The following is a 57,671-nucleotide window of genomic DNA, read 5'->3' as shown; positions in this document are numbered from 1 at the left end:
GACTGTGCGGGTTTTCCGACAAGCCCAGGGGTCTGTCACTCTTCTGTTTCATCCTCACCAGCCGGGTTCTGCTGGGGGACGCGGACGTTCCGCGCCGGCACAACGGTGGAAATGGCGTGCTTGTACACCATCTGGCTGACGGTGTTCTTCAGCAGAATCACGAACTGGTCAAATGACTCTACCTGGCCCTGCAGCTTGATACCGTTCACCAGAAAGATGGATACCGGGATACGCTCCTTGCGCAGCTGGTTGAGGTAAGGGTCTTGTAGAGAGTGCCCTTTTGACATGTTATTTCTCCTGTTTTTTTCTGATAAAGCAGATCGTCATTGTTTAGCAGCCACAAAAGCCGCCGACGTTAATCAACGCAGGGCCAGCGACCAATCGAGACCGGATCCCTCCAGCGGAGTTCCCGGCGAAGCTCCGGAACAGCCTTTCTACAAGGATCTTCGGGACCCCGAACTCAATGTGGAGCGAGATTCTATTTTTTTCAAGGCAATGGCGGTATTTTGCCCGGCACCGGTATCGAGCCAGGTCACATTCCGCCACTTTCTCAACCAGGTCAGCTGGCGCTTGGCCAGTTGACGGGTGGCGGCAATGCCCTTGTCCACCATGTCGGTGTAGTCACCCTCACCGGCGAGCCATGACCATACCTGCCGGTAACCCACACATCGCATGGAAGGCATGTCGGGCGACAGATCGCCCCGGGCCATGAGACCTCTCACTTCGTCCACAAAGCCCTGTTCGAGCATGGCCCGGAAGCGGACACCTATGCGCTCATGAAGCTGGTGCCGCTGCACTGGCGACAGTGCGAACTGGGCAACAGTATACGGCAGCTGGTGATCGTCGTCTGCCTGCCATTTCGTTGAATACGGGTAATCCTTGATATTTTCTTCATCCCGCCAGAATGACGAGATAGGGCGACCGGTCAGTTCGAACACTTCCAGGGCGCGCAGCAGACGCTGCCGGTTATTGGCATGGATCAGCCCGGCGGCTACCGGGTCAACGCTGCTCAGCCGACGGTGCAACTCGTCATGGCCCAGTTCCGCGGCTTCCGCTTCCAGACGCCGGCGCACCGCCGGGTCCGCCGGTGGCAGGTCACCCATGCCCTGCAGCAGGGCCTTGTAGTACATCATGGTGCCGCCGACCAGCAGTGGAATACGACCGGCCCGGGCAATCTTCGCCATCTCGTGCAGGGCATCGCGGCGGAAGTCGGCGGCGGAGTATGTTTCCGCAGGGTCACAGATATCGATCAGCCGGTGAGGCGCCTTTGCCAGCTCCTCCGCCGAAGGCTTGGCGGTGCCGATATCCATGCCCCGGTAGATCATCGCGGAGTCCACACTGATAATGTCGCAGGGCAGCCGCTGGCACAGCTCGATGGCCAGGTCCGTCTTGCCGGACGCCGTCGGCCCCATGAGCAGTATGGCCAGGGGCAGCTGCCCTTCTGTCCCGGCCATCAGCGCCCCCGCAGGAACAGCTTGTCCAGTTCCGGCAGTGTGACCAGCGTCCAGGTGGGACGGCCATGGTTGCACTGGCCGCTGCGCTCGGTGGCTTCCATATCCCGCAACAGGGCGTTCATCTCCGGTATGGTCAACTGCCGGTTGGCCCGCACCGAGCCATGACAGGCCATGGTGCCCAGCAGCTCATGGGTCTGAGCCTCGACCCGGTCACTGCTGCCATTGGCGATCAGGTCCGCCAGCACGTCCCGCAGCAATTGCTCGGCATCCGCCCCACGCAGCAGGGCGGGCAACTGGCGCACTGCCAGGGTCTCCGGCCCGATCCGCTCCACCACCAGGCCCAGCGTGGCCAGCTCCCCGGCGTAATCCTCTGCCAGGCCGGCTTCCTTCTGGCTGACCGCTACCGAGACCGGCACCAGCAGGGGCTGACTGGTAAGGTCTTCGGCGTCCAGTGCCCGTTTCATGCGCTCGTAGGTGATCCGCTCGTGGGCCGCATGCATATCCACGATAATCATGCCCTGGCGGCTCTGGGCCAGAATGTAGATGCCGTGCAGCTGGGCAATGGCGTAACCCAGCGGTGGCTCTCCGTTTTCTCCCTCCACCGCGGCGGAAGCGCCCATGGCGGGAGTGGGCCGGGTCTGTGGATAGGGACGGGGTTCGGCAACCGGGGCCGAAGCGTCGGCATGAGCAGGGCCACCACCCTCGCTGAGAGACTGGTAGAACGCCATCTGGTCCCGGGCCGCCCAGGGCGACGACTGGGCGGGGCCGTTGCCCTGATAACCGCCATAACCACCCGACGCAGGAGCCCCGGCGGAACCACCGGGGATGCCTGCGGGCTGTCCTCCCGGCATCGCGGCCGGCTGCATTCCGGGGTCTCCCCCTTCACGCCCCAGTGACTGGGCCACGGCGCCGCGAAAGTGGTCATCCGGGCGCACATCCGCGAGCGCCCGATGCAGGGTGCGGAAGATAAAGTCATGCACCAGCCGGCCATCGCGGAAGCGTACTTCATGCTTGGTGGGGTGGACATTGACATCCACATTGGCCGGATCCAGATCCAGGTAGAGCACAAAGGCGGGATGCCGGTTATTGTAGAGCACGTCGCGGTAGGCCTGGCGAACCGCGTGGGCCACCAGCCGGTCACGGATGACCCGGCCGTTGACGAAGAAATATTGCAGGTCGGCCTGGCTGCGGGAAAAAGTGGGCAACGCCACCCAGCCCCGCAGCCGTAGCCCGGTGGCCTCGGCATCGATCACCACGGCATTGTCGATAAACTTCTGACCGCAGAGCGAGCCGACCCGGCGCTCGTGGTCCAGCTCTGTCTCTGCCGGACGCAGGCTGTGCACCACCTTCTGGTTGTGGCGCAGGGTAAAGCCGGTATCGAAACGGCCCAGGGCCTGGCGTCGCAGCACCTCCTCTACGTGACCGAATTCGGTTTTCTCGGTACGCAGGAACTTGCGGCGGGCCGGGGTGTTGAAGAACAGGTCCCGCACTTCCACCGTGGTGCCCACCGGATGGGCGGCCGGAGATACCCTGGCGTCCATGTCACGGCCTTCCACCTCCACCCGGCTGGCGGCTTCCTGCTCTTCGGTACGGGAGGTCAGGGTCAGGCGCGACACGGAGCTGATACTTGCCAGCGCCTCACCCCGGAACCCCAGCGACGCTACGGCTTCCAGATCGTCCAGCGTGGCAATCTTGCTGGTCGCGTGCCGGCTCAGGGCCAGGGGCAACTCCGTCTCGGGAATACCGACGCCGTCGTCGCGCACCCGGAGCAGCCGTGCACCGCCCTGCTCGATGTCCACGTCAACGCGTCTGGCACCGGCATCCAGGGCGTTTTCAAGCAGTTCCTTGAGGACCGAGGCCGGGCGTTCAACCACCTCCCCGGCGGCAATCTGGTTGGCCAGCCGGGGGGACAGCAGCTTGATGGAAGGCATGGACGTATCTGTCTCCGGAGTTCAGTAAGTGTCAGCTCCGGATGATAACAGATTCCATGAGGGTCAGGCTGTGACCATCAGCTGACGAAACTGATGATCACCACCCGGTTCAGGAACTGGGTATCTGCAGTGTCTGGCCCACCATGACCACGTCGTCGGTAAGACCGTTGACCTGCTTGAGCGCTTCCACGGAAACCTGATTGCGGCGGGCGACCGCCGAGAGCGTGTCGCCACGGCGGATACGATATTCGCCGGCCGCGCCCCCGCCCTGCTGACGCTTCTGCCAGGCCAGCAGCGTGCCGGGGGGTGGCACATTGTTGAAATAGGCATCAATACCTTCGAACACCGCCCGGGATACCTTGCGCTGGTGGTCCGAGCTGGCCAGGTTACGCTCCTCCCTTGGGTTGGAAATAAAGCCGGCCTCCACCAGAATCGAGGGGATGTCCGGTGACTTCAGCACCACAAAGGACGCCTGCTCCACACCCTGTTTATGCAGCCGGGTGACGCCACCGAGCTCGTTCAGGATGAAGCCACCCACGCCCACGCTGGCATTGATGCTGGCCGTCATGGACAGGTCCAGCAGCACACCGGCCAGAACATCGTCCTTGTCACCAAGGGTCACACCGCCCTCGCCACCGATCAGGTCGGAACGGTTCTCGCTGCGGGCCAGCCAGCGTGCGGTTTCACTGGTGGCGCCCCGCTGCGACAGGGCAAACACCGATGCACCGCGGGGCTGCGGGCTGCGGAAGGCATCCGCATGCACCGATACAAAGAGATCCGCCTTGTGTTTGCGGGCCAGCAGGATCCGGCGGCGAAGATCAATGTAATAGTCACCGGTACGGGTCAGCCGTGCCTCGTAACCGGGCTTGCTGTCGATCAGCCGTTCCAGCTCGCGCGCCATGGCCAGCACCACGTCCTTCTCGCGGGTACCGGCCGGCCCGATGGCACCGGGGTCTTCACCACCGTGCCCGGCATCGATCACAACAATGATGTCACGCTTGCTGTCACTCTGGTCACGAACAATGGGCCGGTTGAGATTGTCGAGGGATTCCCGGTCTTCCTGTATCAGGTCCACCACCAGGCGGTGCCCGTACTGTTGATTGGGTTCCAGCAGAAAGCTGCGGGGCTTGATATCCTTTTCCAGGTCCAGCACCACCCGCAGGTCATTGCCGTTACGGGGGGCGCTGCGGATCCGTTTGACCGGGCTGTCACTGAGATCCAGCTGGTCGAGGTTGGCAGCCAGGCTGGCGTCCTGCAGGTCGATCACCAGCCGCGACGGGTTTTCCAGGGAAAAAATGGTGTGCTTCACCTGTGACCGGGTATCGAACACCAGCCGTGTATGATCCGGTGCCGGCCATATTCGGGCGCCTTCCACCTTGGTAGCGGCGATGCCCACGGCCGGACTCAACGTCATAACGACCACCATCAGAAGCCGCAGAAAATCCCTGACTGTTATTATCATATGCGGGCCCTCAATCCTGGTCCGTCCTGTCTTCTGGCAGCGGCTGACCATCAGCCGCAAAGCCATTCTGTTCCTGCATCCGGTCGAGCAGCACCTGACCGACAGCCGTGCGGGGCTCAATGACCAGCGACCGCCCGTCTCCCTCCGGGGTCAGGGTCAGATCAAGGTCAGGCCCGGGCAATATGCCCGCGCCCCGTTCCGGCCATTCCACCAGGCACACGTTGCCGGGCGTCAGATAATCCCGGATACCCATGAACTCCAGCTCTTCAGGGTCACCCAGCCGGTAAAGGTCAAAGTGCCAGATGGCCGGCTCAAGCTGCTCGTAGGGTTCCACCAGCGTATAGGTCGGACTCTTGACCGCCCCCTGGTGACCGAGGCCCTGAATCAGGCCCCGGCTGAGCGTGGTTTTGCCCGCTCCCAGCGTGCCATGAAGAAATATAACAATCCCCGGCCCGGAAGGCACTGATTTCAGCGCATTTGCAAGCGTTTTACCTGTGTTTACCGTGGCACTCTCGTCCGCCAGCCACAGAACCCGCTCAGTCATCACCACTCCCCGTCTGGCCCGACTCCGCCGACATCAGCACGGGGGCCATGGCGTCCATCACATCCTGTGGCAACAGGGCCCGGTACCCCAGACGCCGTGACGCCACGTTCGCCGCCGCAAGGTGCAGGGTCGCCGCATTGATCACGCCGCCGGGAAGCGCCATGGCATCGCTTTTGACAGCCTGCGCCATAAACCCGCCGGCGATACCGGACAGCACATCTCCCATACCACCGGTGGCCATACCCGGATTGGCGCCGCCAATCAGCACCGGCAGCTGGCCCGGGGCCGCCACCAGCGTGCCGGCGCCCTTGAGCAGGACGACACCACCATAACGTTGCTGAAGCGCCTGAACCGCCGCCAGACGATCAGCTTCCACGTCGGCTACAGAACAGTCCAGCAGACGTGCAGCCTCGCCCGGGTGCGGCGTCATCACCTGATCATCGGCGACCACCGGTGCCTGCGTGGACAGCAGGTTCAGTGCATCGGCATCCAGCAGCCTTGGTTTGCCGGCGGCCAGCACCTGTTGCAGCATCTGCTGCCCCCAGGCGCCCTGGCCGATACCCGGACCACAAACCACCACGTCTGCCTTTTCCAGCAATGAGCCCAGCTCATTGCCATGCTCCACGCCCCGCGCCATCAGCGACGGGCATCGCGCCAGCGCCGACGGCACGTGTTCCGGACGCGTTGCCAGAGTCACCAGCCCGGCACCACTGCGGGCGGCCGCTTCCGCCGCCAGCAGGCCGGCGCCGCCAAGACCAAGATCACCGGCAACAACCAGCACATGGCCGAAATCCCCCTTGTGGGCCGCCAGAGACGGCACCGGCAGGGATCCCTTGCGACTGGACCAGGTGGCCAGGGTCGCCACCGGTTCGGCATCGCAGCCGTCAATCTCCTGCTCCGCCCCCAGGGTCTCGTAGGCGACCTGACCGGCATAATGCGGCCCCCTGCCCGTCATCAGGCCCAGCTTGTTGCCAATAAACGTGGCGGTAACATCCGCCTGAACGGCGTCGCCTGCAACCGTGCCCAGGCTGGCATCGAGACCGGACGGCACATCCACCGCCAGCACTGCGGCGCCACTGCCATTCACCCACGCGATCACCTCATCAACCGGCGGGCGCGGACGCCCCCGGGCACCGGTGCCCAGCATCGCGTCCACCAGAACCACACCCCTGTCAGCAAGGCCGGATTTCTCACTGTCGCCCAGGTCCGCCCAGTGAGCCATGGCCACACCGGCTTCACCGGCATCCCGCCAGGCCTTGCGGGCATCGCCTGACAACTTCTCCGGGTCGGCCACCGCCACACAGGTGACCTTGAGGCCATGGCGCAGGGCATTAAGGGCCACCAGGTAACCGTCACCGCCATTGTTGCCCGCGCCACACAGCACCACCACGTGCTCCGCTGACGGCCAGTGGCGCAGTACCTGACGGAAAGCCGCGCGGGCCGCCTTCTGCATCAGGCCATACCCGTCGACACCGCAGTCATCAATCAGAAAGCGGTCCAGCGCCCGCACCCCGTCTGCAGTGAAAAGTGATTCTGTTAAGCTATCGGATGTCAGCATAGATGCCCGGACCATTACCTGTTCAGGAATTCAGTACCTGTTCAAGAATTCAGTTTAACTGTTCAGGCCAGATACCTGTTCAGCGTAGCAAAATTCTCGCACAGGCCATACTTTGATCAATAGTAGCGCCAATCCATGACCTCTGCACTTAAAGATTTTCCATCCAGAATCCGCCAATGGGCGCAGGAACTGGGCTTCAGCGACGTCGGCATTACCCGCCCCGATACCGGCGTGCATGCCGAGCGGCTACAGCAGTGGCTGGATGCCGGCATGCAGGGCGAGATGGCCTGGATGGGTGACCACGGCGACAAACGCTACACCCCCACCTCACTGGTGCCTGGCACCGAGCGCATCATCTCGGTGCGCATGGACTACCGCTGGTCACCGGACAACCCGCAGGCGGTGCTGCAGGACACCGAAAAAGCCTACGTTACCCGCTATGCCCTGGGACGGGACTACCACAAACTGATCCGCAAGCGCCTGACAAAGCTGGCCAAAGCCATCGACGGGGAACTGGAAGGCTACAACTACCGCGCCTTTACCGACAGCGCCCCGGTCATGGAAAAGGCCCTGGCGCAACGGGCGGGACTGGGCTGGATCGGCAAGAATACCCTGCTGCTGACACCAAAGGCAGGCTCGTATTTCTTCCTGGGGGAAATCTTCACCAACGCCCCGCTGCCGGTCACCGAATCCTTCGAGAAGGACCACTGCGGCACCTGCAGCGCATGCCTCGATACCTGCCCCACCAACGCCTTTGCCGGCCCCTACGTGCTCGACGCCCGCCGATGCATCAGCTACCTGACCATCGAACTGAAAGGCTCCATCCCGGAAGAACTGCGCCCGCTGATGGGCAACCGGGTATTCGGCTGCGACGACTGCCAGCTGGTCTGCCCCTGGAACCGTTTCAGCAAGCCCACCCAAGAGGACGACTTCCACCCACGGAACGACCTGGACAACAGCACCCTGGCCGAGCTGTTCATGTGGACGGAAGAGGAGTTTCTGAAGCGCACCGAAGGATCGGCGATACGGCGAACCGGTTATGAAGGCTGGCTGAGAAACCTGGCGGTGGGGCTGGGGAATGCGCCCTCGACGATCCCGGTCATCGAGGCGTTAAAAAGACGGGCCGATCACCCGTCAGAGCTGGTCAGGGAGCACGTGCAGTGGGCGCTAAAAAGACATGGAGAGACAGTCTAGAGCTTAAAAAACGTCTCCCGATAATGCTGAAGCTCAGCAATGGAATCCCGGATATCATCCAGGGCCAGGTGCGTGCCCTTCTTCTTCACGCCCTCCAGCACATCCGGCCGCCAGCGCCGCGCCAGCTCCTTGATGGTGCTCACATCCAGATTCCGGTAGTGGAAAAAACCCTCCAGAAGCGGCATATACTTCACCAGAAACCGCCGGTCCTGCCCGATACTGTTGCCACACAACGGCGACTTGCCCGGCTCGAGATGCCGGGCCAGGAAATTCAGCGTCTGCTCCTCTGCCGCAGATTCCGTAATCGGGCTCTCCTTCACCCGCCGGGTGAGGCCACTGTCGCCGTGGGTCGTGGTGCACCACTCATCCATGGCATCCAGCACCTCATCCGACTGATGGACCGCCAGCACCGGCCCCTCCGCGATCACCTTCAGGTCCGAGTTCGTCACGATGGTCGCGATCTCGATGATCCGCTCCTTCTCCGGATCCAGCCCCGTCATCTCCAGATCGATCCAGACCAGGCGAGTGTTATCCGTATCTGCCATGGTGTCCTCCGCCACAGTGTCTAATAAGGTCTGGTATGATGACGCATACCTACTCCCGGAACAATCAGGACACCCATGGCCAGGCGCCGACTCAGCAAGCAGCAGCAACATCGCATCAGCAAGATCCAGGAAGAGCGGACCCGCCGTGCCGACAAGCGCGAACAGGCCATCGACGCCAAACGGGAAGCCGGAGCACTGGGCCCCGAGCAGGCCGGCCTGATCATTGCCCACTACGGCCAGCAACTGGATGTCGAGGCGCTGGAGGGCGACCACCGCGGCGAACTGTTCCGCTGCTTTGTAAGGGCCAACATCGACAGCCTGGTTACCGGCGACCGGGTGACCTGGAGCCTGGGCGACGACAACGTCGGCGTTATCGTGGCCCGTCAGGAACGCCGCACACTGCTGCAACGCCCGGACAACTTCGGCCACCTGAAACCCGTAGCCGCCAACATCGACCATATCGTGCTGGTCATCGCCCCCGAGCCCGAGCCCCACGACAACCTTATCGACCGCTACCTGGTGGCCGCCGAGAACACCGACATCCCCGCCGTGATCCTGCTCAACAAGGCCGACCTGATTGATGATCACAATCGGGACCAGCTGGAAGCCCTGCTCGACCGCTACCGCAACCTGGGTTATGACGTGGTGAAAGCTTCAGCCCACCACCCGGATGAGCACGACGACACGATCACTTCACTAGTAAAGGACCGCACCAGTGTGTTCGTCGGCCAGTCCGGGGTGGGCAAATCCTCGATTATCCAGACCCTGGTACCCGAACGTGAGCTGAAGGTGGGCGCACTGTCCGAAAGCACCGGCAAGGGCACCCACACCACCACCACAGCGCGACTGTTTCACCTTGACCGCGGCGGCGACCTGATCGACTCCCCCGGCATCCGCGAGTTCGGCCTCTGGCACATGACAACGGCGGAGATCGAATACGGCTTCCGGGAGATTCGCGAGATTATCGGCCTGTGCCGGTTCCGGGACTGTCGCCATCAGGGCGAGCCGGGATGTGCACTGGAAGAAGCGGCAGCGGATGGGCGCATCAGCCCCGAGCGGCTGCGCAGTTTCCGGCGGATACTGCAGGCCATGGCCGAACAGCAGGCGCGGGGGCTGAAGCTTAACTGAAGGGGACCAGAACCCGGAGTTTGCGGGCGGCATCTACCAGTTCAGCTCACCCGGCTGCACCGGCTCCTGTTGCTGTTCCCAGTCCCCGCTCTCCAGCTGCTCCCGGGCCGCCTTCTGTTCCGCCTCGGTGGGCTGGGTCAGATCAATCAGGGGTTCGCCGGAGCGACTGGCCCGGCCCTGGATCTCTCCGGCAGCCTGCTTGTTCAGCACAATAATGGAAATACGCCGGTTGACCGGAGCGGTCGGATCCTCCTGATCAAACAGCACCGAGTCACTCAACCCCACCACACGACCGATCTGTTCCGGCCGCACACCACCAGTCACCAAAGCACGACGGGCGGTGTTGGCCCGGTCCGCTGACAGCTCCCAGTTGGTGTATCCGGGGCGGCCACCGAACGGAGTGGCATCGGTATGACCGGTAATGGACAATTTATTGGGCACGGCGCCCAGGGGCTTGGCCAGCTCGAACAGAATGTCCTGGGAGTAGTACTTGAGCTGGGCGCTACCGCTGTCGAACATCGGGCGCTGGGAGCGGTCCACTATCTGGATGCGCAGCCCCTCATCGGTAATGTCGATGAGTAGCTGGTCCTTGAACTCACTCAGGGTGTCGCTGCTCTCGATACGGTCGCGGAGATCCTGGAACAGCTCCTCCATCTGCCGCTGCTCCAGTTGTTGCGCCATGGTCTCGATACGCTGGTCATCCACGGGCACTTCATTGCCGGCCTGATCCGCATCACTGGCGTCCACCACCGACGCACTGCCACCCAGATCCACCGGATTGCGGGAACCGCCCTCGGTATAGCCCACCGGATCCTTGAAGTAGCCCTCGACGGCACGCTTCTGCTCCGGAGAGGCATTGGTGGTCAGCCATAGCACAAGGAAGAACGCCATCATGGCGGTGGCGAAATCGGCAAAGGCCACCTTCCAGGAACCACCATGATGAGCGGCGGCAACCTTCTTGACCCGTTTGATGATGATCGGTTGATCGTCCACTAGTGTCTCATCTACTTGGAACGCACGTGATCATTGAGCTCCTGAAAACTCGGCCGTTTGTCGCTGGGCAGCGCCTTGCGGCCGAACTCGATGGCCATCTGCGGGGCCTGGCCCGACACGGTCGCAATGATCGAGGCCTTGGCGCACTCATAGGCCTTCAGCTCGAACTTGGCGTGATGCTCCAGCGCGATGGCCGTGGGGCCAACAAAGCCATAGCCCAGGAAGATACCCAGGAAGGTACCCACCAGGGCCGCCGCCACGCTGAGCCCGATCTTTTCAGGGCCCTCGGTCATGAAGTTCATGGTGATGACAATGCCCAGTACCGCCGCCACGATCCCCAGGCCCGGCAAGGCGTCGGCGATCTTGTTAAGGGCATGGGACGGCTCTTCCAGCTCGTGCTGGCGGGTGTCGAGCTCCTGGTCCATCAGGCCCTCGAGCTCGTGGGGCGCCATGTTGCCCGCACTGATGATGCGGAGGTAGTCGGTGACAAAGGCTGTCAGATGCTTCGATTTGGTGATCGCCGGATAGCGGTTGAAAATCTGGCTCTGTTCCGGGTTATCGATGTCCTCCTCGATGGACATCACACCCTGTTTGCGGGACTTGTCGAAGATGTCATACAGCAGGCTCAGCAGGTCCATGTAGAACGCCTTGTTGAAGGGCGTACCCGTGATCAGCCGCAAGCTGCCGGCAAACACATCCTTGATGGTATGAAAAGGGTTGGCGATGATGAACGAGCCCACGGCGGCGCCGCCAATGATCAGCACCTCCGTTGGCTGCCAGAGCACCATCAGGTTGCCACCGTGGAGAACGTAACCTGTGAGCACACAGGCCAGAACAATGATCGAACCGAGTATCAGACCCATGAAACGCTACTTCACCTGTTAGTCTGGTTGTGAGCACAGCAAAGGCACCTGGCTCCCGACGTGACGGGCAGGTTATGCCGGCCTGTGCCATGATAGCAATGACATTTTGTAACCACGAAGATCATAAACCATTTCTACCAGCCTGCACGGGTTTGCTAAACTCACGCGCCCGATAATCAAAGGCACCCGACTCCATGCTTGACCGGCTTTTTGTCCTGGTACAATACCTTCTGCCGCAGCTGCTGATTTCCCGGCTGGCGGGGAAACTGGCCGATGCCCGGCCGCCCTCGGCGATGAAGAATGTCGTTATACGCTGGTTTATCGGCCGCTATGGCGTGAACATGAGCGAAGCCGCCGACGAAGATCCGGCCAGCTACCCTTCCTTCAACGAGTTTTTCACCCGCGAACTCAAGCCGGGCCTGCGCCCGCTGGCCGATGGCGAGCGCACCATTGTCAGCCCGGTGGACGGCACCGTCAGCCAGCTGGGCCGGATAGAACGGGACCGCGTGTTCCAGGCCAAGGGCCAGTCCTTCAACCTGACGGAACTGCTCGGTGGTGATGACGAGCGGGCGCGCCCCTTCGTGGATGGGCAGTTTGCCACGATTTATCTGGCGCCGAAGGACTACCACCGTATTCACATGCCCCTCGCCGGACAGCTCCGGGAAATGGTCTATGTGCCCGGTCGGCTGTTTTCCGTCAACCCGGTGACAGCCGCCGCCGTACCCGGCCTGTTTGCCCGCAATGAGCGGGTGGTCGCCACCTTTGACACCGAGGCGGGCCCCATGGCGATGGTTCTGGTGGGTGCAATGATTGTGGGCAGCGTGGAAACCCGCTGGGCCGGCATTGTTGCGCCCACCAACGGTCGCCGCGAAGTGAGCACCTCCGACTATCGGCACCAGTCACCAGGCATCCGTTACCAGCGCGGCGAGGAGATGGGGCGGTTCCGCCTCGGTTCCACGGTTATCCTGGTATTCCCGAAAGGGGCCAGCCACTGGCAGGAGGCACTGCGTAACCAGTCCGTGGTCAGACTGGGAGAGAGCATCGGCGAGATTACGAGCGCTCCGCCGGAAACGCCAGCACCTCACTGATCTCATCCGCGCCGCATTTGAGCATCAGTAGCCGGTCGAGGCCAAGGGCAACACCGGCGCAGTCCGGCAGGCCGGACTCCAGGGCCGCCAGGAAGCGCTCATCCACCGGCATCTCCGTTTTGCCCAGGCCACGCCTGCGGGCGTTGTCGTCATGGAAACGGCGCCTTTGCTCCTGCGGGTCGGTCAGTTCCCAGTAGCCATTACACAATTCGATGCCCCGCACATACAGTTCGAACCGATGGGCTACCGCGTGTCCATCCTCCCGGGAAACCCGGGCAAGGGCTGCCTGACTCGCCGGGTACCGGGTAACAAACACCGGACGATCAAACCCCAATGCCGGCTCCACCCGGAAGCTCATCAAAAGGTTCAGGCATCCATCCCGGTCGAGAGATTCCAACAAGTCACCATCGCCAACCAGCGGACGGCAGGCCTTCCGTAAATCCGTGATGCTGGCCTCGAACGGATCAATGCCGGCATGGTCCCGCAGCAGTTGCCGGTAGCCGATCCGGTGCGGCTGCGGCAAATCCAGCCAGCCGCACACCAGTTCTGCCACCTCGGCCATCAGCTGCTGGTCGTCGAACCCGGGGCGATACCACTCCAGCAGCGAGAACTCCGGATTATGGCGCCGCCCCCGTTCACCATCGCGAAATACCTGACTGACCTGATAGATACTGCCGCTGCCCGCCGCCAGCAGGCGCTTCATGTGGTATTCCGGTGAGCTCTGCAGCCAGCCCCGACCGCCATGCTGGCCCGCCACCGCCATGGGCGAGGCAGCAATGCTGTCGATATTCACATCGGTAACGCCACACTGGCCCAGCACCGGCGTTTCCACCTCCAGCACACCCCGTTGCGCAAAAAAGCCGCGCACCCAGCCCAGCTGTTGTGCGCGGCTTTTCAGGATCTGCCGGCTGGCAGTCGGCTGCCAGGAAGCACCTGTCGCCGCTGTCTCCCGACCCGACGCCATCATCTGGCCCTGATCAGTTCTTCACCCGACCGACGTACTCCCCGGAGCGGGTGTCGACCTTCAGAACCTCACCAATGGTAATGAACAGGGGCACATTCACCACCGCACCGGTAGACAGGGTGGCCGGCTTGGAGCCACCCTGGGCGGTATCGCCCTTCATGCCGGGATCGGTTTCCACCACTTCAAGCTCAACAAAGTTGGGCGGAGTCACGATGAGTGGAGCGCCGTTGTAGAGCGTAACCGTGTACACGTCCTGCTCTTTCAGCCATTTGACGGTATCGCCAACAGCCTTCTCGTCGGCCGGGAACTGCTCGAACGAGCCGTCGGTTTTCATGAAGTACCAGAACTCGCCGTCGTTATACAGGTACTCCATGTCCTGATCGATCACGTCAGCGGCTTCCAGGCTTTCACCGGACTTGAAGGTACGCTCCCACTGGCGGTTGGTCATCAGGTTACGGAGCTTGACCCGGTTGAAGGCCTGCCCCTTGCCCGGCTTGACGAACTCGTTTTCCAGGATGATGCAGGGATCGCCATCCAGCAAAACTTTAAGACCGCCGCGGAATTCGTTGGTAGAATAAGATGCCATGAAACACTCACCTGAAAAGACGCTGTTGGAATGTGAAAGTCCGCTATGATACAGCGAACCGCCGTCCGTATTGAAGCCCACAACCCGGATAATGAGCGCGCCACCTGGCAAACCCTGCTGGCCCGCTCGGTCACCCGGCCGGAAACCCTGCTGCAACGCCTGGGCCTCGACTCCCGCCTGTTGTCAGACGGTGCCCATACCGGCCATGCGGCTTTTCCGGTCAGAGTGCCCGAGCCCTGGCTGGCGCGGATCCGCTACGGCGACCCCGCCGACCCGCTACTGCGCCAGGTGCTGCCGCTGGCCGACGAGGGCGAGCCGCGCCCCGGCTTTGTCAGTGACCCGCTGCAGGAAGCCGATGCCACGGCCACCCCGGGGTTGATCCGCAAATATCGCAGCCGGGCCCTGCTGATGGTAACGGGGCAGTGCGCCATCAACTGCCGCTACTGTTTCCGCCGGCATTTTCCCTACGAGGACCACCGGCTTACACCGACGCAGCGGGAAGACGTTATCAGCACCTTGACCGCTAGCCCGGAGATCAACGAGGTTATCCTCAGCGGGGGCGACCCCCTGGCGGTGAACGACCGCCTGCTGGCGCAATGGGCCTCGGCCCTGTCCTCGGTGCCCTCGCTGACGCGGCTGCGCATTCACAGCCGGTTGCCGGTGGTGATTCCCCAGCGGGTGGACGATGCGCTGGTCGGCTGGATCGAACAGTCACGCCTCGATGTGGTCATGGTGGTCCATATCAACCACCCGGCGGAAATTGACGACGACGTACGCACGGCCATGAACCGGTTGAAGAGTGCAGGCGTCACCCTGCTGAACCAGAGCGTGATCCTGCAGGGCGTCAATGATCACCCGGATACCCTGCAAGCGTTGAGCGAAGCTCTGTTTGCGGCCGGCATACTGCCCTATTACCTGCATGCCTTTGATCCGGTGGCGGGCGCCCATCATTTCGACGTCAGTGATGACCGGGCCCGGGCAATGGTGCGGGAGTTGCAGGCCAGACTGCCCGGCTACCTGGTCCCCAGGCTGGTGCGCGAGCTGCCCGGGCGCCCCGGCAAGACCCTGCTGGATGTAGGCATGGAGTGACAGGGCGCTCTGATCGAGCCGCAGCACGGCGGTCGCCAGACACCCACCAACTGTCAAACCTTGTTAATGTTATGGTGTACTGGCTTTCTATAGTGTATTTGCTATTTTAAGGTGGGTCGCGGAAAGGCCCATAACAATCTGTAATTCCGGAAAATTCCCCCTCGGGACAGCGCGGGCCCGGTGAAATCACTACCCGCACAGGCAGGCACGGGCACCCCGGACGGGGCACTGGCAGTCTGAGCGAGCGTACAACTGGTCAGAGAAAATGCAGAAACCCGAACTCACAGTTCCAGAGCCCAGAATTGCGAGCCTGTCCTTTTGCGATTCCAGTCCCAAGGCGTTCCGCCGCTGGGTGGATCACCTGCCCATGACGAATCTCGGGGAACTGTCCCGTCAGCTTTACCACGCCATTATCGAACTCAACCAGCTGTTCTGCTCCCCTGCTCAGCGGCTGCAGTTGCTGGAGCTGCTGCGCCCCCGGTTACGCTTTGTGTGTACCGAGCTGTCCCGGCATTACCTGGGCACGGCCATCGCCCTGCCTGAAAAACAACGCAAGATCGCCAACCTGTCCCAGGCGCTGCAGCTTCACCTGGCGTCAGGATACAAGCTGACCATCATGGAGCTGCTCGACAGCGGCAGTATCGAGCGGCAGCGGAAACCCCTGGCCCAGGCCTGCCACCGGGCGCTGACCGAACTGGGCGCCACCATTCTGCGCTCGCAGCAGCTCTATACCGCCAGCCCCGCCGGTAGCTGGCAGGAAAGTCACCGGTTGTTCCGCTTTGCCTGCGACAACCGGCTCCAGGACCTGACGGTCAGTGACGACCAGCGCCAGCACCGCAGCGAATCCACGGTGGCTGATGCCTATGGGCAGACACTGCTACTGGGGTGCGCCAGGGCCAACCAGTTGCGCCAGAACGAAATGGAGCAGGCGGCCGAACTGTTCGAGCTCTGGGCACCGGAGGTCCGGTGCGGGCCGGAACTCGCCGGGTCCGCCGAATTCCTGGTGGATATGGAGAGCGATGCCCCGCCGTGCTACCGCTCGCTGGCCCCGTCACCCGACAGCGCCGCCTGGTGGGGGTTCGACACCTCGTCCCTGGCCCGCAGGATCAGCGAACACCTCTACGGCGCCGAAGAGACCCAGCCAGCCCAGCAGAAGCATGGCAGGAAAACCCGGGAGGACACCGGGTTGCCCCTGACGGCACGGGTCAGCGAGTCCCTGCTGGCTCACCTTGGCCAGGCGCTGGCACTGCTTGCCCAACGCAATTTCAATCGCTTGAACTCCGATGGCCAGCTTGAAATCTGTGCCGGGCTGACCTCGGTGCATTACTTCGTCGCCGGCGAGAAGCCCTTTAACGAATTTGTGATCGGCAATGCCTCACCGCCGTCACCGGAGAGCGAGAACCGGTTCATGAAATCCCCTCGCCGGGATGCCTGGTCCGGTGCCTTTGACGCGGGCCAGTCGGAAGACCGGATCCTGCCCACGGCGGATACCCCGATCGACTACCAGGCGGCCGGCAGCATGGCCGGTGCCAGCAACGGGCGCAGCCTTCCGCGCTCGTACCTGACGCGGGTCGTGAACACCAGCCCCGGCGGGTACTGCGTTATCTGGAGTGCCAGTATTCCCGCCACCCTTCAGGCCGGTGAAGTGCTGGGTGTGCGGGAACACCGCAACCACCCCTGGAGCGTGGCCATTGTCCGGTGGTTGCGACAGAATCGCAGCGAGGGCACCCGTGTCGGCATCGAAGTCATTGCCCCGGGTGCCACCCCCTGTGGCGTCCAACTGATCCAGAAGACCGGCAACAGCAGTGAATTTCTGCGTGGCCTGCTGCTCCCCGAGATTCCCGGCGTCCATCAACCCCGGAGCCTGATCACCCCCCGGCTGCCATTCCAGTCCGGCAGCCGGATTACCCTGCTGCACCAGGGCGTTCAGGACCAGGGGCTGCTTGGTAACCGCATCACCGCCACCGGCAGCATCAGCCAGTTTGAGCTCCGGCTATACAACCGGCCGGAGGAAACGGGCCCGGGTGACAGGGGCGGGAAAAGCCCCTTCGGCACCAGTGAGGACGAATTCGACTCGCTTTGGCCAAATCTGTAGCAGGCGTCAAAACTGCGCGCCAGCTCCCGCTACCGCCAGTGCAGGCTTGTTATTGGCCTCTATCCTCTGCATCATTCAAGGTTATCGGTTCACGGACCGGGCCGCTCGAGCCGGCTCGCCGTGAATGTCAGCACAGGGTCACCACAGGCAGGGCCCTGCCGACCCAGGCAATGGATGGCCCCGTTGAACACTACAGTGCCGAATCGGGGCACCAGACAGACAGCGAGACCGTCAGCGCATGCAGAAGCAAAAGAGCACCGTCCACCTGCTGATCATGGATCCCTCCCAGAACGATGCGGAGTCTGTGGTCAGTCTGCTGAGGAATTCCGGTCGGGCCACCCGTGCTCACCGGGTCACCTCCGAGGAAGACCTGGACGAAGCCATCCGTGCCGGTCACTGGGATCTGTTCCTGGCAAGGGACACCCAACAGGACTTCATACCCGACGACGCCCTGGCCATGGTCCGGCGGCTGGACAAGGATATCCCCTTCGTCCTGCTGACCGAGAGCGACGACAGTGAGCGCGCCCTGACCATCATGAAGGCAGGCGCCCAGGATACCGCCCCGGTCAACGAGACCGAGCGGCTGATGCTGGTGATCAACCGGGAACTGGGCAACCTGGACGAACGCCGCCGCCGGCGTGTACTGGAATCCCACCTGAGAGAGTCGGAACAGCGCTGTCAGTTGCTGCTGGAGAGTTCCAAGGACGCCATTGCCTACGTCAACGACGGCATGCACATCTACGCCAACCAGGCGTACATGGAATTTCTGGGCTATGACGACCTGGATGAGCTGATGTGCATTCCACTGCTGGATACCCTGGCTCCGGACAGCCAGGGCGACCTGCGCAAGTTCATGAAAACCTTTTCCGAAACCCGGGAAGACGGCATCAAGCTCAATTGCGTGGCCAGGCGCAGCGACGACCAGGACCTGAACATCACCATGACCGTTTCCGCCGCCACCTACGATGGCGAAGCCTGTGTGCAGGTGGTGGTCCAGCCGGAACACAACGACGCCGAGCTGCAGGAAAAGATTCGCGAAATCAGCAACCAGGATCTGCTGACCGGTCTCTACAACCGCCAGTACCTGATGGAGAAGCTGACCAACGCCATCGCCACGGCCGGTGAAAAGAACGAAACCGGCGCCCTGGCGTACATCGGCATCGACGGCTTCGTGGCCTTCAAGAACGACCTGGGCATTGCCGGCACCGACCTGCTGCTGCGGGATTTCGCCGCGCTGCTTGAGGAGCACACCTCAGAGCACATGACACTGGCGCGGATCAGTGACGAAGCCTTCTGCATTCTTGCTCAGCCCTGTGAGGAACAGGCCATGGCAGAGCTGTGCGAGACCATACGTAAAGCCGTGGATGATCACCTGTTTGATATTCAGGGCCGCTCCGCCCAGGTGACCGTATCCATCGGCGTGGCCGCCATCACCGAAAACGCACCCAAGGCAGCCGACCTGCTGGGCCGTGCCCATACCGCCCACAGCGGGGTCCGTAACCAGCCCGGCAGCAGGAACGGCAACGGGGTAGTTACCTACAACCCGGCGGACTACGAGCAACTGGATGATGCCAATTCCATGGACGCCATCGCCAAGGCGCTGGAGGAGAACCGCTTCCGCCTGCTGTTCCAGCCCATCATCAATCTTCGCGGCGAAGGCGAGGAACACTACGAAGCCCTGGTCCGCATGCTGGACAATGACGGCAAGGAAGTCTCCCCCTACGACTTCCTGCCGCCAGCGGGTCCGTCGGACATGGCCATGCGCATTGACCGCTGGGTGGTGCTGCAGACGATCAAGCAGCTGTCCCAGCATCGCGGCCGCGGGCACGACACCCGCCTGTTCCTGAACGTGACGGCGGAAACCCTGCAGGACAAGACCTTCAGCCAGTGGCTCAGTGTTGCCCTGAAGGCCGCCCGCCTGCCGGGGGATTCCCTGATCTTCCAGATACGGGAGGGCGACGCCACCAACTATCTCAAGCAGGCCAGGGACTTTGCCAAAAAACTCCACGAACTGCACTGCAAGGTCGCCATCTCACAGTTTGGCTGTGCACTGAATCCCTTCAATACCCTCAAGCATGTGGATGTGGATTACGTGAAGATTGATGGCTCCTTCACCGAGGAAATCCAGAAGAACGACGAGGCCAGGGAGCGGGTAAGGGAAATGGTCCAGTCCCTGCAGACCAGCGGTAAACTGACCATCATTCCGCTGGTGGAAAACGCTTCCGTGCTGGCCATTCTGTGGCAGGCGGGGGTGAACTACATACAGGGTTACTACCTGCAGGCGCCGGTGCCGGAAATGAACTACGACTTCGGGGATCAATAACCGGCTTGCCGCGCCCCGGGGACGGGAGCGCGGTATTTCTTATTCCGGCGAGGCCAGACGGGTTTCGGATTCCCGGTAGCCCAGCAGGTAGAGAATGGCGTCCAGCCCCAGGGTGGAAATGGCGTGACGGGCGGACTCCTTCACCACTGGTTTGGCGCGGAAGGCGACTCCCAGGCCGGCCTGGCTGAGCATGGGCAGGTCGTTGGCACCATCCCCCACCGCAATCACCTGTTCCCGGGAAATCTTCTCCCGCTCCGCGATCTCCAGCAGCAGCTGCGCCTTGCGGGCGCCATCGACAATGGGACCGGCTACCCGGCCTGTGACCTTGCCATCCACAATTTCCAGCTCGTTGGCGTAAACGTAGTCGATACCCAGCTTTGCCTGCAGGTCGCGGGCGAAGTAGTTGAACCCCCCGGACACAATTGCGGTGCGGTAGCCCAGTGATCGCAGGGCACGGATCAGGTATTCCGCCCCCTCAGTCAATTTCAGCCGCGCCGCAATCCGCTCCAGCACGGACTCGTCCAGCCCTTTCAGCAGCGCCAGACGCTCCGCGAAACTTTCACTGAAATCCAGCTCACCGAGCATGGCCCGCTCGGTAATAGCGGCTACCTGCTCGCCAACACCGGCCTCCAGGGCCAGCTCGTCGATGACTTCCGCGTCGATCAGCGTGGAATCCATGTCGAAGACCACCAGGCGGCGGTTACGGCGGAAAATCGAGTCTTCCTGGAAGGCAATGTCGACGTTCATGTCGCCGGCAATCTTGAGAAAGTCCGTGCGCAGGGCTTCCAGGTCTTCCGGCGTACCTCTCACGGAAAACTCGACACAGGCAATACGGTTGTCCGAGGGCGCCAGCGACGGCCGGCCCGACAACCGCGTGATATTGTCGATATTCAGACCATGGCGGGCGGTAATGGCCGACACCCGGGCAATCTGCTCGGCGCGTATCTCCCGGGCCAGCAGGGTGACCATGTAACAGGCCCGGTTACGGCCCTCGGCCCACTGCTGGTATTCGGTTTCGGTGATGGGGGCAAAGCGTACCTGCAGGTCCAGGGAATGCAGGCGGAACAGCAATTCACGAATCACCGGGGACGCCTGGGACTCGTCGGGGATTTCCGCCAGGATACCCCAGGTCAGGTAGTCGTGGATCACCGCCTGGCCGATATCGAGTATCCGCACATCGTAGCGCCCCATGATGCCGGTAATTTCCGAGGTCAGGCCCGGCTTGTCACGGCCGGACACATTGATCAGCACCAGTTCACTCACTGTCATCGTCTCCGGCGGCTGGTTCTTCGGCACCCGCGGCGGCAACCACGTCGATGCCGTCAACCCGCTGCAGCCCCCGCGGCAGCTTGTGACCACGGCGACCGCGCTCACCCAGGTAGTGCTCCAGATCCCCGAAGCGCAGCCCCAGCTTGCGCTTGCCGGCGCGGATTTCCAGATGGTCCGCCTCACCGAACACCGTCAATGCCACCACGAACTCCTCCCGGTTCTGGACCCGGGCCGAGGGAATGCTGATGATCTTGTTGCCCTTGCCCCGGCCCAGCTCCGGCAGCTGCTCCAGCGGGAACACCAGCATGCGGCCCTCGTTGGAAATAGCGGCCAGGTACAGCGGCTGTTTCCGACGGGGCACGGGCACCGGCGCCATCAGCCGGGCGCCCCTGGGAATGGTCACCACCGACTTGCCATTGCGGTTCTTGCTGATCAGATCCGACGCGGTGGCCACGAAACCGTAGCCGGCATCGGTGGCGAGCAGGTATTTCTCGTTCGGGTTGGCCATCAGCAGGCCGGCAAACGTCGCCCCGGGGGGAGGGTTGATACGACCGGTCAGTGGCTCACCCTGCCCCCGCGCCGACGGCAGGCTGTGGGCCATCAACGAGTAGGCACGGCCGGTCGAGTCCAGGAACACGGCGTTCTGGTTGTTACGCCCCTTGGCCGCCAGCGCGAATTTGTCGCCGGCCTTGTAGCTGAGGCCCTCCGGGTCGATATCATGGCCCTTGGCGGCCCGCACCCAGCCTTTCTCGGACAGCACCACGGTGACCGGGTCGTTGGACACCAGATCCGCCTCGGAGAAGGCCCGGGCCTCGTCACGCTCCACGATCGGTGAGCAACGGTCGTCACCGTAGGTTTCGGCGTCCGCCAGCAGCTCGTCCTTGATCAGCGCCCGCAGCCGGTCCTCGGAGCCCAGGATGGCCTGCAGCTCGTCCCGTTCGGCGGACAGTTCGTCCTGCTCGCCGCGGATCTTCATTTCCTCCAGTTTCGCCAGGTGGCGCAGTTTCAGCTCGAGGATGGCTTCCGCCTGCTCGGCGGATAGACCGAAGCGGCTGATCAGTTCCGCCTTGGGCTCGTCCTCGTAGCGGATAATGCTGATCACCTCGTCGATATTCAGATAGGCGATCAGCAGGCCCTCGAGCAGGTGCAGCCGTGCCAGTACCTTGTCGAGCCGGTGCTGCAGGCGCCGCGTGACGGTGGTCCTGCGGTAGGCCAGCCACTCGGTGAGCATGGTGTGCAGGTTCTTCACCGCCGGGCGACCATCGTTGCCGATGACATTCAGATTGACCCGGTAGCTCTTCTCCAGATCCGTACTGGCGAACAGGTGGGCCATCAGGCCGTCCACATCCACCCGGGAGGAGCGGGGCGCGATCACCAGACGGGTCGGGTTCTCGTGATCCGACTCGTCCCGCAGATCGGCCACCATGGGCAGCTTGCGGGTCTGCATCTGGTGGGCAATCTGCTCCAGCACCCGGTTACCGGATACCTGGTGTGGCAGGTCGGTGATCACCACTTCGCCGTTCTCGCGAATCCAGCGGGCCCGCATGCGCAGGCTGCCACGACCGGTATGGTACATCTGGCGCAGGTCACGGCGAGGCGTGATCACCTCGGCGCCGGTGGGGAAATCCGGCCCCTTGATGTGTTCGCAGAGCTCGTCCACATCGGCGTCGGGCTTGTCCAGCAGGCGGATACAGGCGGCTGTGACCTCCCGCACGTTGTGGGGCGGGATATCCGTGGCCATGCCCACCGCGATGCCGGTAGTGCCATTGAGCAGCACGTGAGGCAGCCGTGCCGGCAGGGTGGAGGGCTCGTCCATGGTGCCGTCAAAATTCGGCACCCAGTCGACGGTGCCCTGCCCCAGCTCGCTGAGCAACACTTCGGAGAACTTTGACAGGCGGGATTCGGTATACCGCATGGCCGCGAAGGATTTGGGGTCATCCGGCGACCCCCAGTTGCCCTGTCCGTCCACCAGCGGATAGCGGTAGGAAAACGGCTGGGCCATCAGCACCATGGCTTCATAGCAGGCGCTGTCACCATGGGGATGGAACTTGCCGAGCACGTCACCGACGGTACGGGCAGACTTCTTGTACTTGCTGGTGGATTTCAGCCCCAGCTCGGACATGGCGTAAATGATCCGCCGCTGTACCGGCTTGAGTCCGTCCCCCACGTTGGGCAGGGCCCGGTCAAGGATGACGTACATGGAATAGTCCAGGTACGCCTTTTCGGTATAGTCCCGCAGTGAAACCCGCTCGAAGCCCTCGTCGGTCGTTTCAAACTCTGGCATGGAAGCCCCTTGCTCCAGGAATGTGTTCACGCGAATCCCTGCCCGCAGCGGTGTCGCAGCCTGATCGCTGACCGGACACCCCGCGCGGGGAGATTCAAGACTGCTTTAAGGCGCAGACATTATATGGAGGGAGGGCGCAATAGACCAATGCTGCGACGGAAATCCCCGGAGCGTTTTTTCCAATAGCGGAATTCCCGCATGTTTCCGGCCAACCGTCGGCCGTATTCTGGCCGTGGATTCAGGGAGCCTCTGAATCACTCCTGAATCGCTTATGCGAAGTCCTGAAGAATCCGGTGCGACTACCGGTTTGCGACTTTCCAATCAGAGCGAACACTATGAAACTGACTCTCAAGGCTTGCCGTCAGGCGGTTCTGACCGCTGTCATTAACGGTGCACTGGCCCTGGCGCTGATGCTCCTGGTGGAGTTCTCGCTCAGTGGCAGCCTGGCGATGACAAGGCCGTTTCTGATAGCCGGCCTGCTGATAGCCCTGGTAATTTTCGTGGCGCAGTTCTTTCGCCAGCTCAGACTCTGTCGTTGTCATGAAAACGAAAACGGGGCCCATTAACGGCCCCGTTTTTTTGCTCGGTGCAACAACCGTCAGCCGTTACTGGCGGATACCTTCCACGGAAATTTCCAACGTCACGGTTTCCGATGCCTTGCCCAGGTTGGTGGGAATGCCAAAATCGGCCAGCTTGATCTCGGTTTCCGCGTCAAAGCCCATGCGATAGCCACCCCAGGGGTCATCGCCGTGGCCCTGCATTTCCGCATCCAGAGTGACTTCCCGGGTAACGCCGCGCAGGGTCAGCTCACCCACGATATCGGCTTCATCGTCGCCTTCCACCTCGATACGGGTGCTCTTGAACGTCGCCTGCGGATACTCGTCCACATACAGGAAGTCCTCGCTGCGCAGGTGCTTGTCCCGCTCGCCATGGTTGCTGTCCACACTGGCGGTATCGATGGTCACCTCGACACTGCTGTTTTCGGGGTTGTCCGCGTCGTACACGAACTGACCATCGAAATCATTGAAACGTCCATACAGGGTGCTGAAGCCCAGGTGGGAGATCTCGAAGGTAATGAACTGGTGCGCACCCTCGGTATCGAAGGCGTAGGTGCCGCTGTGCTCGTCTGCGTGAGCGGCCCCGACCAGTGCCAGGGATACGGCTGAGGCCAGTAGTGTCTTTTTCATATCATGGGTCTCCTTGCTTGGTAAAAGTTCTCTGAATTCCATCACACCGGTTACGACTTCTTCAGCCGTGCCGGCAATATGCGCCTGAGGGTGTCGTCCCGGTCAACCATATGGTGTTTTATGGCCGCCAGCCCATGGAGAGCAGCCAGCCCCACCAGTGCCCAGGTGGCCCAGTAGTGAACGTCACCGGCGATGTCTTCCATTCTCTCGATCCGCCCGGTCACCGACGGCACCTCGAACCAGTCGAATACCCGCACACCCGAGCCGTCGGCCGTGGATATCAGATAACCGCTGGTCATCGCGGTCAGCATCAGCAGGTACAGAAAAACGTGGGCAACGCGTGCGGACAGCACCTCAAAGCGGGAATGACTGTCCAGGGGCGACGGCGTGGTGTCCGCAAATCGCCAGAGCAGGCGCAACACCACCACGGCGAACAGCAGGATGCCGATACTGCGGTGGATATGCGGGGCCAGCTTGTACCACTGATCGTAATAGGTCAGGTCAACCATGTAATAACCGAGACCAAACAGCCCGAATACCGCCAGCGCCACCAGCCAGTGAAGGCCGGCCCCTACCGCCCCGTATCGTCTCCTTGAGTTCCTCAGCTGCATTGCTGCTCCCGGCCTGTTGATCACGATCCATAAAACCTCCCCAGAGAATAGGGAGTTATCGGCGCAGCGCCAACCACAATATTCTGCTCACCCTGTTCAGTTTTTCTGATGGCGCGGCCTCAGCGGCAATGAAGTCGTTAACCTGAACCGCCTCAATGGCCGTGCGAGCCTTTGGTCGTATACGGGTTATACGGATTCGAAAATGCTATTGCTGCCATATAATAGCCCTATAACTAATCCCGACTAACCGCCTTTCAAGGAGACAAAACATGGAAATCGAATTCGACGAATCCATTGCCGTACCCAGCAATAACTGATCCCTAACTGATCCCTCTCAGGGACCGCATTGGCCCGTTTCGATGTGAAATGCAGGAGATGCTGAAAAGAGTCTGATAACAACACTCATGTCATGGCCTGACAACGTTTGACATAAGTCGCTGGCGCTGCTGGAAATCTTCTGGCATGCTCATCACGGTATACTCGACCTGCCGGGGCTTCAGGGCTCGTACGACAGCCCCCTCGGGTTCTTATCAGCAGTCATAATTGCGGATCCATGACCTATCTGTCAGACCATCTCTCAGGCGCGGACCTGGAATTGCTTGATCCCCTGCTGGAACAGCATGCTGATCACTGGACAGGTCTGTTTCACGGCCTGGTACTCAGAACGGCACTGCAACCCATATTCAGTATTTCCCACAAGAGAATCATAGGCTACGAAGCCCTGATACGGGCCTTTGACCCGGACAACGCCAGCGTACCGCCCTTCCAGCTGTTTGACCTGCCCGAATCCGAACAGGAAAACGTGCTGCTGGACCGCCTTTGCCGCCTGCTGCATATCCGCAACTACCGCTCGTTCCGGGACGACGTCAACTGGCTTTTTATCAACGTTTCGCCCCGGGTAGTGGCCTCCGGCTATCGCTACGATTCCTTCTTCGGTGAACTGTTACGCCGGACGGGGCTGCCCCCACATCGCATTGTGGTGGAGATTGTGGAGCAGCCCACCGACGACTCCGACCGCCTGCGAGAGACTGTCGAGTATTACAAGGAACTGGGGTGCCTGACCGCCATCGACGACTTTGGCGCCGGTCATTCCAATTTCGAACGTATCTGGAACCTGTCTCCGGACATCGTCAAACTTGACCGGACCCTCACCCTCAGGGCTGGCAAGGACCCCAAGGCCCGGCAGATCCTCAACGGCATTGTCACCCTGCTGCATCAGTCAAGCTGCCTGGTTCTGCTGGAAGGGGTGGAAACTCACGATCAGGCCATGATCGCCATTGATGCCGGTGTGGATTTTGTGCAGGGCTACTACTTCAGCCACCCCCGGGTGGAACTGGAACAGATCCGCACCAGCAAGCCGGACTTTGAAACGCTGCTGTCGGACTACAAGAACCGCAACCGCATTCGACTGGACCCCACACAGCAACTGGCGGAGTTCTTCACCAGCCATTTCCGGCGTGCCGTCCGGCAGATCCAGGACGGAAGCAATCTGCGTGATGCCTGTACCGAAATCATGAGCCATCACACCGTATCCCGGTGCTACCTGATTGATCAGCGAGGCGTACAGCTTGATGATACCCAGGCCTCCGACTCGGCGGCCGGCCAGCTTGACCCCCGATACCGCCCCCTGGAAAACACCAGCAGTGCTGACTGGTATCGCCAGCATTACCTGAAACAGGCCCTCGCCCAGCCCGACCGCATGCAGGTGACCACCCCCTACCTGTCCATATCCGGGGTCTATATGTGCGTCACCCTGTCTCTGGGCTTCCGTTTCCGGGGCGAATTGCGGGTGCTGTGCTGCGATATCCTCGCCGGACAGGGGCCGCTGTCCGGCGGTTGAAAGCCCTCAGTCCAGCCACTTTGCTCAATAGCCGTCAGACCGCCACATCCGCCATATTGCCGTAGGTTTCCAGCCAGCTACGGCGATCTCCCGCCCGCTTCTTACCCAGCAGCATGTCCATGCGCTCGTTGGTGTCATCACCGTCCTCGATGGTCAGCATGACCAGGCGGCGGGTGTCCGGAGCCATGGTGGTTTCCCGTAGCTGCAACGGGTTCATCTCGCCCAGCCCCTTGAAGCGGGTGACCTGGATCTTGCCCTTGCGTTTTTCGGCCGCCAGGCGATCGATAATGCCCTGCTTCTCGTGCTCGTCCAGGGCATAGAAAGTTTCCTTGCCCAGATCAACCCGGTACAACGGCGGCATGGCCACGAACACATGACCGGCCTCCACCACCGGGCGGAAATGCTTGACGAACAGGGCGCACAGCAGGGTGGCAATGTGCAGGCCGTCCGAGTCCGCATCGGCGAGAATGCAGATCTTGTTATAGCGCACGCCTTCAAGCTTGTCAGAGCCCGGATCCACCCCGATGGCAACGGCAATGTCATGGACTTCCTGGGAGGCCAGAATTTCCGATGAGTCGACTTCCCAGGTGTTGAGAATCTTGCCCCGCAGCGGCATCACCGCCTGGAATTCCCGGTCCCGGGCCTGCTTGGCGGAACCGCCGGCGGAGTCCCCCTCCACCAGGAACAGCTCGGAGCGGCTGGCGTCGGCACCAGAGCAGTCCGCCAGTTTGCCCGGCAAAGCCGGCCCGGAGGTCACCCGCTTACGGGCCACCTTGCGACTGGCCTTCAGGCGGCGCTGGGCATTGCTGATAAACAGTTCCGCCAGGGCTTCCGCCACATCGGTGTGCTGGTTCAGCCACAGGCTGAAGGCGTCTTTCACCACGCCGGAGATAAACGCCGCCGCCTCCCGGGACGACAGACGCTCCTTGGTCTGCCCGGAGAACTGGGGGTCCTGCATCTTGAAGGACAGCACATAGGCACAGCGGTCCCAGATATCCTCGGGGGTCAGCTTCACGCCCCGGGGCAGCAGATTGCGGAACTCACAGAATTCACGCATGGCTTCCAGCAAACCGGTACGGAAACCGTTCACGTGGGTACCGCCCTGGGTGGTGGGAATCAGGTTAACGTAGCTTTCGGTAACGGACTCACCGCCCTCTGGAAGCCACTGTACCGCCCAGTCCACCTGTTCGTTGTTGCCGGAAAAGTGCCCGGTGAACGGGTCCAGGGGAACCGCTTCCACATCCGCCAGCTCGGTGCGCAGGTAGTCCCGCAGGCCATCCTCGTAGAACCACTCGTCCTTTTCGCCGGTCTGCTCCTGGGTGAAGGTCACGGTGAGCCCGGGGCACAGCACCGCCTTGGCACGCAGGTTATGGCGCAGCCGGCTGACCGAGAACTTCGGTGAGTCGAAATAGGACACATCCGGCATGAAGTGCAGGCGGGTGCCGGTGTTGCGCTTGCCTACCGTGTCCACTACTTCCAGCTCGGAAGCCTTCTCGCCATTGGCAAAGGTCATCCGGTAGAGGTTGCCGTCCCGCTTGATGGAGATTTCCAGGTGGGTGGACAGGGCGTTGACTACGGACACCCCCACCCCGTGCAGACCCCCGGAGAAGTTGTAGTTACCCTCCGAGAACTTGCCACCGGCGTGCAGCCGGCTGAGGATCAGCTCCACCCCCGGCAGGCCTTCTTCCTTGTGGATATCCACCGGCATGCCACGACCGTCGTCCTCTACCGACAGGGAGCCGTCCGCATACAGAACCACATCCAGACGCCGGGCATGCCCTGCCAGGGCTTCGTCCACACTGTTGTCGATAACCTCCTGGGCCAGATGGTTGGGCCGGCTGGTGTCGGTGTACATGCCCGGGCGCTTGCGAACCGGGTCGAGACCGGTGAGGACTTCAATGGAGTCGGCGTTGTAGGTTTTCTGGCTCATAGGGCGGGTACAGCTCCGGATGTGCAGGGACGTGTGGGGGCATAGCTTAGGGAATCTGCCGTAAAGATCAATGTCCGGCACCGGCCGAATGCGAGGTGGGTCACCGACTGACGGACAGTTCGTCGAATCCGGGGCCGGACACCCGCACCCGCGACCAGCCATCCGCAGTCACCGCCAGCAGGGCACAGGGACTGGTCAGGGCCTGGGTGACCATCTGATCGGGGGACGGCGAGCGGACTTCGACGGAGATCCGCAACTCGCCGTCATTGAGTCGGGAGTCCTCAAGGACCACGCCATAGCCGCCGGTGGGTTTGCGCCCCGCAGCGACCAGCAGCAGATGTTCACGGCCAAAGTCGTGGTTTTCGGGTAACGAGAGGGGCATTCCGCGGGCTTCCGATACCGACTCCAGTCGCTCGCGGGAGTCCATGTAGACCACGCCCTGCCCGGCAAAGCCGCACTGGCCGGAGGCGGTGATCTGTCGGGCCAGTGGCGCACCATCGGAGGTGACTTCAGGATCCTTTGCGCAGGCGGATAGTCCGGTTGCCACGATAAGGCCGGCAACCAACCCCCGGACGGTCTGCTTCGATATGCCCATACGCTCTCCCACAAAAAACGGCCGGCCCGTCATTTGAGCTGTTTGTTGACCGACTGATCAACGTTTGACCGCTCCGGCACCGGATACCCTTCAAACCCGTAGCGGGGCAGGCCCATTTCCGACAGGGTCGGCCGGCGGAAACTGGTGGTCATTTCCAGGCCAGAGAGGGAGCGGTCCTCTACCGTAATCAGACGGGGGGAACCTGTAATGGGGTATTCGGCATAGGCCTCTCCACTCTCCGCCAGCTTCCCGTTATTGTCCAGATCTGTGCCCGAGACCAAAAAATACTCGCCGGGTTCAACATTCTTAAATGAGAAGGTATAGCGACCAGACTGAAAGCTCGCATCCACCCGCTGGCTGCTGCCGTCGCCGGAATCGTCAGCGTCGATCAAGAAAACCATATGCCTTCCAGCATCGCGATCAACCGGGTCGTCAGGCACCAGAACGATCACTGGAATGTCTAATGCCCGGCCTTCATTGCCATAGGGAATGGTTATCAGGCCATTAGCAAGGCGGTCATCCGGCAGCGCCTTCGAATTCACCGACAACCGCAGCTCCGAAGGCAGCGCCTGATTGGCAGTCAATCCGTCTCCGCCGGCGTCAGTGAGGTTCAGCCAGTCCGGCACCTCGACCACACCAGTGATATCGAGACTGGGACTGGGCATCTCTGAAAGGACCTCAAGTTCTACTGACACATCGCTTGCATTCTCATCCAGAAACAAGACCCGTGGATGAGCACTGACAACAGTGGGGAAACCGCCGTCCAAAGCTGCCATCACAGCTGCGTTTGCATTTAACAAACCGGCACCGTGTACTACTAGATCGTAGTTTTGAAGGGGTTCTCCTATGGTGGTCAGTTGACCATCGATCATCAATGCCCGGAAACGGTCCTGAGTCACAGGGACGCCATTCTGCTCTCCCAGCCGATGCATCAGCGCATAGACGCCCGACACATGGGGCGCCGACATAGAGGTACCGGCAAGGTAAGCATAACCAGAGGTCCATCCATCAACATTACTCGCGTTGCAGAGCTCATCACTGTTGGCAACATCGCACCAGGCATTGTAAATACCATCAGCGCCAGTACCGAGGTCCCCACCGGGAGCCACTAAGTCCACCGACTGACCAAAGCTGGAGTAACTGGCCCTCGCACCGGAGCGGTTTACGGCACCAACACCCACTACCCCTCTGTTCGCAGCGGGATATACTGGCAAGGCATTTCCGCTGTTGCCACCGGCAGCAACCACCAATTTTCCCTTATCAAGCGCATTGTCGATTGCCAGTTGCAAACTATCCAGAACCGGCAGCCCCCCGAGGCTGAGATTGATGACATCAACATCGTTCCGGGCTGCCGCGGCGTTAATTGCATCTATCAGATCCGACACTTTTCCGCTGCCATCTTCCCCAGTATCCCTGTTCACCCCCAAGACCCGATAGGGGAACAGCGTTGCCTCATCGGCAATGCCAACTGTTCCGAACGTATTGTCCCTTGCCCCAACAATGCCCGCCACATGCGTGCCATGGAAACTGGTCATGGAACTGCCAGGTGTGGGCGGCGTGGCTGGGTTAATGTCTGGACCGGAATTGCTGTCTACGTCGTAGTCTCCGCTGACAAAATCCAATAATTTCAATTCACCCTGCTCTACTGCGCTCTTCACGACCACGTTCGCTTCAAGATCATCATGCCAGGAGCCGTAACTGTCGGGAGTTGGAGAGAACAGCCCTGTGTCCATCACTGCCACCCCCACTCCGGTCCCAGCACCGGAGGTTGTAGTCAGCAACCAGGCCTCATTGACTTTTATCATCTTTAGATTCCAACTATTATCAGAATCCGGAAAACCTGGCAGGTCATCTGCGGGATCTGTCGCCAACAGGGTCGCCACATAATTCGGCTCCACCGTAGCCCCTGTTTCGGCCCGCAGCTTCCGAATCCATTCTACCGTTGCCTGACGCGGATCGTCTTTTGCCGATGCCGATAAGCTCTGAGCCGTAACACTCACCGGTCGACGCACATGCAAGGTACGAGGGCCAAGAGAGCGCAGGATCTCAATATCGGGATTCTGACTCAGGCCAGCCGCTGACAAAGCCTGAACCGACCCGACATCCGTTGTGATAATGGCCTCGTTCACCGCCATTTCGGGCTCCGGCCAACTAGCGTCTGCGGATAACACTCCGCCTAGCGGCGCCAGAGTAAGAACATAACGCACCGGCCCACCGCCAGAGATCGCAAGCCGAATCGTCCGTTTGTCGGAATCCTCCTCTGCCATTGTCTGTGGCAAGCTCATCCTGACCACTTCCCCTTCAATGCAGGCACCATCCCCGCATAGCTCCTGATCGCCGACCATAACACTCAGGTTAACGTCTTCAGGAGACTCCCCGGTCGCCGGAAAAACCTGAAGAAAAATACTGTCGCCAGGCTGCAGAGCAGCCGAGTAATAATCCTTATCGTCAGCAGGGTAGGCCCTGCCGTTATCGTAGGATCCTGAGTATTCACTCAGATAACCTCCAACAATGGCCGGCACTGGCAGAGACTGGGCAGTTTCGACTGAATTATTTCGGACAATCGTCGCCCAGCTCGAACTTTTGTCCCTCCAGAGATCGGCATAGTCCCGGTCCACCCTAGTGTGGGAGACAACATTAATAATGCCGCTCACATCAACGCCGCTGTCGTCACCATCACCCCGACTGAGCCCGTCATCGGACCCACCACCGCCACCGCCGCCACAACCGGCCAGCAACAGTCCGGCGGCCACAAGGCCGGCAATAAGCTTTCCTGAGGCACACACATTTCTATTCGTCATAACTGCCTTGCTCTCTATACAGGCCCCGGGGCCGGGCACAACGTTTGACCCTCAGCCTAGCATTTTGACAAACCCGGGGGGCACGCACCAGATTAAACAACGGAAAACCGAGGCACAACAACGGCATACAGGACGACATTAGCAGGAAAATAAAACCTGAAACGAGAAACGGGGCGCCCTTGGGCGCCCCGTTTGCAGAAAGTACAAGCTTTAACGCCGAAATCAGAACTCAGTCACTGACCTTCAGCACGACCTTGCCGGTAGCGGTTCGACCACTCAGGGCATCCAGTGCCTTCACATAGTCCTCGAAGGCAAAGACTTCACTGACCTTCGGCTTGATTTTGCCTTCGGCGTGCAACTGGAACAGCTCCTTCATGTTCTGCACGTGGTTCTGCGGCTCCTTCTGGGTAAAGGCGCCCCAGAACACGCCGACCACCGAGCAACTCTTGAGCAGGGTCAGGTTAGCGGGGATCTTGGGGATGTCGCCGGCGGCGAAGCCGATGATCAGGTGGCGGCCGTTCCAGGCCATGGCGCGGAGGGCCTGTTCGGTGAAGTCACCGCCCACGGGGTCGTAAATCACGTCGACGCCCTTGCCGCCGGTCATTTCCTTGATCTTATCCTTCAGGGGCTTGTCGGTGTCGCTGTAGTTCAGCAGCTCATCCGCGCCCGCCTCTTTTGCGACCTGCAGCTTGGCATCGGTGCTGGCAGCGGCGATCACGTGGGCGCCCATGGCTTTGCCCAGCTCCACGGCGGCCAGGCCAACGCCGCCACTGGCGCCCAGCACCAGCAGGCTCTCGCCAGGCTGGATATTGGCCCGCTGCTTGAGGGCATGGTAGGAAGTGCCGTACACCATGGTGAATGCGGCACCCTCTTCATCCGACATACCCTCGGCCAGGGGCAGCAGGCGGTTCTCATCCACCAGCATCTCTTCCGAGAAGGCGCCGTAGCCAGTCATGCCGATCACGCGGTCGCCGACCTTGAAGCGGGAGACCTTGTCGCCCACGGCGATCACTTCCCCGGCCATTTCACCGCCGGGAGAGAAAGGCATCTCGGGCTTGATCTGGTACTTGCCTTCGATGATCAGAGTATCCGGAAAGTTCAGACCCGCGGCCTTGACGCGAACCTTGACCTGGCCGCCGGTGGGCTCCGGGCACTCGATGTCCTCGATCACCAGCTTTTCCGCCGGGCCATACTCCTTGCAGAGAATTGCACGCATTCTGTTGCTCCGATCCTGTATCAGGGTATTGATGTTGTTGGTTGGTGCCCCTGTCATGGCTCCCGAAGAGGGCGCATCAGTAAGGGGCACCGGGGATAACGAATCAAGCTACCCCGACACCGGTCATGAATCAAATAAAGATAGCTTATGGAGCCACATCATCACGATTGATCGGGGCAGGCTATGGGAGTACTAATGCCCCCCTGCAAGCAAGGCAACGACCGCTACCTACGGGTTTTACCTCCGGACGGGTCTTAGTCCAGGCCTGCAAACCAGCGGCAGCCGGATGATTCCTGGCCGCAAATCCGCTATCCTTCGCGCTTCGTTCACTCCATGCCCTGACCTGCCTATGCCCGATATCATCTACCTGCTGGAAATGATTGGCGTGGTCGCCTTTGCCATTTCCGGCATGATCATCGCCCAGCGGAAAAACATGGACCCGGTGGGTGTGTTCACCATTGGTTTCATCACCGCGCTGGGCGGCGGCACCCTGCGGGACCTGATGATGGACAACCACCCGCTGTACTGGATCAAGCACCAGGAGCAGCCTATCCTGATTCTGGGCATGGCGCTGGTATTCAGTTATGCCGGGCTGGGGCAGCGTATCCGCGAATCCCGTATCGTGTTTCCGGATGCCATCGGCCTGGGCATTTTCTCGATTCTGGGCGCCCAGCTGGCCCTGGATCTGGGCCACTCATGGTTTGTGGCCTCACTGCTGGGGGTGATGACGGGCACGTTCGGCGGGGCTCTGCGGGATACCCTCTGCAACGAGGTGCCCTATATCTTCCGCAAGGACCACATCTACGCGTCCATATCCTTTGTTGGCTGCTGGCTGTATTTCCTGTGCCAGTGGCTGCTGGCCAACGAAACCCTGGCCCTGGCCATCGGCCTGCTGTTCATTGTGATCGTGCGGATGGCGGCGGTACGTTTCGATATCCGGTTGCAACGGGACAGCCACTACTGAGACGCTTTTAACCGGTCCGGCATTGTCATGGTCTGATCCCGCCGCCTGAGGTATCATTGCGCCCCTTTAATGTTTGCCCATACTCCTGACGCATCGAGGCTTCACCCCATGCTGGAAAAACTGTTCAAGCTGCAGGCCAACGGCACCACGGTCAAGCGTGAGGTCATCGCCGGCATTACCACCTTCCTGACCATGGCGTACATTGTGGTGGTCAACCCGTCCATTCTGTCCAGCACCGGCATGGACTTCGGGGCGGTGTTCGTGGCCACCTGTATTGCGGCGGTTATAGGCACACTGATCATGGGGCTATGGGCCAACTACCCCATCGCCCTGGCCCCGGGCATGGGGCTGAATGCCTTCTTCTCGTTCACCGTGGTGGGCAGCATGGGGTACAGCTGGGAGGTGGCCCTGGGGGCCGTATTCCTGTCGGGGATGATCTTCTTCCTGCTGAGCATCTTCAAGGTGCGGGAGTGGATCATCAACAGTATTCCGCTGTCGCTGCGTTTCGGTATTTCCGCGGGCATCGGCTTCTTTCTCGCACTGATTGCCCTCAAGAACGCGGGCATTGTGGTGGATAACCCCGCCACCCTGGTGGGCATGGGGAACGCCAAGACTCCGGAAGCGGTGCTGTTCTTCCTGGGATTTGTCGCCATCTGCGCCATGGCCTACCGGCAGATTACCGGCGCGGTGATGATTGGCATCCTGGCAATCACCGTGATCGCCATGGCACTGGGCATGGTCGAATACGAGGGGCTGGTATCAGCGCCACCCAGCCTGGCACCCACCCTGATGCAGCTGGACATCGCCGGTGCCTTCAATGTGGGCATGATCTCGGTGATTTTTGCGTTCCTGTTCGTGGATCTGTTTGATACCTCCGGCACTCTGATCGGCTCCGCCCAGCGCGGCGGCCTGCTGGACAAGGACGGCAAGCTGCCACGCCTGGGCAGGGCGCTGATGTCCGACTCGGTGGCCACCATGTCCGGTGCCGCCCTGGGCACCTCCACCACCACCAGCTATGTGGAATCCACCGCCGGCATCACTGCCGGTGGCCGCACCGGCCTGACTGCCGTCGTGGTCGCCCTGCTGTTCCTGGCCTGCCTGCTGTTCGCCCCCATTGCCAGCGTGATTCCCGCCTATGCCACGGCACCGGCCCTGCTCTACGTGGCCGTGCTGATGGCCGGTGGCCTCAAGCTGATTGACTGGGACGACGTGACCGACGCGGCCCCGGCCGTGGTTACCGCCCTGGTGATGCCTCTGACCTTTTCCATTGCCGATGGCATCGCCGCCGGGTTCATCACCTATGCGGCCGTCAAGGCGTTGAGCGGGCGCTGGTCCGACCTGAACGCCAGTGTATCGGTGATTGCCGTGGTGTTCGTTCTGAAATTCATCTTCCTCGACGCCTGAGCCGTCGCCGGAGCTCCGCTATGGACTATTTTGCCGACACTATCAGGAACGCCATCCGCACGGTGCCGGACTGGCCCAAACCGGGCGTTGCATTCCGTGATATCACCACGGTGCTGCAGGACCGTACCGCCTTCCGCAAGCTGGTGGACGCCTTCGTGCACCGCTACCATGACCAGAAGATCGATGCCATCGCCGCCATTGACGCGCGGGGCTTCATTATCGGCGCGCCCCTGGCCTACGAGCTGAACGCCGGGCTGGTGCTGGTGCGCAAGAAGGGCAAACTGCCCTTTGATACGCTGGTGGAAGACTACGAGCTTGAATATGGCACTGCGTCCGTTGAACTGCACAAGGATGCTTTCAAACCCGGTGACAAGGTGGTGCTGGTGGATGACCTGATCGCCACCGGCGGCACCATGTTGGCCGCCAGCCGCCTGATCCGCCGGATTGGCGCGGAGATCGTGGAAGTCTCCGCGATGATCGACCTGCCCGACCTGGGAGGTTCCCGCAAACTGCGGGAGGAAGGGCTCAATGTTTATACCGTCTGTCAGTTTGAAGGCGACTGAGACTGACCGGAGGATCCATGGGTTACCAGCATCAGTGGCACGATGGCCAGGCGATTGACTGGCCACTGGGCAAGGTGGTGTGCGTCGGCCGCAACTACGCGGACCACGCCGCCGAGCTGAACAACCCGATACCCGATCAGCCGCTGCTGTTTATCAAACCGGCCACGGCTGCCGTTGCCCTCACCTCCCCCCTGCATCTGCCCACGGGCCGGGGCAGTGTCCATTATGAGACGGAGCTGGCCGTACTCATTGGCAAGCCCCTGCACCATGCCGGTGAAAGCGAGGCACGCGAGGCCATCGCGGGGATCGGTCTGGCCCTTGACCTGACGCTGCGGGACCTGCAGTCGGAACTCAAGGCCAAAGGCCATCCCTGGGAGCGCGCCAAGGCGTTTGATGGCGCTTGCCCCCTGTCGGCATTCATACCGCTGAAGCCCGAGGATGATGTCGACAAACTTTTCTTCTCCCTGTCCATTGATGGCCAGATTCGCCAGCAGGGGCATACCGGCAACATGATCACTCCGGTGCTGGCCCTGATTGCGCACATTTCGGAAACCTTCAGCCTGCTGCCCGGGGATGTGGTGTTAACGGGAACCCCCGCCGGGGTTGGCGAACTGCAATCCGGCCAACGCCTGGAGCTGGAGCTGGAAGACAGGCTTCACGTGGAAACCGGCGTGGAGTAACAGGCAACTTCCCTGGTGCGCCACGCACGTCGTAACCACTGACCAAAACGGTCAATGGGACGCTGGGCCGAACGCTCCAAAGAGCGTACACTCGTTGACACGAAAAGCCTCGCCCAGCGTAGTTACTCTATGTCGAAAAAACCTGTCACCACCCGCAGTGGACGCTTCCTGAAACTGGCCGGCATGACGGCATCGGTCGCGGGCCAGTTTGCCGGCCAGCGCGCCCGTCGCGTGCTCGGCCGCGAGTCCGATGAGGAACGGTCCCGCCAGTATGCGCGCATGGCCGACGAAATCGTCGACACCCTGGGTGAGCTCAAGGGTGCGGTGATGAAGGTAGGCCAGGTGGCCTCACAGACCCAGGACTTCCTGCCCAAAGAGTTCTCTGACGCCCTCCAGCGGCTGCAGAAAGAAGCCCCTCCCATGCCCTTCGAGGTGATCCGCCAGCAGGTGGAAGCGGAGCTGGGCGCCCCTCTGGACGAACTGTTCGAGGAAATCCGTGAGGAACCCTACGCCGCCGCCTCCATCGGCCAGGTACACCGGGCGCGTATGAAGGACGGCACCGAGGTGATCGTAAAGGTCCAGTACCCGGGCGTGGACGAATCCTGCGACTCGGACCTCAAGCAACTGCGCATGGCGTTACGGTTCGGGGGGCTGCTGCGGATGCCGAAGGAAAGTGCCGACCGGCTGTTCGAGGAAATCCGGATACGCCTCAAGGAGGAGCTGGACTACGAGAACGAAGCCAGCAACCTGCGGCGGTTCCGGGACTATCACCAGCGCCACCCCTGGGTGATCATCCCACGGGTGATCGACAGTCATTCAACTCGGCATGTACTGACCCTGGAACTGGCGGAAGGCGATCACCTGCGCCAGGTCACCCCGGAACGCTACAGTCAGGAGACCATCAACCTGCTGGGTGAGCGGCTGTTCGTGACCATGGCGGACGAGCTGTTCGACTTCCAGTGCATTCATGGCGACCCCCACGCCGGCAACTTCGCGTTCCGGCCGGATGGCACCCTGATTCTGTATGATTTCGGCTGCGTGAAGTCGTTGCGACCGTCAGTGGTGGCCCATTACCGGCAGGCGCTGATTGCCGCACTGGATGAGAACTACGAGGCCCTGGACCGGCACCTGATCGACCTGGGCGCCCGCGTGGCGGAAAAGCCGGCGATCACCCCCGATTACTATGCCATGTGGCGAAACATGCTGATCGAGCCCTTCGATGGCGACGAGCCCTATGATTTCGGCCGTTCCGATCTGCACCAGCAGATCGCTGCCCACACCCACACCGTGTTCCGCTACCTGGACCGCCTACAGCCCGCGGTGGACAGTATGTTCATCGACCGTATGGTGGCGGGGCACTACTGGATTCTGAAGCAGTTGGGCGTACAGGCCGCCTTCCGCAGGCACCTGGAAAGTTACCTGCGTGACGAGCCAGCCACCGCTTCAACCTGATCCCCGGGTATGCCGCCAGCAGACGGCCAGGGGTGGCACTGGTTACAAACTTCGGACGGTGTGGATATGGCGGGCCTTGAGGTAGCTTTTGGCCTCCCCCAGCTGGTCCCGGTCCCGGGCATGAATGGTGACCATGTAGTAGCCCTTGCGTAGCGCCGACGATGAGCGTGACGCATAGGCCGTGTGATCCGGCCTCAGGGTGTAAACGCCCCCCAGCAGCAGGCCCACCACGCCACCAAACACCGAAAACAGGGCCCCGGCCCAGATCAGGTTCTGCGCCACGAAGGGAATGCCTGCCGCCGCCAGCACGATGAACAGCAGCAAGCCTCCGGCAGCACCGGCCAGGCCGAGCCAGACATGGGATCGTATGGCGGTATGTGCGATTCCCTTGTCCTCGGGCTCCAGACTGCCCCCCTGATGATCATCGCCCGGGTGAATGACCCGAATCTGGTCCCGGCTCAGGCTGGTCTGGTTGCACAGATCATCAGCAACCTTTTCTGCCTCCGTGACGGTGCCACATTCCGCAGCCAGTTTATGACGGAGAACTTCTCCGGATAAATGCATGGACGTCTTCATAATCAGCCTCCCAGAGAGCGAGCGCTCCGCGGCAACGGTTTCACGCTGGCTGTGCGGGCAGTCTAGCCAAGTAAGGCCGGCTCCGGGGGAGAACTAACAATGTTTAATCTGGCGGCCACAAAAACCGGGCGGGTAGGCCGCCAGCGCCAGTCCGTGATCCGATGGCGGGTTCACCTTGCCATCAGATCCCGGACCCAGCGGGGCACTCCCACGCTGGCGGGCTCGCGCCATACACGGGCGTGGGTCATGGTGGGCACTTCGCCGGGATCGATCACGGTGACCGGCACATCCAGTTCGGCCAGCTCCACCAGCCCGGCGGCGGGGTAAACCTGCAACGACGTGCCCACGATCAGCAGGTAATCGGCCTGGGGCACGATCTCGGCCGCGGCCTCGATCATCGGCACCGCCTCGCCGAACCACACCACATGGGGGCGCAGCTGACTGCCCTGCTCGCAGGTGTCGCCAAGGCGGATGGTGTCATAGCCCAGGTGGTAGATCAGGTTCGGGTGCTCGCAGCTGCGCACCTTGGTCAGCTCCCCATGCAGGTGAACCACGTTGGTCGAGCCCGCCCGTTCATGGAGGTCGTCCACATTCTGGGTAATCACCGTCACCCGGTGGCTGCCCTCCAGATCCGCCAACGCCCGGTGGGCGGCATTGGGCTCGACATCCCCCAGTTGCCGCCGACGCTGGTTGTAGAAATCCAGCACCAGCTCCGGGTTGCGATCAAACGCCTCCGGGGTGGCCACATCCTCGATGCTGTACTTTTCCCAGAGCCCGTCTTTGTCACGAAAGGTGGACAGGCCGCTTTCGGCGCTGATGCCAGCACCTGTCAGTACGACGACATGATCTTTCATGGCACCTCCCGCTTCTATTCCGCATCAAAGATCTTGCCGGGGTTCATGATACCGTTGGGATCGAAAACCTGCTTGATGCCCCTGAGGTAGGCAATCTCCGCCGGACTGCGGGTGTATTGCAGGTAATCCTTTTTCACCATACCCACACCGTGCTCGGCGGAGATGCTGCCCCGGTGCCGCTGCACGATATCGAATACCCAGGTGTTTACCTGCTGGCACTTGTCGAAGAACTCCGCTTTCGCCATGTCTTCCGGCTTGAGGATATTCAGGTGCAGGTTGCCATCACCGATGTGGCCAAACCAGATGATCTCGAAATCCGGATAGTGTTCGTTGACCACCTGATCAATCTCGGTAAGGAACTCCGGTACCTTCGACACCACCACGGAAATATCATTCTTGTAGGGGGTGCGCGGGGCGATGGACTCGGAGATGCGCTCACGCAGCTGCCACAGGTTGTTGGCCTGGGTCTCGCTCTGGCTGATGACGCCATCCACGACCCAGCCGTTCTCCACGCACTGTTCGAACAGGGCCATGGCATCGTCCATCACCTGGTCGGACACGGCCTCGAACTCCAGCAGTGCATAGTAAGGCGCCTCCGTCTCGAACGGTGCCTGCACCTGGCCGTGGGCCAGTACATGCTGCATGGCCTGGTGGGAGAAAAACTCATAGGCGGTAAGATCCACCGTTTTCAGGAACGTCTGCAGCACATCCATGGTGTTGGTGAGGTCCGCCAGCCCCAGCACCATCACGGTGAGGTTGGTGGGCTGACGGGTCAGCTTCATGGTGGCCTCGGTGATGAAGCCCAGGGTGCCCTCGGCGCCGATAAACAGGTGGCGCAGGTCGTAACCGGTGTTGTTCTTCTCCAGGTCCAGGTTCAGGTCCAGAATATCGCCCTTGCCGGTCACCACTTTCAGTCCGGCCACCCAGTCGCGGCTCATGCCATAGCGGATCACCTTGATGCCACCGGCGTTGGTGGACAGGTTGCCGCCAAGCTGGCTGGACCCCGCAGACGCGAAGTCCACCGGGTAAAACAGGCCGTTGTCGTCGGCAAAGCCTTGCAGCTGTTCGGTCACCACACCCGCCTGGCAGCGCACGGTACGGTCGCTGGGACTGAAGTCGAGGATCCGGTTCATGTTGTCGAACGCCACCACCACTTCGCCGTTGGCTGCCACCGCGCCGGCACTGAGGCCGGTGCGACCGCCAGAGGGCACCAGTGCTACCTGGTTGTCATTGGCAAACTGCACCAGCGCCTGTACCTGTTCCGTGGTCTTCGGCAATACAACCGCCAGCGGACTTGGCGCATATTGCCTGGTCCAGTCCTTGCCGTAGGCTTCCAGGTCGGCCGGATCGGTGAGGACCTTGCCGTCATCCACCAGGGTTTTCAGGGCAGCGATGATCTGTTCCGGGTTCATGGGTTGCGGGATCTCTCGGACGGTGGGCCCGGCACCGGAGGAAGCTCTTGACTCAGGTGAACGGGCCAGCTGTGAAAATTTGCCGTTATGGTATCATACCGCCCCTGTTCTGTGAGCACGCGCCATCACCGGCAACGGAGGGCCTGATGCCACAGGTGTTTTCTGGTCCAGGGAGCGCGGACAATCCGCCGCTTCGTACCACGCAATAGAAGGTCTGGAAGCTTACCCATGTCAGAAAAGTCTCTCGAAAAGAGCAAGATCCGCATCCTGTTGCTGGAAGGTGTCCACCAGTCTGCGCTGGACACTCTCAACTCAGCCGGCTACACCAACATCGAATACCTTTCCCACTCCCTCGCGGAGGACGAGCTGATCGAGAAGATTGCCGACGCCCATTTTGTCGGTATCCGCTCCAGGACCCAGCTCACCGAAAAGGTATTCGATGCCGCGAAAAAGCTGGTTGCGGTAGGCTGCTTCTGCATCGGTACCAACCAGGTGGACCTGCAGGCGGCCACCCGCCGTGGCGTCGCCGTGTTCAATGCGCCCTTCTCCAACACCCGCAGCGTGGCGGAGCTGGTGCTGGCGCAGGCTATCCTGCTGCTGCGCGGCGTTCCCGAGAAGAACGCCCGAGCCCACCGGGGCGACTGGCTGAAATCCGCCAAGAACAGCTACGAGATCCGCGGCAAGAAGCTGGGCATCATCGGCTACGGCAATATCGGCACCCAGTTCTCGGTACTGGCGGAATCGCTGGGTATGGACGTGTATTTCTACGACGTGGTCTCCAAGCTGTCTATCGGTAACGCGCGACAGGTAGGCTCACTGAAAGAGCTGCTGAACCTGGCGGACGTGGTCAGCCTGCACGTTCCGGAAACCCCCTCCACCCGGTACATGTTCGGCGCTGAACAGTTTGCCCAGATGAAACCGGGCAGCATCCTGATGAACGCCTCCCGTGGCACCGTGGTGGATATCGACGCGCTGGCCGAAGCCCTGAGCAGCGGCAAATTGCTGGGTGCGGCCATCGACGTCTTCCCGGTGGAACCCAAATCCAACGACGAGGAATTCATCTCTCCGTTGCGGGAATTCGACAATGTGATCCTGACCCCCCATGTGGGCGGCTCCACTATTGAAGCCCAGGAAAACATCGGCAAGGAAGTGGCCGAGAAGCTGGCCATGTACAGCGACAACGGCACCTCTGTGTCTTCCGTGAACTTCCCGGAAGTGGCATTGCCCTCGCATCCGAACCAGCACCGCCTGCTGCACATCCACGAGAACGTGCCAGGGGTGATGTCGGAGATCAACCAGGTATTCTCCGAGAACGGCATCAACATCTGTGGCCAGTATCTGCAGACCAAGGAAGAGATCGGCTACGTGGTGGTCGACGTGGACAAGGCCTATGGCGAGCTGGCACTGGAGAAACTGCGCACGGTGAAGGGAACCATCCGCTGCCGTGTGCTGTTCTGATAGCCCGAACCACGGACCGTAAAAAAAGGGGTGCCAGACGGCACCCCTTTTTTGTGGGCGGCTTTGCGGCAGAATCGCTCTGCCGGATGGCTGCCTTACTGTTGCATGGGTACCAGGGTCAGCTCGACCCGACGGTTCTGTTCGCGACCGGCTGCGGTGTCATTGGAAGCCACCGGGTAACGCTCGCCATAGCCGGTTGCCCGGGTGCGGGCCGGCGCAATGCCCTGGTTCAGCAGGAAGTCACGCACCGAGCTGGCACGCTGCTCCGAGAGCATCTGGTTGTAGCTGTCGGAACCGGTGCTGTCGGTATGACCATCCACCTGGATCACGGTCTCGTCGAACTCTTTCAGTACCAGCGCCACGGATTCGAGGACACCGGTGAAGGAAGACTTGATGGATGACTGGTCGGTATCAAAGGTGATGTTACCGGGCATGACCAGCTCGATCTGGTCGCCGTTGCGTACCACGCGAACACCGGTACCTTCCAGCTTACGCCGCAGCTCCGCTTCCTGGCGGTCCATGTAGTAGCCGATGCCACCACCCACAGCGGCGCCGCCGGCGGCGCCGATCAGAGCGCCCTTGCCCCGATCGCTGCTGCCGGATGTGGCGGCACCCACGGCAGCGCCACCGATGGCGCCAATGATACTGCCTTTGGTGGCGCTGGAGGTTTTTTCCTCACCAGTGTACGGGTCGTAGGTCATACAGCCGGACAGGCCAAATAGAACCATCGAGCATGCGATCAGTGTTTTTTTCATGGTCAGATCTCCTGTGTTGTTAACCGTTCGTCAATGTCGACAAACGCCTTTTCTTTCATGGTTCGGTCAAAGGCTTTTATGATGCCCCTGAAGACGGTTGCCTGCAGATCCTGTGCTTCATTGACCAGATGATGCCGCCCCGTTGGCAGCTTGATCTCCTCGACCGAGGAAAACTTGTTTCGGATAATGCGCAGGTTATGTTGCCAGTCCACCGTGTGGTCCTGTTCGCCCTGAATCACCGTTACCGGGAAATCCACCGGGCGGGCCGACTCAATATGCGGTACCCACTGGCGCAATGCTGTTACCCAGTCCACATGTACGGCCCTGGCCTGCAGAGGATCATGTTCACGCAAAAACTCCAGGAACCGGGTATTGGCGCTGTTTTCCGAGAAAGCTCGTTTCCAGCGTTTGAGGAACGGCCTGCTGACACTGTGAAGAACGCGGGCGCCGAGCCAGCCCGCCGGCCTTACCAGGGGGGCCAGCAACACTACAGAACGGAAGGCGGATGTTTGCATGTTGTGATGATTGGAGAGCAGGTAATCGATCAGTATCCCGCTTCCCGTACTCTGGCCCACCGCATGCCAGGGTCCGGGTGCATGGGCGCCCACCCGCGCCAGCAGATCATATAGCACCGTCTGGTATTCCATGAAACTGCCAATGGCGGCCGGCGTACCACTGGACAGGCCATGACCCGGCTGATCCCACGCCAGCACGTCATAGCCCGAATCAACGCAGCGCTCGATAAGCTGACTGTAGAGCCCCACGTGGTCAAAGTAGCCATGCAGGACGAAGACCGTGCCCTTGCTTTCCCGGTGTTCCGGTTGCTGGAAGAAGTGCACGGCCACCTGATGCCCACCGGCCTCCACAACACCTGGCGTGTAGCGCAGCTGCGGGTGCTCCACCCACAGGTCCAGACCGTAATAACGGCAGTAAGCCTGCAACCCCGCACTCAGTTCCTGAGTCTCCTCCGGAGCGAAAGGGCGAAGGTCCTCACGGACGGCGTCGCTCTCCCACTCGGGTATGCCGATCTTGTCTTCTTTCCAGTACACGTATACCTACACACCTGTGATTGCCGGACGCCTGCCATGGAGCACAGCTTTCCGGCCTGAACCTGACTGGCAGAATAGCACAGTCCTTTTGCTCATCCGCTTTTGTCACGGCATTTACGGGCTTTTTACCTCAACCTTGCACAGGCACCACAACGAGGTCGCGCTCACCCCGGATCAGCTCATCCTTGTGACGACGGGGCCATCGTTTGACTCGCCACTCCAGGCTGAGGGCGCGGGAGCGGTCTCCGACCGGCTCGCTGAACACCAGCTCCAGCGGGCCCTTGCCTCTCAGGCTGCGGGCACAACGGGCGCCACTGGCCTGATGTTCGGCAAAGCGCCGCTCCACATCGGTGGTGACACCGGTATAGAGGCTGCCGCTGGCAGTGCGGATGATATACAGATGCCAGTCAGTCATGGGCCTGCTCACCCGCCCCTGCCCGATTGCTGCCCGACTGCTGCAACCAGAGACCGGCAACGATCAGGATCAGACCAACCCAGGTGGAGGCCAGGATGACTTCCCCCAGGATCAGGTAGATAAACACCAGCGACAGGAAGGGCGAGATAAAGATCAGATTGCTGACCCGGGCGGTATTGGTGGCCAGTTTCATGGCCCGGGACCAGAGCACGAAGGCCAGCCCCATCTCGAAGACACCCACATAGAGACTGCCGGCAAAACCGCCGCTGGCCAGGGGCGGCAGACCATCCTGCCACCAGGTCACCGCGAAGATGAAAGGCAGCCCGAACAGGAAGTTCAGCAGCAGGCCGGTGACCGGCTCGCGGTTGTCCCGGGTTGCCAGGATCCAGTAAGTGGCCCACACCAGGGTACTGCCGATGGCCAGGGCAACCCCCACCGGGTCGGAAAACGACAGGTCTGACAGATCGCCCCGGGTAGCGATAACCACTACGCCGCCATAGCAGACCAGCCCCGCCAGGATGTCTGTCACCCGCAGGCTGTGGCCGAGGAAAGGCACTGACAGGTAGGCCAGCACCAGCGCCCAGGTGTAGTTGATGGGTTGCGCTTCCTGCGCCGGCAGCCGGTCGAAGGCACCGAACAGCAGCAGGTAATAGAGAAACGGGTTGATCAGGCCCAGGGCGAGGGACTGGAGATACTGGCGCCGGGACAACCGGAAAACCCCGGACAGCTGCCCCCGAATGGCCAGCAACAGCGCCAGCACCGCCACCGACGTCAGGCAGGCCATCAGCAACATCTGCAACGGCGTGTAGTAGCCCAGGGTCAACTTGAACGCGGTGGCAACCGTCGACCAGAGCAGCACGGCACCCAGCCCGAACAGCATGGCACGGCGCTGGTCTTTCACTGTTTTGCTCCACTGTTGTCCAGCCAGCGGTACAGCGTGCGGCGATTGATGCCCAGCACCTGGGCAGCACGGCGCTTGTTGCCCCCGACAGCGCTCATTACCTGGCGAACATAGTCCTGCTGGAGCGCCTCCAGGGTCGGCCAGCTGGCGATGGAGTCCTGTTGGTCCGCGTCGCGGGCCTTGTCCAGAGGGCCCATCTGGCGTTTGCGGATGCGGGCAGGAAGATGTTCGGGCTGCACCACGTCGCCTTCACAGAAGGTAACGGCCCGCTCCATGGCACTGGCCAGTTCACGCACATTGCCCGGGAACGGATAGTCCACCAGGGTTTGCAGCGTCGCCTCACCCAGGCGCATGAAACCCCGCCCATGGCGGTCTGCCGAATGACGCAGAAAGTGCATGGCAAGCAGCTCTACATCATCGCCCCGCTGTCGCAGGGGCGGCACCGTCAGGGCCAGCGTTTCCAGCCGGTAGTACAGGTCTTCCCGGAAGTCGCCCCGCTCCACCGCTTCCAGCAGATCCACATGGGTGGCGGCAATGACCCGCACATCCACCGCTTCTTCCCGCTCCGCGCCCACCGGCTTGACCCGGCCCTCCTGCAGCACCCGCAACAGCTTGGCCTGAAGCGGCAAGGGCATCTCCCCGATCTCGTCCAGCAGCAGAGTGCCGCCGCTGGCCTCGGCGAACAGCCCCTTACGTGCCTGCCGTGCTCCGGTGAAGGCTCCAGCGGCATGACCAAAGAACTCGCTTTCCATCAGCTCATGGGGAATGCCGGCGCAATTCACCGGAATGAAGGGCGCCTCACGACGACTGCTTTCGCTGTGTATCGCCCGGGCGACCAGCTCCTTGCCGGTGCCGCTTTCGCCATTGACCAGCACGGCGGCATGGCTGCGGGCCACCTGCCGGATTTCCTGGCGCAGCCGATCCATGGCCACACTCTCCCCCACCAGACCCAGGTTGGCCGGCTGGCCGGATACGGAGCGATAGCGGGCCAGTTCGTGACTGAGGGCCGCATGGGCCAGCAACCGCTTTACCTTCAGCCGCAGGTGCTCAGTGGACAGCGGTTTGGTGAGGAAATCGTCAGCCCCGGCCTGCAATGCTTCCACCGCCTGGTCCACGGTGCCGAATGCGGTGATAATGATGAAGGGCACCATGCGACCCTCGGCTTGCAGCTTGCGCAAGACGTCCAGGCCGTCGCCATCCGGCAGCCGCAGGTCGGAGATTACCAGGTCCGGTGCCTGGCTCAGCGCCATCGACGCGCCCTCGGCCGTTGTACCCGCCACCAGCACCTGGTAGCCATCCAGCTCCAGCTCTTCCTGGAGCAGTGTTCTCAGGCTGACGTCATCTTCAATCAGTAATAGGGTTTCCGATAGCTTCACGGGGATTGCTCCTGGCCCGGCGGGGTGGATTCGGCTCGCGGCCAGAACAGGCTCATGCAGCAGCCTCCCAGGGCGCTGTCGGTCACATTGAGCTGCCCCCGGTGCTCCTTGATGACACTCTTGACCATGGCCAGGCCGAGACCGGTACCCTCTCCCGCGGGGCGTGTGCTGAAGAAGGGCTCGAAAACGCGTTCGCGCATGTCCTCCGCGATGCCGGGCCCGTCATCATCCACCTGCATTTGCCACCAGTCACCGGACCGCTGAACCGTCACCTCCACCCGCGAGCGAGCCGCCTCGCAGGCATTGCGTATGACGTTGAGGCAGGCCAGCTCCAGCCGTGTCGGCTCCGCCTGCACCAGTACCGGCTCGTCCGGCAAGGCCAGCGCAACCGTCGCCCTTGCCGTCCCCGGCTCATCCCCCAGGCCCGCGACAAGCTCGCGCAGAATCGGCGCCAGGTCCACCGGCCGACGGGCGTCAGGCACATGCCGGAAGCAGTCCAGCAATTGCTCGATAATGAGGGTCATGCGCTGCACCTGGTAGCGGATATCGTCCAGGTGACGCCTGTCATCAGCCTCAAGGTCATGGCGCGCCAGTATCGCCGCCCTGCCCTGGATGACGTTCAGGGGAGCCCCCAGCTCATGGGCGACGCCACCGGCCACGCGGCCGATCATGGCTACCTTTTCCTGGTATTCCAGCTGCTCACCCAGCTCCTGTTCCCGCCGCACACGCTGGCGGATTTCCTCTTCAGCCTGGGCCATGCGCTGACCCAGGTGGTGAAGCCCCTCGTGCAGCTGACGAATTTCCCGGGGCCCGGAAGGGTCCGAATGGATATGCCACTGCCCTGGAGCCATGCCACCCATGGCCGACAACAGCCGGTTGACGTAACGCCCGACGGCGCCGTAGTGCCCCAACACCACCACCAGGCTGACGACCAGCAATACCAGGCACCAGGTCACCACCGCCCAGATCCGGGCAGACGCTACCTGACGATGGAAGTCACTGCGTTTACGGGTCACCTGCAGCAGGCCGATGATACGGCCGTCGCTGGCAACCAGCGGCGTGAACTGGGAAAACACCGACACCCCGTCCACCCGGCGGAAAGTGCCTCCCCGTTCGCCGCTCCGGATCACCTCGTTGGCACTGCGGCTGGTGCGCACACTGGTGTCGGCAACCCCCAGGCTGGCCACCTGTATGCCGTCGGCATCAAAAACGGATGCGCCGTAGACGCGACCGATCCGGAAAATGGATTCCAGGGCCTGATCCAGCACGATGTCATTGCCGTCTTCCATGGCCCGCGACAGCGGTCCGCTGGCTGCTCGGGCCACCAGTTCCAGATCCTCCCGCAGGCGCTCGTCCAGATTGTCTTCTATGGCGCTAACCGCAAAAAAAATGCCGGCGCCCACCACCAGCATCAGTGGGACAACGATACTCAGGAACAGCGTCAGCCGTACCGAATGGAACATTTGTCCGGCGCTGCCAAGCAGTCGGTTCATGATCAGTATTCCAAAACCTGTCAGTGGCTGAATGCACAGATGTCACAGAAGGGTGTCACATGTGGCATATTGCCTCAATCCAGATTACATGGATGTCACCGCCCGAAATCTTTAAGTGACTGTATTTAATGGATTTATAGGTAACCTCCATAATTGGCACGACTATTGGATACAGGAAATAGTGATAACGAACGTTTCGTCAACCAAGGAGACTGACCATGAAAAAACTGCTGACTTCCTTCACCGTATCCCTTGCCCTGGTAGCCGGTGCACCGGCGGTTTACGCCCAGTCACAATCAGCCCAGGAGCCCGCCGAGACCGATCAGGGTACTTACAGCAACCCGGCAGCAAGCGGTGAGGTGGAAACCGACTACAACGACGAAGAGCTGCGCAAGTTCGTGGAAGCCCAGGAGGGCATCAATGGCATCCGCGACGAGTACATGGGCAAGATCGAAGATGCAGGCTCGCAGGATGAGGCCCGGGAACTCCAGATGGAAGCCAATGACGAAATGGTTTCCGTGATTGAGGACGCCGGCCTGGACATCCCCACCTACAACGCGATCGCAACCGCGTACAACAGCGAGCCGAGTGTCCGCAACCGTGTTGATGCCCTGATGTAACTGACTGCTCTGCGAAGAATACCCTGCCTCAACTTGCCCCGCTCTCATGCGGGGCTTTTTTGTTCCTGACTGCCCACCTGCGCGGGTACCGGAATGGCGTCAAGTCGTCTAGGATAGCCGTGTAACCATCACCAGACATGTCATGCCAACGGAGAACACCGCCCCATGAAAGCCAGGCACTTTGGCGCCCTCATGCTGGCCATTGCCAGCGGACTGTTGCTGCCTGCCTGCAGCGATAACGACAGTCCGATGAAGGGCTTGCTGTCCGACGAGCCGGAACCGGAAATCTGGCGCTTCGCCCTGGAAGAAATCGGCGGCAGTGTGCAGGACGCCTGGGCTCAGGAATTCCGGCGCCGTATCGAGGTACTCTCCGATGGTCAGGTGCAGGTGGAAGTCTATCCCTATGGTTCCATCGGCACCTCGCCCCAGCTGACCAGACTGGTGAAAGACGGGCGGGTACACCTGGCCTTTGCCTCCCCCGGGCACGTCGCCGACGATATCCCGGAAGCCGGCATCTTTCTCCTGCCATTCCTGTTCCCGGAGAACGACCGGGCCAACCGCAGGATCCTGGCCGACGACGAATTGCGGGCACTGCTGCAGGCAGGATGGCAGGACGCCGGTCTGCAGTTGCTGGACCTGGTACCGGAAGGCTGGATGATGTGGACGGCCGACAGGGCCCTTCACACACCCGAGGACTTCTCCGGCCTGCGCATGCGAACCATGACCGCGCCGCAGCAGGCCGAGGTGTTCCGGGCCTGGGGTGCCGAACCGGTACCACTACCCTATTCAGAGGTTTACGACGCCCTGCAGCTGGGCCAGGTGGACGGTCAGAGCAACCCGGTGTTTGCCATTGCCGAAATGAACTTCCATGAGGTGCAGTCGGTGATGACCGTTCCCCGGGCCACCCGGTTCGTGGCCAGCGTTGTCAGTAACCGCAACTGGCACCAGAACCTGAACGAAGAACATCGCCAGTGGCTCGAGGCGGCCCGCAGCGGCATGCCGGAATTCATCGACGAGATACAGCGGGACTACAACCGGCGGCATCTGCAACAGCTGCGGGAATCAGGCCGGATCACCGTGGAACCACTGACGGATGATCAGCGCGCACGATTCCGGGATGCCAGCCTGCCAGCTCGTGATGCCTACCGGGAACGTGCCGGGGAACGCGGTGAGCGCCTTCTGCAGCGGGTTCAGTCGCTATCCGGGCAGCAGACGGCGGACTGACAGACTATTCAGGCACCAGCCAGCCCTGGCAGTGCCGTATACCAAGGCCTTCAGGAGCAGAGACCTCCTGCATAATGGCATCCAGCCGGTCCCCGAACCCCCAGGGTGGATTCACCACCAGCACCCCTGACCCGGTCATGCCCCGCTCCGGTGGTTGTCTGAGCCTGACTTCACTGTGCCAGATCTTGCGCAGACCACTGCTCGCCAGGCGCTCTGTTAACCGGCCGTGCAGGTCACTGGTCAGCTGCGGATACCAGATCAGGAAAACCCCATGACGGCATTTGTGCCAGGCACTGGCAAGAGTATCAGCCACCCGCCGGTAATCCTCCCTGAGCTCGTAGGACGGATCCATCAGCACCAGCAGGCGTGGCGCCCGGGGCGGCAACTGTCGCAGCAATCCGCTCAGGCCATCCTCTGCCAGCACTGAAACCCGGCGCTCCCGGGCCCATTGCTGCAATCGCGATGACTCGCCGGAATGCAGTTCAAAGGCGGTCAGTGAATCCTGTGCCCGCTGCAGGCTGTGGAACCAGGCCGGCGAGCCCGGGTAATAACGCAGGTGGTCCGAGCCCTCGTTGAGCCGACTGAGTTCCCCCAGAACCGGTTGCCAGTCCGCGCCCGAAAGCCGGTCACGCTGCCGCCACACCCGCCGGATACCCGTGTCCGCCTCGGCGGTCTTGCGGGCGCGATCCGCATCCAGATCGTAGCGGGCAATCCCGGCATGGGTATCAAAACCGGCAATGGCCGAGGGCTTGGCCTGCATCATGGTCAAGGCGAGCACCTGGGCGGCATGCTTGTGCACATCGGCGAAATTACCGGCGTGGTATTCGTGGAGATAACTCAGCATCCGATCAGCTCCGGCATCCGTATCTGAATTCTGGCGCCATTAGGCCCGATACCGGGACGTCGGACAAGCCCGGTGCCGGTACGACTGACCGGGAAAGCCTGTTAATCTTGGCGGCCAACGAATAACGACTCGATCATTATCCTGTATCACAAACCGGGAGACAGCCCCTTGTCGGAGACGCAGCGCGCGCGCAATACCGCCGATCAGCTCTACAGCCTCATAGCCAACGAAGAGGACGCCAGGGCCTGTTCCGATCTGCCCGATGAAGCCTGCCGGGAGGTGCCCCGCAACTTCTTCCTGATGCTGGCCAGCAACGTGCTCACCAAACTCGGTGATCTGCTGATCAGCCCGAAGACCGTGCTTGCCTGGCTGTTGAGCGCGGTCGGAGCGCCGGCCCTGGTGGCCTGGCTGGTACCGATCCGGGAGTCCGGGTCCATGCTGCCCCAGATGGTCATCGGCGCCTGGGTGCGCCGCAAACCGGTACGCAAGTGGTTCTGGACCCTCGGCTCCCTGGGTCAGGCAGTCAGTGTCGCCGCCATGGCGGCCAGTGTGTGGTTCCTGCAGGGATACGCCGCTGGCGGTGGCGTGGTTGCCGCGCTGGTGGTGTTTTCCCTGGCCCGGGGGTTCTGTTCGGTGTCGATGAAGGATGTGCAGGGCAAGTGTATTCCCAAGGGTCGCCGCGGCCGCCTGTCTGGCCTGGCCACCACCCTGGGCGGCAGTGCCACGGCGGTGCTTACCGTGGTGCTGTTCTGGGACCGGGGTGATCCGTCCACGCTGTTCTACACCCTGTTGCTGCTACTGGCCGCCGGCTTCTGGGTAGTTGCGGGCCTGCTCTTTGCCAGCATTGATGAGTACCAGGGCGAAACCAGCGGCGGCGGCAACGCCCTGCGGGATGCCTTCAACAACCTGAGCCTGCTGAGGAAGGACCGGCCGTTCCGCCATTTCGTGATTACCCGGGCATTGCTGCTGTGTTCCGCGCTGGCCGCCCCCTACTTCGTGATACTGGCCCAGAAACAGGCCAATTCCGCCTGGCTGCTGGGGGTGTTCCTGCTGGCCGGCAGCCTGGCCAGCTCCATCAGCGCCAGTGTCTGGGGCTGGATGGCGGACGCCAGCAGCCGGCAGGTGATGATCCGGGGCGCGATCATTGCCAGTGGTATCTGTCTGACGGTCGGGTTTGCGGCCCTGCTCTTCGGTGAGCAGGCGGGGGGCGCCTGGTTCTATCCCCTGGCCTTCTTCATCCTGAGCATTGCCCATGCCGGCGTCAGGCTGGGCCGCAAGACCTATCTGGTGGACATGGCCGGCGGCAACAAGCGCACCGACTACACCTCGGTCAGCAACTCGGTGATTGGTCTGCTGTTGCTTGCCACCGGTGGCCTGACTGCGCTGGTGTCACTGGTGTCGAATGTTGCGGTCATACTGTTGCTGGGCTTCATGGGGCTGGCGGGCACCCTCAGTGCCCTGAGACTGAAGGAAGTCTGACGCCGGGTGTACCGTCAGGGCGCACGGCCATCGTTGAGCGCCAGGGCACCCCGTACCACGCGATAGATGTACCAGATGGCAAGCCCCAGCAGGATAAACCAGCCGATAATAATGAACGTGGTCACCGTGCCCACCACTACCCACAACAGGGCCAGCCAGAAGGTGCGGATCTGCCAGCGAAAATGGGCCGCCAGCGGACTGTTGTTGGCTTCATCCTGTTTCAGGTAGTTGATGACCACACCGGCCACGGCCATCAGGCCGCTGGTGGGAATGGCCAGCGCCTGCAGCAGGTAGACGGCGACCACCACTTTCCATAGCGGGTCTTCATCAAGGCGACGCTCCTGCCGCCTGGCGGGAATGAACTCCTGATCGGTCAAGGGCTGTTCCTGTGTTGAAGCGTGTATCACCAGTATAGGCCCTGACCCGGACCAGTGACCATGCCCCCCTGCCCTTGCTTAACCGGCATCCCCGGTGGACGGTTTATAACCAAGCCGCAGGCCGCCCCAGTGACGACCATTCACGAATATCGGCACCGACAGGTCATGCATGATTTCGCCCGTGTCGCGTCGATAGGTCTGCAACAGCATGGTGTCGGTGTGGCTGCCGCAACGGGCACCGGTGCGATCGTTGAACAGTCGCTTGCTGCGGCTGCGAACCAGATCCTGCTCCGGGTTGCCGGTGGGCTTGTGGGCAAAGACCCGGTTATGGGTAGGCACGTAACCGTCGGGCGCCGTGGCAATGGCAAAGACCAGGGCATCGTGGGATGCCGCTACCGGCTCCTGGATCTCCGGCAGTACGCGATCGGTGAACTCGTCAAAGCCACTATGGTATTTGGTGGGGGTGGTACCGGGAATTGGCGTGCGGTGCTGATCGAACAGTTGTGACTCGGAAAGCTCGCCCTGCGCCAGGGCCTGCTCGAAGCGCTTACCAATAGCGTCAGCGGCACTGGATGCCTGTTCGTAGAAAAAACGATGGTAGCTTTCTCTGCTGCTGGCCGCGAAGGCAGCATTGGCCTGCTCCGCAAGATCCATCAGGCGGGCAGCCTGGGTCGCCAGTTCGCCGACACCACGATCACTTTCCGACATCTCGTCCCGCAGGGTTTCCACTCCCTGAAGAATCTGCTCCAGGTTACGTTCGTTCTCACGGTCACTGTCGGCAATGGCAAAGACCTCACCCTCCAGTTGGTCTGCCTCATGGCCGATACGCTCCAGGCTTCCGGACACCGACTCAACTGATTGTAACCCCCGGTCCACGGAATCGGACAACCGCTCCACCCCATCGACGATGCTGGCCGTGGCTTGCCGTATCCCCGTCAATACCCCTGCCACTTCGGCGGTGGCCTCGGTGGTTCGTGAGGCGAGACTGCGGACTTCATCGGCCACCACCGCAAACCCCCGCCCCTGCTCCCCGGCACGGGCGGCTTCGATCGCGGCATTCAGGGCCAGCAGGTTGGTCTGTTCGGCGATGGCCTCGATCACCGAGGTGACACCCTGGATCTGGTCGGACTTGTCGTTCAGGTCACGGATCAGCGACAGGTTCTGCTCCGACTGCTGGTGCACCTTGCGAATATCACCGATTGCGGACTCCAGGGCGCCGCGACCATCGCCGCTGATCCGGCTGGCGCCCTGGGCGCGCTCGGCCGCCTCGCCGGCCTTGCGGGCACTGTCACGCACGGTTTCCGTCACCTGGCCGGCGTAGTCTGTCATTTGCCGGATTTCACTCACCTGGCGGTCGAGGCGTTGCTTGAGCTGGTCGGCGGCCCAGGACACTTCGGCAGCAGACACGGCGTTCTGGTCGGCCGATGACGACAGGGTGTCGGTCAGTGTCCGGCCTGTCGCCGCCTGTTCCAGCAGTGGTTCGAAGCGTGGATACCAGGGATGACTGCGGTCCAGCTCACCCCGGGCAAGCTGGTGAGTCGCCCGCAGCATGGGCAACATTGCCCATAGCCACCAAAGGCTACCCATGAGCAACGCAGCGATCGCGGACACCAGGGTAACCAGCCATGGCTCACCGGCACTGAGGTGGCTCGCCACCCCTGCCACCACACAAACCACCAACAGCGACAACAGCCCGGTTACCACAGCAAACCGGTTTGGCATACCCATCTGGACCTCACTATTTATTGGTATTGTTCGAATTATAGTCAGGCCAGCATACGACAAAGTCACGCCGAAGGAATCCGACTTTAGTGAAAGCAGGCATATAATTTACATGGATTCACTTTTCCCGATTCTCACCAACGAAAAAGCCGGCACGAGGGCCGGCAATGCTATCGGCAAGAGCCCCTGGATCTGCTCAGGGGCTCGCCATGGGGTCAGGCGCCGATGACGCCGCCATCGTCCCTGGTGATCACCACGCAGGAAGAGCGGGGGTGGCCCTCTGCAGACTCTTCAGGCCAGGCAACCGGGTGCTGGATACCCACGAACATGCTGGTCTGATCCGGCGTGGTAACAACACCGGTAACCTCGCAGTTGCTGGGACCCACCAGGAAGCGCTTGATTTCCCGGGTATCCGGGTTGGACGCCAGCATCATGTTGTTGCCCCAGGGGTCGCCCCAGCGACCATCGGTCTGGATCCACAGGCGACGATCAGCATCGAACCAGAGACCATCCGGGCTGTTGAACTGGTTGCTCTCGTCCAGCTCGACCACAACGTCGCCGTCCACCACAGTCTGGGTGCCGGACTCGCCGCCAAACACGAAGATGTCCCATTCAAACTCAGTGGCGCTTTGATCGCCACCGGCCTCTTTCCAGCGAATGATGTGACCCCAGGGGTTGGGGCCGTTGGGGTTCGCTGGGTCGGTATCGTCTTCCTCGCGCTGGCTGTTGTTGGTCAGGTTAAAGTAGACCTCCCTGGTCAGCGGATCCACGGCCCCCCATTCGGGCCGGTCCATGGGCGTGGCGCCGGCAATGTCCGCTGCCAGACGGGTGTTCAGCAGCAGGTCCGCCTGATTGGCGAAGGCCTCGTCGAACTGGATATCACCGACCTGGGTACCAACGGCGGCTTCCATCTTCTGAACAAAACCAGCGTCGTCCATGGACAGGGGCAGCCATTCCCCGGAACCGTCGTCGTTGAATCTGGCGACGTAGAGGGTGCCATTGTCGAGCAGGCTGCCATTGGCGGTATCGGCACGGTAGGGCTGGGCCGAGACGAACTTGTAGATGTATTCGAAGCGACGGTCGTCGCCGGAGTAGCACACGACCGGCTCGCCCTCGGTTGCCGGCGCGAAAATCACGCCCTCGTGGCCGAATTTGCCCAGCGCGGTCCGTTTCTGGGGAACAGATTCCGGCTTGAAGGGATCGAACTCGACCATGAAACCAAAGCCGTTTGGCTCGTTACGGTAATCGTCGGTGGCGGAGGCCCCGGTGCTGGTGGCGTCGAAGCGGACGTACTCATCGGCGCGGCTGTCCGCCAGTTCCCAGTCGTAACGGGATTCAGTGCCGACACCCGCACGCTGGTACTCCTTCGGCTTGGGCTCATCCCGGGTAACGAAATAGCCGTGCCAGTTTTCTTCGGCCATCATGTAGGTATTCCAGGGCGTTACCCCATGGGCACAGTTGTTGAGCGTGCCGCGGGTGCGGGTACCGTTGGTGCTGTAGGGGGTAATCACCTTGGCGGCGCCGCGCACCGGGCCGCGCAGATCCATGGGGGTAGCACCGGTAATACGACGGTTGTAGGCGCTTTGCATCAGGTCCCACTGGCCGTTACTGTCCCGCTTGATGTGGGCCACGGTGATGCCATGAGAGGCGATTTCCTTGCGTACTTCATCCGCCGGGCGGTCACCATTTTCCAGGGTAGTGGGGCCATTGGGGTGAGCGGCGTTCTGGTCAATATACTCGTGGTTGACGACGAGCAGGCCTTCCGTGGAACTGCTGCCGCCCTCATTCACATCGATGGGGAAGTAGTGCATGCCATCGTGGTGCATGCCTACCTGCTGCTCCTGTTGCTCGCCGGTGTTATTGGCCTGCAGGTCGAAGTCCGGATAGGCACCGGTCACCGGGGTTCCCCAGGGCAGGAAGACGGTGGCGGTATAGCCGGCAGGTACGGTTATCTGGTTGGCGTCGGTGGGCGCCACAGGCTCGAAGCCCAGCGTCAGTGACTCGCTGCCGCCGCCGTCGTTTCCACCATCACCTGCACCGTTATCATCGTCGTCATCACTGTCACTGCCGCAACCGGCCAGGGACAGGCCCATGAATCCCGCCAGGGCGGCGCCCATAGTGCCTTTCATGACGGTCCGGCGCTGCATACGGGAGGAAAGCACCTGATGAAAGGGCTGGTTGTCACTGTGGTTCACAACGGGTTCGTGTTCGGGGTCGAGCTTGATCAGGCTGGGTGCGTTCTGGTCTTTTATAGTCATAGTCTCTCTCACTTCTGATGATCAGAGGTTGTGGAAACCACAGGATGGGCGGGAAACTTTACAGGACGGTGACGAAATATTGTCACTTTTGCGTACAATAGATGACTATATGATGCTGGCGCCGGATCCATGACGGCCCCAAAAAAAGAAAAGGCAGGCCCCCAACGGAACCCGCCTTTTCTCACAAAGGTAATGCGAAACGAAGATACTGCGAACCGGTTTACCGGGTCACTCAGTTCATGGAT

At 61.6% G+C, this 57,671-nt stretch carries 50 protein-coding genes (1 of these 50 cut by a window edge); 17 read left to right on the top strand and 33 right to left on the bottom strand.

Going from position 1 to position 57,671, the window contains the following annotated elements; all coding sequences use genetic code 11:
* Positions 1 to 35 precede the first annotated feature (35 nt).
* The 6 genes from hfq to IE079_RS11800 form a co-directional block, all read right to left on the bottom strand.
* The gene (gene hfq / locus IE079_RS11825) at positions 36 to 287 is read right to left on the bottom strand and encodes an RNA chaperone Hfq (RefSeq protein WP_189576669.1); all 252 of its coding nucleotides are present in this window, start codon (positions 285 to 287) and stop codon (positions 36 to 38) included.
* A 147-nt stretch (positions 288 to 434) separates the two neighbouring features.
* Positions 435 to 1,454, bottom strand: coding sequence for a tRNA (adenosine(37)-N6)-dimethylallyltransferase MiaA (miaA, locus tag IE079_RS11820; RefSeq protein ID WP_189576667.1), 1,020 nt, complete (start codon positions 1,452 to 1,454; stop codon positions 435 to 437).
* Positions 1,454 to 3,385 carry a DNA mismatch repair endonuclease MutL gene (gene mutL, locus IE079_RS11815; protein ID WP_189576665.1) on the bottom strand — a complete coding sequence of 644 codons (1,932 nt, stop codon included), beginning with the start codon at positions 3,383 to 3,385 and terminating at the stop codon, positions 1,454 to 1,456. Before mutL ends, miaA begins: the two co-directional genes overlap by 1 nt.
* 109 nt (positions 3,386 to 3,494) lie before the next feature.
* Positions 3,495 to 4,799 carry an N-acetylmuramoyl-L-alanine amidase gene (locus IE079_RS11810; RefSeq protein ID WP_308427769.1) on the bottom strand — a complete coding sequence of 435 codons (1,305 nt, stop codon included), beginning with the start codon at positions 4,797 to 4,799 and terminating at the stop codon, positions 3,495 to 3,497.
* A gap of 58 nt (positions 4,800 to 4,857) precedes the next feature.
* Complete coding sequence (tsaE, locus tag IE079_RS11805) at positions 4,858 to 5,391, bottom strand: tRNA (adenosine(37)-N6)-threonylcarbamoyltransferase complex ATPase subunit type 1 TsaE (RefSeq protein WP_189576661.1); 534 nt, start codon at positions 5,389 to 5,391, stop codon at positions 4,858 to 4,860.
* On the bottom strand, positions 5,384 to 6,949 hold the full coding sequence (locus tag IE079_RS11800) for an NAD(P)H-hydrate dehydratase (protein ID WP_189576659.1): 1,566 nt from the start codon (positions 6,947 to 6,949) through the stop codon (positions 5,384 to 5,386). Before IE079_RS11800 ends, tsaE begins: the two co-directional genes overlap by 8 nt.
* Before the next feature lie 135 nt (positions 6,950 to 7,084).
* Between IE079_RS11800 and queG the strand changes: the two genes are divergently transcribed.
* Positions 7,085 to 8,143: a tRNA epoxyqueuosine(34) reductase QueG gene (gene queG, locus IE079_RS11795; RefSeq protein ID WP_189576657.1), complete on the top strand. Its 1,059-nt coding sequence runs from the start codon at positions 7,085 to 7,087 to the stop codon at positions 8,141 to 8,143.
* Here the strand turns inward: queG and orn are convergent.
* On the bottom strand, positions 8,140 to 8,688 hold the full coding sequence (gene orn / locus IE079_RS11790) for an oligoribonuclease (RefSeq protein WP_189576655.1): 549 nt from the start codon (positions 8,686 to 8,688) through the stop codon (positions 8,140 to 8,142). The two genes, queG and orn, sit on opposite strands and share 4 nt — an antisense overlap.
* 75 nt (positions 8,689 to 8,763) lie before the next feature.
* On the opposite strand from orn, the gene rsgA reads away from it, so the two are divergent.
* The gene (rsgA, locus tag IE079_RS11785) at positions 8,764 to 9,816 is read left to right on the top strand and encodes a small ribosomal subunit biogenesis GTPase RsgA (RefSeq protein WP_189576653.1); all 1,053 of its coding nucleotides are present in this window, start codon (positions 8,764 to 8,766) and stop codon (positions 9,814 to 9,816) included.
* 33 nt (positions 9,817 to 9,849) lie between these two features.
* Here the strand turns inward: rsgA and motB are convergent, their stop codons facing one another.
* Both motB and motA read right to left on the bottom strand, forming a co-directional pair.
* On the bottom strand, positions 9,850 to 10,809 hold the full coding sequence (motB, locus tag IE079_RS11780) for a flagellar motor protein MotB (protein WP_189576651.1): 960 nt from the start codon (positions 10,807 to 10,809) through the stop codon (positions 9,850 to 9,852).
* An 11-nt stretch (positions 10,810 to 10,820) separates the two neighbouring features.
* Positions 10,821 to 11,672 (bottom strand): flagellar motor stator protein MotA, encoded by an 852-nt coding sequence (motA, locus tag IE079_RS11775; protein ID WP_189576649.1) that lies wholly within the window; start codon positions 11,670 to 11,672, stop codon positions 10,821 to 10,823.
* A gap of 194 nt (positions 11,673 to 11,866) precedes the next feature.
* On the opposite strand from motA, the gene asd reads away from it, so the two are divergent.
* Positions 11,867 to 12,760 (top strand): archaetidylserine decarboxylase, encoded by an 894-nt coding sequence (gene asd, locus IE079_RS11770; RefSeq protein WP_189576647.1) that lies wholly within the window; start codon positions 11,867 to 11,869, stop codon positions 12,758 to 12,760.
* Here the strand turns inward: asd and epmA are convergent.
* Both epmA and efp read right to left on the bottom strand, forming a co-directional pair.
* Positions 12,723 to 13,727: an EF-P lysine aminoacylase EpmA gene (gene epmA, locus IE079_RS11765; protein ID WP_227712467.1), complete on the bottom strand. Its 1,005-nt coding sequence runs from the start codon at positions 13,725 to 13,727 to the stop codon at positions 12,723 to 12,725. The two genes, asd and epmA, sit on opposite strands and share 38 nt — an antisense overlap.
* A 10-nt stretch (positions 13,728 to 13,737) precedes the next feature.
* Positions 13,738 to 14,310 (bottom strand): elongation factor P, encoded by a 573-nt coding sequence (gene efp, locus IE079_RS11760; RefSeq protein WP_189576645.1) that lies wholly within the window; start codon positions 14,308 to 14,310, stop codon positions 13,738 to 13,740.
* A 45-nt stretch (positions 14,311 to 14,355) separates the two neighbouring features.
* Between efp and epmB the strand changes: the two genes are divergently transcribed.
* From epmB to IE079_RS11745, 3 genes are all read left to right on the top strand, one after another.
* A complete protein-coding gene (epmB, locus tag IE079_RS11755; protein ID WP_189576643.1) occupies positions 14,356 to 15,399 on the top strand; it encodes an EF-P beta-lysylation protein EpmB in 1,044 nt (347 codons plus the stop codon).
* Positions 15,400 to 15,664: 265 nt separating this feature from the next.
* Complete coding sequence (locus tag IE079_RS11750) at positions 15,665 to 17,494, top strand: cyclic-di-GMP receptor FimW-related protein (protein ID WP_189576641.1); 1,830 nt, start codon at positions 15,665 to 15,667, stop codon at positions 17,492 to 17,494.
* A gap of 238 nt (positions 17,495 to 17,732) precedes the next feature.
* Entirely contained in the window at positions 17,733 to 19,817 is a 2,085-nt protein-coding gene (locus IE079_RS11745; RefSeq protein WP_189576639.1) for an EAL domain-containing response regulator, read from the top strand.
* Between the two features lie 39 nt (positions 19,818 to 19,856).
* Here the strand turns inward: IE079_RS11745 and serB are convergent, their stop codons facing one another.
* Together serB and parC are read right to left on the bottom strand one after the other, a co-directional pair.
* Positions 19,857 to 21,080, bottom strand: a complete 1,224-nt coding sequence (gene serB, locus IE079_RS11740; protein WP_189576637.1) for a phosphoserine phosphatase SerB — start codon at positions 21,078 to 21,080, stop codon at positions 19,857 to 19,859.
* Positions 21,073 to 23,370, bottom strand: coding sequence for a DNA topoisomerase IV subunit A (gene parC / locus IE079_RS11735; protein ID WP_189576635.1), 2,298 nt, complete (start codon positions 23,368 to 23,370; stop codon positions 21,073 to 21,075). The genes serB and parC overlap by 8 nt, the downstream gene beginning before the upstream one ends.
* A 335-nt stretch (positions 23,371 to 23,705) precedes the next feature.
* On the opposite strand from parC, the gene IE079_RS11730 reads away from it, so the two are divergent.
* A complete protein-coding gene (locus IE079_RS11730) occupies positions 23,706 to 23,936 on the top strand; it encodes a hypothetical protein (protein ID WP_189576633.1) in 231 nt (76 codons plus the stop codon).
* Between the two features lie 39 nt (positions 23,937 to 23,975).
* Here the strand turns inward: IE079_RS11730 and IE079_RS11725 are convergent, their stop codons facing one another.
* Positions 23,976 to 24,557, bottom strand: coding sequence for a YceI family protein (locus IE079_RS11725; RefSeq protein ID WP_189576631.1), 582 nt, complete (start codon positions 24,555 to 24,557; stop codon positions 23,976 to 23,978).
* Positions 24,558 to 24,607: 50 nt separating this feature from the next.
* Positions 24,608 to 25,168 (bottom strand): cytochrome b, encoded by a 561-nt coding sequence (locus IE079_RS11720; protein ID WP_189576628.1) that lies wholly within the window; start codon positions 25,166 to 25,168, stop codon positions 24,608 to 24,610.
* 553 nt (positions 25,169 to 25,721) lie between these two features.
* Between IE079_RS11720 and IE079_RS11715 the strand changes: the two genes are divergently transcribed.
* Positions 25,722 to 27,008 (top strand): EAL domain-containing protein, encoded by a 1,287-nt coding sequence (locus IE079_RS11715; protein WP_189576626.1) that lies wholly within the window; start codon positions 25,722 to 25,724, stop codon positions 27,006 to 27,008.
* A 34-nt stretch (positions 27,009 to 27,042) separates the two neighbouring features.
* Here IE079_RS11715 and parE read toward each other — a convergent pair whose 3' ends face one another.
* From parE to IE079_RS11695, 4 genes are all read right to left on the bottom strand, one after another.
* Positions 27,043 to 28,938 (bottom strand): DNA topoisomerase IV subunit B, encoded by a 1,896-nt coding sequence (gene parE, locus IE079_RS11710; protein ID WP_189576623.1) that lies wholly within the window; start codon positions 28,936 to 28,938, stop codon positions 27,043 to 27,045.
* Positions 28,939 to 29,038: 100 nt separating this feature from the next.
* Positions 29,039 to 29,533, bottom strand: a complete 495-nt coding sequence (locus tag IE079_RS11705; RefSeq protein WP_189576621.1) for a protease complex subunit PrcB family protein — start codon at positions 29,531 to 29,533, stop codon at positions 29,039 to 29,041.
* Between the two features lie 29 nt (positions 29,534 to 29,562).
* Positions 29,563 to 32,334 carry a S8 family serine peptidase gene (locus IE079_RS11700; RefSeq protein WP_189576619.1) on the bottom strand — a complete coding sequence of 924 codons (2,772 nt, stop codon included), beginning with the start codon at positions 32,332 to 32,334 and terminating at the stop codon, positions 29,563 to 29,565.
* Between the two features lie 229 nt (positions 32,335 to 32,563).
* On the bottom strand, positions 32,564 to 33,550 hold the full coding sequence (locus IE079_RS11695) for an NADPH:quinone oxidoreductase family protein (RefSeq protein ID WP_189576617.1): 987 nt from the start codon (positions 33,548 to 33,550) through the stop codon (positions 32,564 to 32,566).
* A 349-nt stretch (positions 33,551 to 33,899) separates the two neighbouring features.
* On the opposite strand from IE079_RS11695, the gene IE079_RS11690 reads away from it, so the two are divergent.
* The 5 genes from IE079_RS11690 (at position 33,900) to IE079_RS11670 (ending at position 38,613) form a co-directional block, all read left to right on the top strand.
* Positions 33,900 to 34,514, top strand: a complete 615-nt coding sequence (locus IE079_RS11690) for a trimeric intracellular cation channel family protein (RefSeq protein ID WP_189576616.1) — start codon at positions 33,900 to 33,902, stop codon at positions 34,512 to 34,514.
* Positions 34,515 to 34,622: 108 nt separating this feature from the next.
* Positions 34,623 to 35,918 carry an NCS2 family permease gene (locus IE079_RS11685; protein WP_189576614.1) on the top strand — a complete coding sequence of 432 codons (1,296 nt, stop codon included), beginning with the start codon at positions 34,623 to 34,625 and terminating at the stop codon, positions 35,916 to 35,918.
* 20 nt (positions 35,919 to 35,938) lie between these two features.
* A complete protein-coding gene (locus IE079_RS11680) occupies positions 35,939 to 36,481 on the top strand; it encodes an adenine phosphoribosyltransferase (protein ID WP_189576613.1) in 543 nt (180 codons plus the stop codon).
* 17 nt (positions 36,482 to 36,498) lie between these two features.
* Complete coding sequence (locus tag IE079_RS11675; RefSeq protein WP_189576612.1) at positions 36,499 to 37,161, top strand: fumarylacetoacetate hydrolase family protein; 663 nt, start codon at positions 36,499 to 36,501, stop codon at positions 37,159 to 37,161.
* Positions 37,162 to 37,290: 129 nt separating this feature from the next.
* Positions 37,291 to 38,613, top strand: coding sequence for an ABC1 kinase family protein (locus IE079_RS11670; protein WP_189576611.1), 1,323 nt, complete (start codon positions 37,291 to 37,293; stop codon positions 38,611 to 38,613).
* Between the two features lie 42 nt (positions 38,614 to 38,655).
* Here the strand turns inward: IE079_RS11670 and IE079_RS11665 are convergent, their stop codons facing one another.
* The 3 genes from IE079_RS11665 to IE079_RS11655 form a co-directional block, all read right to left on the bottom strand.
* The gene (locus IE079_RS11665) at positions 38,656 to 39,189 is read right to left on the bottom strand and encodes a hypothetical protein (RefSeq protein WP_189576610.1); all 534 of its coding nucleotides are present in this window, start codon (positions 39,187 to 39,189) and stop codon (positions 38,656 to 38,658) included.
* Between the two features lie 170 nt (positions 39,190 to 39,359).
* Positions 39,360 to 40,043, bottom strand: coding sequence for an SIR2 family NAD-dependent protein deacylase (locus IE079_RS11660; RefSeq protein WP_189576609.1), 684 nt, complete (start codon positions 40,041 to 40,043; stop codon positions 39,360 to 39,362).
* Positions 40,044 to 40,057: 14 nt separating this feature from the next.
* A complete protein-coding gene (locus tag IE079_RS11655; RefSeq protein ID WP_189576608.1) occupies positions 40,058 to 41,455 on the bottom strand; it encodes a D-2-hydroxyglutarate dehydrogenase in 1,398 nt (465 codons plus the stop codon).
* Between the two features lie 228 nt (positions 41,456 to 41,683).
* On the opposite strand from IE079_RS11655, the gene serA reads away from it, so the two are divergent.
* A complete protein-coding gene (gene serA / locus IE079_RS11650; protein WP_189576606.1) occupies positions 41,684 to 42,913 on the top strand; it encodes a phosphoglycerate dehydrogenase in 1,230 nt (409 codons plus the stop codon).
* Positions 42,914 to 43,008: 95 nt separating this feature from the next.
* On the opposite strand, the gene IE079_RS11645 is transcribed toward serA, so the two are convergent.
* The 6 genes from IE079_RS11645 to IE079_RS11620 all read right to left on the bottom strand — a co-directional run bounded on the left by IE079_RS11645 (position 43,009) and on the right by IE079_RS11620 (position 48,902).
* A complete protein-coding gene (locus IE079_RS11645) occupies positions 43,009 to 43,668 on the bottom strand; it encodes a YiaD family glycine zipper/OmpA-like lipoprotein (protein WP_189576604.1) in 660 nt (219 codons plus the stop codon).
* Positions 43,669 to 43,670: 2 nt separating this feature from the next.
* Positions 43,671 to 44,717, bottom strand: coding sequence for an alpha/beta hydrolase (locus IE079_RS11640; RefSeq protein ID WP_189576602.1), 1,047 nt, complete (start codon positions 44,715 to 44,717; stop codon positions 43,671 to 43,673).
* A gap of 130 nt (positions 44,718 to 44,847) precedes the next feature.
* Complete coding sequence (locus IE079_RS11635) at positions 44,848 to 45,132, bottom strand: GIY-YIG nuclease family protein (RefSeq protein ID WP_189576600.1); 285 nt, start codon at positions 45,130 to 45,132, stop codon at positions 44,848 to 44,850.
* Positions 45,125 to 46,033, bottom strand: coding sequence for a DMT family transporter (locus tag IE079_RS11630; RefSeq protein ID WP_189576598.1), 909 nt, complete (start codon positions 46,031 to 46,033; stop codon positions 45,125 to 45,127). The genes IE079_RS11635 and IE079_RS11630 overlap by 8 nt, the downstream gene beginning before the upstream one ends.
* The gene (locus IE079_RS11625) at positions 46,030 to 47,415 is read right to left on the bottom strand and encodes a sigma-54-dependent transcriptional regulator (protein WP_265013644.1); all 1,386 of its coding nucleotides are present in this window, start codon (positions 47,413 to 47,415) and stop codon (positions 46,030 to 46,032) included. Before IE079_RS11625 ends, IE079_RS11630 begins: the two co-directional genes overlap by 4 nt.
* Positions 47,406 to 48,902 (bottom strand): sensor histidine kinase, encoded by a 1,497-nt coding sequence (locus IE079_RS11620; protein WP_227712465.1) that lies wholly within the window; start codon positions 48,900 to 48,902, stop codon positions 47,406 to 47,408. The genes IE079_RS11625 and IE079_RS11620 overlap by 10 nt, the downstream gene beginning before the upstream one ends.
* Positions 48,903 to 49,120: 218 nt before the next feature.
* Between IE079_RS11620 and IE079_RS11615 the strand changes: the two genes are divergently transcribed.
* A complete protein-coding gene (locus tag IE079_RS11615) occupies positions 49,121 to 49,522 on the top strand; it encodes a DUF4168 domain-containing protein (RefSeq protein WP_189576594.1) in 402 nt (133 codons plus the stop codon).
* A 165-nt stretch (positions 49,523 to 49,687) separates the two neighbouring features.
* A complete protein-coding gene (gene dctP / locus IE079_RS11610) occupies positions 49,688 to 50,746 on the top strand; it encodes a TRAP transporter substrate-binding protein DctP (RefSeq protein ID WP_189576592.1) in 1,059 nt (352 codons plus the stop codon).
* Between the two features lie 4 nt (positions 50,747 to 50,750).
* Here the strand turns inward: dctP and IE079_RS11605 are convergent, their stop codons facing one another.
* Positions 50,751 to 51,590: a 23S rRNA (adenine(2030)-N(6))-methyltransferase RlmJ gene (locus IE079_RS11605; RefSeq protein WP_189576590.1), complete on the bottom strand. Its 840-nt coding sequence runs from the start codon at positions 51,588 to 51,590 to the stop codon at positions 50,751 to 50,753.
* A 168-nt stretch (positions 51,591 to 51,758) separates the two neighbouring features.
* On the opposite strand from IE079_RS11605, the gene IE079_RS11600 reads away from it, so the two are divergent.
* Entirely contained in the window at positions 51,759 to 53,069 is a 1,311-nt protein-coding gene (locus IE079_RS11600; RefSeq protein WP_189576588.1) for an MFS transporter, read from the top strand.
* Positions 53,070 to 53,083: 14 nt separating this feature from the next.
* Here the strand turns inward: IE079_RS11600 and IE079_RS11595 are convergent, their stop codons facing one another.
* The 4 genes from IE079_RS11595 to IE079_RS11580 all read right to left on the bottom strand — a co-directional run.
* Positions 53,084 to 53,446: a DUF4870 family protein gene (locus IE079_RS11595; RefSeq protein ID WP_189576586.1), complete on the bottom strand. Its 363-nt coding sequence runs from the start codon at positions 53,444 to 53,446 to the stop codon at positions 53,084 to 53,086.
* 78 nt (positions 53,447 to 53,524) lie between these two features.
* Positions 53,525 to 55,174 (bottom strand): methyl-accepting chemotaxis protein, encoded by a 1,650-nt coding sequence (locus IE079_RS11590; protein WP_189576584.1) that lies wholly within the window; start codon positions 55,172 to 55,174, stop codon positions 53,525 to 53,527.
* Positions 55,175 to 55,383: 209 nt separating this feature from the next.
* The gene (locus IE079_RS11585; protein ID WP_189576582.1) at positions 55,384 to 57,426 is read right to left on the bottom strand and encodes a PhoX family protein; all 2,043 of its coding nucleotides are present in this window, start codon (positions 57,424 to 57,426) and stop codon (positions 55,384 to 55,386) included.
* 232 nt (positions 57,427 to 57,658) lie between these two features.
* On the bottom strand, positions 57,659 to 57,671 hold the final stretch of the coding sequence (locus IE079_RS11580) for a hypothetical protein (protein ID WP_189576580.1). Its footprint extends 269 nt past the window's final position; 13 of the gene's 282 nt are visible here — the last part of the coding sequence; its start codon lies off the right edge, out of view; it ends in the stop codon at positions 57,659 to 57,661.

Origin of the sequence: Marinobacter zhanjiangensis, from assembly GCF_014651935.1 — a bacterium.
GTDB lineage: Bacteria > Pseudomonadota > Gammaproteobacteria > Pseudomonadales > Oleiphilaceae > Marinobacter > Marinobacter zhanjiangensis.
This window is presented reverse-complemented; position numbering and strand designations above follow the sequence as displayed.

Bases quoted from the DNA above. Each gene is read 5' to 3' on its own strand.
- hfq (WP_189576669.1), bottom strand. From the start codon at position 287: ATGTCAAAAGGGCACTCTCTACAAGACCCTTACCTCAACCAGCTGCGC.
- miaA (WP_189576667.1), bottom strand. From the start codon at position 1,454: ATGGCCGGGACAGAAGGGCAGCTGCCCCTGGCCATACTGCTCATGGGG.
- mutL (WP_189576665.1), bottom strand. From the start codon at position 3,385: ATGCCTTCCATCAAGCTGCTGTCCCCCCGGCTGGCCAACCAGATTGCC.
- IE079_RS11810 (WP_308427769.1), bottom strand. From the start codon at position 4,799: ATGACGTTGAGTCCGGCCGTGGGCATCGCCGCTACCAAGGTGGAAGGC.
- tsaE (WP_189576661.1), bottom strand. From the start codon at position 5,391: ATGACTGAGCGGGTTCTGTGGCTGGCGGACGAGAGTGCCACGGTAAAC.
- IE079_RS11800 (WP_189576659.1), bottom strand. From the start codon at position 6,949: ATGCTGACATCCGATAGCTTAACAGAATCACTTTTCACTGCAGACGGG.
- queG (WP_189576657.1), top strand. From the start codon at position 7,085: ATGACCTCTGCACTTAAAGATTTTCCATCCAGAATCCGCCAATGGGCG.
- orn (WP_189576655.1), bottom strand. From the start codon at position 8,688: ATGGCAGATACGGATAACACTCGCCTGGTCTGGATCGATCTGGAGATG.
- rsgA (WP_189576653.1), top strand. From the start codon at position 8,764: ATGGCCAGGCGCCGACTCAGCAAGCAGCAGCAACATCGCATCAGCAAG.
- motA (WP_189576649.1), bottom strand. From the start codon at position 11,672: ATGGGTCTGATACTCGGTTCGATCATTGTTCTGGCCTGTGTGCTCACA.
- asd (WP_189576647.1), top strand. From the start codon at position 11,867: ATGCTTGACCGGCTTTTTGTCCTGGTACAATACCTTCTGCCGCAGCTG.
- epmA (WP_227712467.1), bottom strand. From the start codon at position 13,727: ATGATGGCGTCGGGTCGGGAGACAGCGGCGACAGGTGCTTCCTGGCAG.
- efp (WP_189576645.1), bottom strand. From the start codon at position 14,310: ATGGCATCTTATTCTACCAACGAATTCCGCGGCGGTCTTAAAGTTTTG.
- epmB (WP_189576643.1), top strand. From the start codon at position 14,356: ATGATACAGCGAACCGCCGTCCGTATTGAAGCCCACAACCCGGATAAT.
- IE079_RS11750 (WP_189576641.1), top strand. From the start codon at position 15,665: ATGCAGAAACCCGAACTCACAGTTCCAGAGCCCAGAATTGCGAGCCTG.
- IE079_RS11745 (WP_189576639.1), top strand. From the start codon at position 17,733: ATGCAGAAGCAAAAGAGCACCGTCCACCTGCTGATCATGGATCCCTCC.
- parC (WP_189576635.1), bottom strand. From the start codon at position 23,370: ATGCCAGAGTTTGAAACGACCGACGAGGGCTTCGAGCGGGTTTCACTG.
- IE079_RS11730 (WP_189576633.1), top strand. From the start codon at position 23,706: ATGAAACTGACTCTCAAGGCTTGCCGTCAGGCGGTTCTGACCGCTGTC.
- IE079_RS11725 (WP_189576631.1), bottom strand. From the start codon at position 24,557: ATGAAAAAGACACTACTGGCCTCAGCCGTATCCCTGGCACTGGTCGGG.
- IE079_RS11720 (WP_189576628.1), bottom strand. From the start codon at position 25,168: ATGCAGCTGAGGAACTCAAGGAGACGATACGGGGCGGTAGGGGCCGGC.
- IE079_RS11715 (WP_189576626.1), top strand. From the start codon at position 25,722: ATGACCTATCTGTCAGACCATCTCTCAGGCGCGGACCTGGAATTGCTT.
- parE (WP_189576623.1), bottom strand. From the start codon at position 28,938: ATGAGCCAGAAAACCTACAACGCCGACTCCATTGAAGTCCTCACCGGT.
- IE079_RS11705 (WP_189576621.1), bottom strand. From the start codon at position 29,533: ATGGGCATATCGAAGCAGACCGTCCGGGGGTTGGTTGCCGGCCTTATC.
- IE079_RS11700 (WP_189576619.1), bottom strand. From the start codon at position 32,334: ATGACGAATAGAAATGTGTGTGCCTCAGGAAAGCTTATTGCCGGCCTT.
- IE079_RS11695 (WP_189576617.1), bottom strand. From the start codon at position 33,550: ATGCGTGCAATTCTCTGCAAGGAGTATGGCCCGGCGGAAAAGCTGGTG.
- IE079_RS11690 (WP_189576616.1), top strand. From the start codon at position 33,900: ATGCCCGATATCATCTACCTGCTGGAAATGATTGGCGTGGTCGCCTTT.
- IE079_RS11685 (WP_189576614.1), top strand. From the start codon at position 34,623: ATGCTGGAAAAACTGTTCAAGCTGCAGGCCAACGGCACCACGGTCAAG.
- IE079_RS11680 (WP_189576613.1), top strand. From the start codon at position 35,939: ATGGACTATTTTGCCGACACTATCAGGAACGCCATCCGCACGGTGCCG.
- IE079_RS11675 (WP_189576612.1), top strand. From the start codon at position 36,499: ATGGGTTACCAGCATCAGTGGCACGATGGCCAGGCGATTGACTGGCCA.
- IE079_RS11670 (WP_189576611.1), top strand. From the start codon at position 37,291: ATGTCGAAAAAACCTGTCACCACCCGCAGTGGACGCTTCCTGAAACTG.
- IE079_RS11665 (WP_189576610.1), bottom strand. From the start codon at position 39,189: ATGAAGACGTCCATGCATTTATCCGGAGAAGTTCTCCGTCATAAACTG.
- IE079_RS11660 (WP_189576609.1), bottom strand. From the start codon at position 40,043: ATGAAAGATCATGTCGTCGTACTGACAGGTGCTGGCATCAGCGCCGAA.
- IE079_RS11655 (WP_189576608.1), bottom strand. From the start codon at position 41,455: ATGAACCCGGAACAGATCATCGCTGCCCTGAAAACCCTGGTGGATGAC.
- serA (WP_189576606.1), top strand. From the start codon at position 41,684: ATGTCAGAAAAGTCTCTCGAAAAGAGCAAGATCCGCATCCTGTTGCTG.
- IE079_RS11645 (WP_189576604.1), bottom strand. From the start codon at position 43,668: ATGAAAAAAACACTGATCGCATGCTCGATGGTTCTATTTGGCCTGTCC.
- IE079_RS11635 (WP_189576600.1), bottom strand. From the start codon at position 45,132: ATGACTGACTGGCATCTGTATATCATCCGCACTGCCAGCGGCAGCCTC.
- IE079_RS11620 (WP_227712465.1), bottom strand. From the start codon at position 48,902: ATGAACCGACTGCTTGGCAGCGCCGGACAAATGTTCCATTCGGTACGG.
- IE079_RS11615 (WP_189576594.1), top strand. From the start codon at position 49,121: ATGAAAAAACTGCTGACTTCCTTCACCGTATCCCTTGCCCTGGTAGCC.
- dctP (WP_189576592.1), top strand. From the start codon at position 49,688: ATGAAAGCCAGGCACTTTGGCGCCCTCATGCTGGCCATTGCCAGCGGA.
- IE079_RS11605 (WP_189576590.1), bottom strand. From the start codon at position 51,590: ATGCTGAGTTATCTCCACGAATACCACGCCGGTAATTTCGCCGATGTG.
- IE079_RS11590 (WP_189576584.1), bottom strand. From the start codon at position 55,174: ATGGGTATGCCAAACCGGTTTGCTGTGGTAACCGGGCTGTTGTCGCTG.
- IE079_RS11585 (WP_189576582.1), bottom strand. From the start codon at position 57,426: ATGACTATAAAAGACCAGAACGCACCCAGCCTGATCAAGCTCGACCCC.